This window comes from Lelliottia sp. AC1 (assembly GCF_023278595.1).
Taxonomy (GTDB): domain Bacteria; phylum Pseudomonadota; class Gammaproteobacteria; order Enterobacterales; family Enterobacteriaceae; genus Enterobacter; species Enterobacter nimipressuralis.
This window is the reverse complement of record NZ_CP025699.1, coordinates 1,272,135-1,329,805: the sequence shown is the minus strand read 5'-3', so window position 1 is coordinate 1,329,805 and position 57,671 is coordinate 1,272,135. Positions and strand designations below refer to the sequence as shown.

53 protein-coding genes (2 of these 53 cut by a window edge) are annotated in these 57,671 nt (G+C 56.1%); 39 read left to right on the top strand and 14 right to left on the bottom strand.

Annotation, left to right across the window (positions count from 1 at the left end; translation table 11 throughout):
* From miaB to rihA, 10 genes are all read left to right on the top strand, one after another.
* Positions 1–367: the final stretch of a tRNA (N6-isopentenyl adenosine(37)-C2)-methylthiotransferase MiaB gene (gene miaB / locus C0560_RS06165; RefSeq protein WP_248859835.1), read on the top strand. The gene continues 1,058 nt to the left of window position 1, outside the view; the window shows 367 of its 1,425 coding nt (coding positions 1,059–1,425); its start codon lies beyond the left edge, outside the window; its stop codon occupies positions 365–367.
* 172 nt (positions 368–539) lie between these two features.
* Positions 540–1,586, top strand: a complete 1,047-nt coding sequence (locus C0560_RS06160) for a PhoH family protein (protein ID WP_181827485.1) — start codon at positions 540–542, stop codon at positions 1,584–1,586.
* On the top strand, positions 1,583–2,050 hold the full coding sequence (gene ybeY / locus C0560_RS06155; RefSeq protein WP_100777213.1) for an rRNA maturation RNase YbeY: 468 nt from the start codon (positions 1,583–1,585) through the stop codon (positions 2,048–2,050). Before C0560_RS06160 ends, ybeY begins: the two co-directional genes overlap by 4 nt.
* A gap of 101 nt (positions 2,051–2,151) precedes the next feature.
* Positions 2,152–3,030 (top strand): CNNM family magnesium/cobalt transport protein CorC, encoded by an 879-nt coding sequence (gene corC, locus C0560_RS06150; RefSeq protein ID WP_181827484.1) that lies wholly within the window; start codon positions 2,152–2,154, stop codon positions 3,028–3,030.
* Between the two features lie 5 nt (positions 3,031–3,035).
* Complete coding sequence (gene lnt, locus C0560_RS06145; protein ID WP_248859834.1) at positions 3,036–4,574, top strand: apolipoprotein N-acyltransferase; 1,539 nt, start codon at positions 3,036–3,038, stop codon at positions 4,572–4,574.
* A gap of 401 nt (positions 4,575–4,975) precedes the next feature.
* Complete coding sequence (locus C0560_RS06140) at positions 4,976–5,881, top strand: amino acid ABC transporter substrate-binding protein (protein ID WP_142503628.1); 906 nt, start codon at positions 4,976–4,978, stop codon at positions 5,879–5,881.
* A 157-nt stretch (positions 5,882–6,038) separates the two neighbouring features.
* The gene (locus tag C0560_RS06135; protein WP_102104168.1) at positions 6,039–6,779 is read left to right on the top strand and encodes an amino acid ABC transporter permease; all 741 of its coding nucleotides are present in this window, start codon (positions 6,039–6,041) and stop codon (positions 6,777–6,779) included.
* Positions 6,779–7,456: a glutamate/aspartate ABC transporter permease GltK gene (gltK, locus tag C0560_RS06130; protein WP_100777217.1), complete on the top strand. Its 678-nt coding sequence runs from the start codon at positions 6,779–6,781 to the stop codon at positions 7,454–7,456. Before C0560_RS06135 ends, gltK begins: the two co-directional genes overlap by 1 nt.
* Positions 7,453–8,178, top strand: coding sequence for an amino acid ABC transporter ATP-binding protein (locus C0560_RS06125; protein ID WP_107704044.1), 726 nt, complete (start codon positions 7,453–7,455; stop codon positions 8,176–8,178). The genes gltK and C0560_RS06125 overlap by 4 nt, the downstream gene beginning before the upstream one ends.
* Before the next feature lie 120 nt (positions 8,179–8,298).
* The gene (gene rihA, locus C0560_RS06120; RefSeq protein ID WP_107704045.1) at positions 8,299–9,234 is read left to right on the top strand and encodes a pyrimidine-specific ribonucleoside hydrolase RihA; all 936 of its coding nucleotides are present in this window, start codon (positions 8,299–8,301) and stop codon (positions 9,232–9,234) included.
* 79 nt (positions 9,235–9,313) lie between these two features.
* Here rihA and C0560_RS06115 read toward each other — a convergent pair whose 3' ends face one another.
* On the bottom strand, positions 9,314–9,796 hold the full coding sequence (locus tag C0560_RS06115; RefSeq protein ID WP_100777220.1) for a zinc ribbon-containing protein: 483 nt from the start codon (positions 9,794–9,796) through the stop codon (positions 9,314–9,316).
* Positions 9,797–9,969: 173 nt separating this feature from the next.
* On the opposite strand from C0560_RS06115, the gene C0560_RS06110 reads away from it, so the two are divergent.
* Together C0560_RS06110 and C0560_RS06105 are read left to right on the top strand one after the other, a co-directional pair.
* Positions 9,970–10,134 (top strand): YnfU family zinc-binding protein, encoded by a 165-nt coding sequence (locus tag C0560_RS06110; RefSeq protein WP_164971751.1) that lies wholly within the window; start codon positions 9,970–9,972, stop codon positions 10,132–10,134.
* 157 nt (positions 10,135–10,291) lie between these two features.
* The gene (locus C0560_RS06105; protein ID WP_248859833.1) at positions 10,292–18,868 is read left to right on the top strand and encodes a GH36-type glycosyl hydrolase domain-containing protein; all 8,577 of its coding nucleotides are present in this window, start codon (positions 10,292–10,294) and stop codon (positions 18,866–18,868) included.
* Positions 18,869–18,886: 18 nt separating this feature from the next.
* On the opposite strand, the gene C0560_RS06100 is transcribed toward C0560_RS06105, so the two are convergent.
* Entirely contained in the window at positions 18,887–19,120 is a 234-nt protein-coding gene (locus C0560_RS06100; RefSeq protein ID WP_100777222.1) for a hypothetical protein, read from the bottom strand.
* Between the two features lie 145 nt (positions 19,121–19,265).
* Between C0560_RS06100 and C0560_RS21000 the strand changes: the two genes are divergently transcribed.
* The 16 genes from C0560_RS21000 to lipA all read left to right on the top strand — a co-directional run bounded on the left by C0560_RS21000 (position 19,266) and on the right by lipA (position 34,975).
* Positions 19,266–19,442 carry a YnfU family zinc-binding protein gene (locus C0560_RS21000; protein ID WP_215628780.1) on the top strand — a complete coding sequence of 59 codons (177 nt, stop codon included), beginning with the start codon at positions 19,266–19,268 and terminating at the stop codon, positions 19,440–19,442.
* 20 nt (positions 19,443–19,462) lie between these two features.
* Positions 19,463–19,738, top strand: a complete 276-nt coding sequence (locus C0560_RS06095) for a hypothetical protein (RefSeq protein WP_184957396.1) — start codon at positions 19,463–19,465, stop codon at positions 19,736–19,738.
* 275 nt (positions 19,739–20,013) lie between these two features.
* The gene (gene leuS / locus C0560_RS06090) at positions 20,014–22,596 is read left to right on the top strand and encodes a leucine--tRNA ligase (protein WP_142503629.1); all 2,583 of its coding nucleotides are present in this window, start codon (positions 20,014–20,016) and stop codon (positions 22,594–22,596) included.
* Between the two features lie 14 nt (positions 22,597–22,610).
* Entirely contained in the window at positions 22,611–23,180 is a 570-nt protein-coding gene (gene lptE, locus C0560_RS06085) for an LPS assembly lipoprotein LptE (protein WP_102104171.1), read from the top strand.
* Complete coding sequence (gene holA, locus C0560_RS06080) at positions 23,180–24,211, top strand: DNA polymerase III subunit delta (protein WP_129034476.1); 1,032 nt, start codon at positions 23,180–23,182, stop codon at positions 24,209–24,211. The genes lptE and holA overlap by 1 nt, the downstream gene beginning before the upstream one ends.
* Positions 24,204–24,869 (top strand): nicotinate-nucleotide adenylyltransferase, encoded by a 666-nt coding sequence (nadD, locus tag C0560_RS06075; RefSeq protein WP_142503630.1) that lies wholly within the window; start codon positions 24,204–24,206, stop codon positions 24,867–24,869. Before holA ends, nadD begins: the two co-directional genes overlap by 8 nt.
* Before the next feature lie 268 nt (positions 24,870–25,137).
* A complete protein-coding gene (gene rsfS, locus C0560_RS06070; protein WP_100777226.1) occupies positions 25,138–25,455 on the top strand; it encodes a ribosome silencing factor in 318 nt (105 codons plus the stop codon).
* Between the two features lie 3 nt (positions 25,456–25,458).
* Positions 25,459–25,926 carry a 23S rRNA (pseudouridine(1915)-N(3))-methyltransferase RlmH gene (gene rlmH / locus C0560_RS06065; RefSeq protein ID WP_248859831.1) on the top strand — a complete coding sequence of 156 codons (468 nt, stop codon included), beginning with the start codon at positions 25,459–25,461 and terminating at the stop codon, positions 25,924–25,926.
* 28 nt (positions 25,927–25,954) lie between these two features.
* Positions 25,955–27,856: a peptidoglycan DD-transpeptidase MrdA gene (gene mrdA, locus C0560_RS06060; RefSeq protein WP_100777227.1), complete on the top strand. Its 1,902-nt coding sequence runs from the start codon at positions 25,955–25,957 to the stop codon at positions 27,854–27,856.
* 2 nt (positions 27,857–27,858) lie between these two features.
* A complete protein-coding gene (mrdB, locus tag C0560_RS06055; RefSeq protein WP_100777228.1) occupies positions 27,859–28,971 on the top strand; it encodes a peptidoglycan glycosyltransferase MrdB in 1,113 nt (370 codons plus the stop codon).
* Positions 28,972–28,987: 16 nt separating this feature from the next.
* On the top strand, positions 28,988–30,088 hold the full coding sequence (gene rlpA / locus C0560_RS06050) for an endolytic peptidoglycan transglycosylase RlpA (RefSeq protein ID WP_248859830.1): 1,101 nt from the start codon (positions 28,988–28,990) through the stop codon (positions 30,086–30,088).
* A 139-nt stretch (positions 30,089–30,227) separates the two neighbouring features.
* On the top strand, positions 30,228–31,439 hold the full coding sequence (dacA, locus tag C0560_RS06045) for a D-alanyl-D-alanine carboxypeptidase DacA (protein ID WP_095281215.1): 1,212 nt from the start codon (positions 30,228–30,230) through the stop codon (positions 31,437–31,439).
* 108 nt (positions 31,440–31,547) lie between these two features.
* Positions 31,548–31,811, top strand: coding sequence for a DUF493 family protein YbeD (gene ybeD, locus C0560_RS06040; RefSeq protein WP_095281214.1), 264 nt, complete (start codon positions 31,548–31,550; stop codon positions 31,809–31,811).
* Between the two features lie 97 nt (positions 31,812–31,908).
* Positions 31,909–32,550 (top strand): lipoyl(octanoyl) transferase LipB, encoded by a 642-nt coding sequence (gene lipB, locus C0560_RS06035; protein ID WP_123429272.1) that lies wholly within the window; start codon positions 31,909–31,911, stop codon positions 32,548–32,550.
* Between the two features lie 299 nt (positions 32,551–32,849).
* On the top strand, positions 32,850–33,803 hold the full coding sequence (locus C0560_RS06030) for a YbeF family transcriptional regulator (RefSeq protein ID WP_102104175.1): 954 nt from the start codon (positions 32,850–32,852) through the stop codon (positions 33,801–33,803).
* A 206-nt stretch (positions 33,804–34,009) separates the two neighbouring features.
* Complete coding sequence (lipA, locus tag C0560_RS06025) at positions 34,010–34,975, top strand: lipoyl synthase (protein ID WP_102104176.1); 966 nt, start codon at positions 34,010–34,012, stop codon at positions 34,973–34,975.
* 81 nt (positions 34,976–35,056) lie between these two features.
* Here lipA and tatE read toward each other — a convergent pair whose 3' ends face one another.
* Positions 35,057–35,260, bottom strand: a complete 204-nt coding sequence (gene tatE, locus C0560_RS06020) for a twin-arginine translocase subunit TatE (RefSeq protein ID WP_100777233.1) — start codon at positions 35,258–35,260, stop codon at positions 35,057–35,059.
* Positions 35,261–35,387: 127 nt separating this feature from the next.
* Positions 35,388–36,176: a deaminated glutathione amidase gene (locus C0560_RS06015; RefSeq protein WP_248859828.1), complete on the bottom strand. Its 789-nt coding sequence runs from the start codon at positions 36,174–36,176 to the stop codon at positions 35,388–35,390.
* 66 nt (positions 36,177–36,242) lie between these two features.
* Here C0560_RS06015 and crcB point away from each other — a divergent pair, with 66 nt between their 5' ends.
* The gene (gene crcB / locus C0560_RS06010; protein WP_100777235.1) at positions 36,243–36,626 is read left to right on the top strand and encodes a fluoride efflux transporter CrcB; all 384 of its coding nucleotides are present in this window, start codon (positions 36,243–36,245) and stop codon (positions 36,624–36,626) included.
* 223 nt (positions 36,627–36,849) lie between these two features.
* Here the strand turns inward: crcB and cspE are convergent, their stop codons facing one another.
* The 7 genes from cspE to C0560_RS05975 all read right to left on the bottom strand — a co-directional run bounded on the left by cspE (position 36,850) and on the right by C0560_RS05975 (position 44,328).
* Positions 36,850–37,059, bottom strand: coding sequence for a transcription antiterminator/RNA stability regulator CspE (gene cspE, locus C0560_RS06005; protein WP_000034826.1), 210 nt, complete (start codon positions 37,057–37,059; stop codon positions 36,850–36,852).
* Positions 37,060–37,249: 190 nt separating this feature from the next.
* A complete protein-coding gene (gene pagP / locus C0560_RS06000) occupies positions 37,250–37,795 on the bottom strand; it encodes a lipid IV(A) palmitoyltransferase PagP (RefSeq protein ID WP_100777236.1) in 546 nt (181 codons plus the stop codon).
* A gap of 193 nt (positions 37,796–37,988) precedes the next feature.
* Positions 37,989–41,093, bottom strand: coding sequence for an efflux RND transporter permease subunit (locus C0560_RS05995; protein ID WP_248859827.1), 3,105 nt, complete (start codon positions 41,091–41,093; stop codon positions 37,989–37,991).
* Complete coding sequence (locus tag C0560_RS05990; protein ID WP_248859826.1) at positions 41,090–42,295, bottom strand: efflux RND transporter periplasmic adaptor subunit; 1,206 nt, start codon at positions 42,293–42,295, stop codon at positions 41,090–41,092. The genes C0560_RS05995 and C0560_RS05990 overlap by 4 nt, the downstream gene beginning before the upstream one ends.
* A complete protein-coding gene (locus C0560_RS05985; RefSeq protein WP_248859825.1) occupies positions 42,292–43,548 on the bottom strand; it encodes a TolC family protein in 1,257 nt (418 codons plus the stop codon). The genes C0560_RS05990 and C0560_RS05985 overlap by 4 nt, the downstream gene beginning before the upstream one ends.
* Before the next feature lie 11 nt (positions 43,549–43,559).
* Positions 43,560–43,871 carry a copper-binding protein gene (locus C0560_RS05980; protein ID WP_248859824.1) on the bottom strand — a complete coding sequence of 104 codons (312 nt, stop codon included), beginning with the start codon at positions 43,869–43,871 and terminating at the stop codon, positions 43,560–43,562.
* A gap of 55 nt (positions 43,872–43,926) precedes the next feature.
* Positions 43,927–44,328 (bottom strand): hypothetical protein, encoded by a 402-nt coding sequence (locus C0560_RS05975; protein ID WP_248859823.1) that lies wholly within the window; start codon positions 44,326–44,328, stop codon positions 43,927–43,929.
* A gap of 341 nt (positions 44,329–44,669) precedes the next feature.
* Between C0560_RS05975 and dcuC the strand changes: the two genes are divergently transcribed.
* The 7 genes from dcuC (at position 44,670) to ptsP (ending at position 53,427) form a co-directional block, all read left to right on the top strand.
* Positions 44,670–46,043, top strand: coding sequence for an anaerobic C4-dicarboxylate transporter DcuC (dcuC, locus tag C0560_RS05970; protein ID WP_102104185.1), 1,374 nt, complete (start codon positions 44,670–44,672; stop codon positions 46,041–46,043).
* Between the two features lie 142 nt (positions 46,044–46,185).
* Positions 46,186–46,995: a ribonuclease I gene (gene rna, locus C0560_RS05965; RefSeq protein WP_123429281.1), complete on the top strand. Its 810-nt coding sequence runs from the start codon at positions 46,186–46,188 to the stop codon at positions 46,993–46,995.
* Between the two features lie 173 nt (positions 46,996–47,168).
* Positions 47,169–47,495 carry a PTS fructose transporter subunit IIB gene (locus tag C0560_RS05960; RefSeq protein WP_102104187.1) on the top strand — a complete coding sequence of 109 codons (327 nt, stop codon included), beginning with the start codon at positions 47,169–47,171 and terminating at the stop codon, positions 47,493–47,495.
* A 24-nt stretch (positions 47,496–47,519) separates the two neighbouring features.
* Positions 47,520–48,770, top strand: a complete 1,251-nt coding sequence (locus C0560_RS05955; protein WP_248859822.1) for a PTS fructose transporter subunit IIC — start codon at positions 47,520–47,522, stop codon at positions 48,768–48,770.
* 12 nt (positions 48,771–48,782) lie between these two features.
* Positions 48,783–49,868, top strand: coding sequence for an aminopeptidase (gene ypdF, locus C0560_RS05950; protein ID WP_248859821.1), 1,086 nt, complete (start codon positions 48,783–48,785; stop codon positions 49,866–49,868).
* Complete coding sequence (gene ypdE, locus C0560_RS05945) at positions 49,868–50,908, top strand: aminopeptidase (RefSeq protein WP_248859819.1); 1,041 nt, start codon at positions 49,868–49,870, stop codon at positions 50,906–50,908. Before ypdF ends, ypdE begins: the two co-directional genes overlap by 1 nt.
* A 23-nt stretch (positions 50,909–50,931) precedes the next feature.
* Positions 50,932–53,427 (top strand): phosphoenolpyruvate--protein phosphotransferase, encoded by a 2,496-nt coding sequence (gene ptsP / locus C0560_RS05940; RefSeq protein WP_248859818.1) that lies wholly within the window; start codon positions 50,932–50,934, stop codon positions 53,425–53,427.
* Between the two features lie 3 nt (positions 53,428–53,430).
* Here the strand turns inward: ptsP and C0560_RS05935 are convergent, their stop codons facing one another.
* Complete coding sequence (locus C0560_RS05935; RefSeq protein WP_248859817.1) at positions 53,431–54,285, bottom strand: helix-turn-helix transcriptional regulator; 855 nt, start codon at positions 54,283–54,285, stop codon at positions 53,431–53,433.
* A gap of 1 nt (position 54,286) precedes the next feature.
* Positions 54,287–54,907 (bottom strand): flavin reductase family protein, encoded by a 621-nt coding sequence (locus C0560_RS05930; protein ID WP_107704061.1) that lies wholly within the window; start codon positions 54,905–54,907, stop codon positions 54,287–54,289.
* A gap of 243 nt (positions 54,908–55,150) precedes the next feature.
* On the opposite strand from C0560_RS05930, the gene rnk reads away from it, so the two are divergent.
* The 3 genes from rnk (at position 55,151) to uspG (ending at position 56,352) form a co-directional block, all read left to right on the top strand.
* Positions 55,151–55,561, top strand: coding sequence for a nucleoside diphosphate kinase regulator (gene rnk, locus C0560_RS05925; RefSeq protein ID WP_100777244.1), 411 nt, complete (start codon positions 55,151–55,153; stop codon positions 55,559–55,561).
* A gap of 139 nt (positions 55,562–55,700) precedes the next feature.
* On the top strand, positions 55,701–55,790 hold the full coding sequence (gene yldA, locus C0560_RS20960) for a small membrane protein YldA (RefSeq protein WP_276528585.1): 90 nt from the start codon (positions 55,701–55,703) through the stop codon (positions 55,788–55,790).
* Between the two features lie 133 nt (positions 55,791–55,923).
* A complete protein-coding gene (gene uspG / locus C0560_RS05920) occupies positions 55,924–56,352 on the top strand; it encodes a universal stress protein UspG (protein ID WP_100777245.1) in 429 nt (142 codons plus the stop codon).
* A 67-nt stretch (positions 56,353–56,419) separates the two neighbouring features.
* Here the strand turns inward: uspG and ahpF are convergent, their stop codons facing one another.
* Positions 56,420–57,671: the 3' portion of an alkyl hydroperoxide reductase subunit F gene (ahpF, locus tag C0560_RS05915; RefSeq protein WP_100777246.1), read on the bottom strand. The gene runs 314 nt beyond the window's last position; 1,252 of the gene's 1,566 nt are visible here — the last part of the coding sequence; its start codon lies beyond the right edge, outside the window; it ends in the stop codon at positions 56,420–56,422.

Sequence of the window (57,671 nt, the reverse complement as noted above, 5' to 3'; positions counted from 1 at the left end):
ACCGGAAGAGGAGAAAAAACAGCGTCTCTATATTCTGCAGGAGCGTATCAACCAGCAGGTCAACGCCTGGAGCCGCCGTATGCTCGGCACCACGCAGCGTATTCTGGTGGAAGGCACGTCGCGTAAGAGCCTGATGCAGCTCTCTGGGCGTACCGAGAACAACCGCGTGGTGAACTTCGAAGGCACTCCGGACATGATCGGTAAGTTTGTCGATATCGAAATCCAGGAAGTGCTCACCAACTCCATGCGCGGCAAACTGGTGCGCACGGAAGCGGAAATGGGCCTGCGCGTCGCCGAAACGCCAGCGTCTGTTATTGCCCGCACGCGTAAAGAAAACGATTTGGGTGTCGGTGTTTACCAGCCTTAATCCATTCAGGCCTGTCGCTCTGGCAGGCCTTGTATTTCCTCTCTGCGTCCCCAATATGCAACCATAAGCTTGCGCCTTTAAACTGTGGCGTGAATAATTTCGTAAAGACGACTCGTCTGTAAGTCAGTTCGGCACGTTGCTCTCTGACCCTACACACATTAAGAGGAACAGTTTGAATACAGAAACGCGTGAACTTACCCTGGAGCCAGCAGACAACGCTCGCCTGCTGAGCCTGTGCGGGCCGTTTGATGACAACATCAAACAACTGGAGCGACGTCTGGGTATCGAAATCAATCGTCGCGATAATCACTTCAAACTCACCGGACGCGCCATCTGCGTCAACGCCGCTGCGGACATTCTGCGCAGCCTGTATGTCGATACCGCCCCGATGCGCGGCGAAACTCAGGATATCGAGCCTGAGCACATCCACCTCGCCATTAAAGAAGCGCGAGTGCTTGAGCAGAGCGCGGAAAGCGTGCCGGACTACGGCAAGGCCATCAATATCAAAACCAAGCGTGGCGTCATCAAGCCGCGTACGCCGAACCAGGCGCAGTACATCGCCAATATTCTCGACCATGACATCACCTTCGGCGTCGGCCCGGCGGGGACGGGTAAAACCTATCTGGCCGTTGCCGCCGCCGTCGATGCACTGGAGCGTCAGGATATTCGTCGTATCCTGCTGACGCGCCCGGCGGTTGAAGCCGGTGAGAAACTGGGCTTCCTGCCCGGCGATCTGAGCCAGAAAGTAGACCCGTATCTGCGCCCGCTGTATGACGCCCTGTTTGAAATGCTCGGCTTCGAGAAAGTGGAAAAGCTGATCGAGCGTAACGTCATCGAAGTCGCCCCGCTCGCCTATATGCGCGGCCGTACGCTGAACGATGCGTTTATCATTCTCGATGAGAGCCAGAACACCACCATCGAACAGATGAAGATGTTCCTGACGCGTATCGGCTTCAACTCGAAAGCGGTCATTACCGGCGATATCACCCAGATCGACCTGCCGCGCAGCACCAAATCCGGTCTGCGTCACGCCATCGAAGTATTGGCGGAAGTAGACGAAATTAGCTTCAACTTCTTCAACAGCGAAGACGTGGTGCGCCATCCGGTGGTCGCCCGCATCGTCAACGCCTATGAAGCGTGGGAAGAAGCAGAACAAAAACGTAAAGCAGAACAGGCCGCGGAACGAAAACGCGAAGCCCAGGAGCATGAGAATAAATGAGTCAGGTGATCCTCGATTTACAGCTAGCCTGTGAAGACAATTCCGGTTTGCCGGAAGAGCGTCAGTTTCAAACATGGCTGGATGCGGTGATCCCGCAGTTTCAGGAAGAGTCAGAAGTCACGATTCGCCTGGTCGACGAAGCGGAGAGCCACGAGCTGAACCTGACCTATCGCGGGAAAGATAAGCCGACCAACGTGCTCTCTTTCCCGTTTGAAGCACCGCCGGGCATCGAAATGCCGCTGCTCGGCGACCTGATCATCTGCCGCCAGGTGGTAGAACAGGAAGCCAAAGAGCAGCAAAAGCCGCTCGACGCTCACTGGGCGCATATGGTTATCCACGGCAGTCTGCATCTGCTGGGTTATGATCATATTGAAGACGAAGAAGCGGAAGAGATGGAATCCCTCGAGACAGAGATAATGCTTGCTCTGGGCTATGAGGATCCGTACATTGCCGAGAAAGAATAGTCAGTTAAGCATCAGGCTTTATTGACCGATCAGGCCGCCGCATATGGACCTTTCCTGCGGCGGCGCGCATTAAACTCACAAGAGAACCCTTAACAAACGCCATGAGCGACGACAATTCACACAGTAGCGACACGACAACCAGCAAGAAGGGATTTTTCTCCCTCATTCTGAGCCAGCTGTTCCACGGCGAACCGAAAAACCGTGATGAACTCCTGGAGCTGATTCGTGATTCCGGGCAGAACGATCTTATCGACGAAGATACGCGCGAAATGCTCGAAGGGGTCATGGACATCGCCGACCAGCGCGTTCGCGATATTATGATCCCCCGCTCGCAGATGATTACCCTGAAACGCAACCAGACTCTGGACGAGTGCCTCGATGTGATCATCGAATCAGCCCACTCGCGTTTCCCGGTGATTAGCGAAGACAAAGATCACATTGAAGGGATTCTGATGGCCAAGGATCTGCTGCCGTTTATGCGCAGCGATGCCGACGCTTTCAGCATGGAAAAAGTGTTACGCCAGGCGGTGGTGGTCCCGGAAAGCAAGCGCGTTGACCGCATGCTGAAAGAGTTCCGCTCCCAGCGCTACCACATGGCGATTGTTATCGATGAATTTGGCGGTGTTTCCGGCCTTGTGACTATCGAAGATATTCTCGAACTGATCGTCGGTGAAATCGAAGATGAGTACGATGAAGAAGACGATATCGAATTCCGTCAGCTGAGCCGCCATACCTGGACCGTGCGCGCGCTGGCCTCCATTGAAGAGTTCAACGACACCTTTGGCACCCACTTCAGCGATGAAGAGGTGGATACCATTGGCGGGCTGGTGATGCAGGCCTTTGGCCATCTCCCGGCGCGCGGCGAGTCCGTTGACATCGATGGTTACCAGTTCAAGGTCGCTATGGCCGACAGCCGACGTATTATTCAGGTTCACGTCAGAATGCCGGACGACTCCCCGGTGCCAAAACTGGAAGATTAATGTAAATGGCATTTGCCCCACTGCTTGAACGCCAGCGCGTCCGTTTGCTGCTGGCGCTGTTGCTCGGAGCCAGCGGAACGCTGGCTTTTTCTCCTTATGACATCTGGCCTGCCGCCCTCCTCTCTCTGATGGGACTGCAAGGGCTGACGCTGAATCGCCGCCCGATTCAGGCTGCGGCCATCGGCTACTTCTGGGGTCTGGGCCTGTTTGGCTCCGGCATTAACTGGGTTTACGTCAGTATCGCGCAGTTCGGCGGTATGCCTGGCCCGGTTAACGTCTTCCTGGTGGTGCTGCTGGCGGCGTATCTCTCGCTGTATACCGGTCTCTTCGCGGGGATTTTGTCGCGCCTGTGGCCGAAAACCAGCTGGCTGCGCGTGGCGATTGCGGCACCCGTGGTCTGGCAAATCACCGAGTTTTTACGCGGCTGGGTGCTGACCGGCTTCCCGTGGCTGCAGTTTGGCTACAGCCAGATCGATGGTCCGCTAAAAGGCCTGGCGCCGGTGATGGGCGTGGAGGCGATCAACTTCCTGCTGATGGTGGTGAGTGGTCTGCTGGTACTGGCCCTGGTGCAGCGCAACTGGAAACCGCTGGTCGCGGCAGTGGTGCTGTTTGCCCTTCCCTTCCCGCTGCGCTTTATCCAGTGGTTCACTCTGGAGCCCGCGCGCGCGACCCAGGTGTCGATGGTACAGGGCAATATTCCACAGTCGCTGAAGTGGGATGAGAACCAGCTGATCAATACGCTAAAAATCTATCTCGATGCGACGCAGAAAGAGATGGGCAAATCTGGCCTGATTATCTGGCCGGAGTCTGCGATTCCCGATCTGGAGATCAACCAGCAGCGTTTCCTGAGCATGATGGACGATCTGCTGCGCGCGAAGAACAGCACGCTGATCACCGGGATCGTCGACGCGCGTCTGAACAAACAGAACCGTTACGACACCTACAACACGATTATCACGCTCGGCAAAGACAACCCGTACAGCTACGAATCGGCGAATCGTTACAACAAAAACCACCTGGTGCCGTTTGGTGAGTTTGTACCGCTGGAAACGATTCTGCGTCCGCTGGCGCCGTTCTTCGATCTGCCAATGTCGTCCTTCAGCCGTGGGCCTTATGTCCAGCCGCAGCTTCATGCGCATGGCCTGGCGCTGACCCCGGCGATCTGTTACGAAATCATCCTTGGCGAACAGGTGCGCGATAACTTCCGTCCCGATACGGATTATCTGTTGACCATCTCCAACGATGCCTGGTTTGGCAAGTCGATTGGCCCGTGGCAGCACTTCCAGATGGCGCGCATGCGTTCCCTGGAGCTGGCCCGTCCGCTGCTGCGCAGCACCAATAACGGCATTACCGCCGTGATTGGTCCGCAGGGTGAAATCCAGGCGATGATCCCGCAATTCACACGTGCCGTGCTGACAACCACCGTCACGCCAACCTCCGGCCTCACGCCGTATGCTCGCACCGGCAACTGGCCGCTGTGGATCCTGACGGTACTGTTTGGTTTTGGCGCTGTGTTAATGAGTTTGCGTCAGCGTCGTAAGTAATCCCCCCAGCGCCCGGCGGCATTTCGCTTGCCGGGCCTTCATTCCTCATTCCCAGGCCAGGTCTGGCACAACACATCTGATACCCGGCAAATCCCCCCGACTCCCATTTCTGGCACGCCTATTGCTTTGTTAAATCACAAATTCAGTGGTTTGGCTTAACGTGCAACGTTGGCGCACCACCGCAGTTCATCTGTAGCACCGAAACGGTGCAGGCAGATATTTTTGCCTCTGAATGGTGCGGCGCGCTTCGCAAAAATAAACAATAACGCAGCAAAATCTTTACATTAAGCCAGACTAAATGTTAACAAGCTTGCATAACACTGCACTCGCATCGCGCGAGATATAACAACATCACAATGGGTATCAATGCGTCATTGGCGCAGATAATAAAGGAGTTGGGTATGCAATTACGTAAACTGGCCACAGCAATGCTGGTAATGGGGATGTCCGCAGGCGTCGTTCACGCTGAAGACGCTCCGGCTGCCGGGAGCACTCTCGACAAGATTGCCAAAAATGGCGTGATCGTGGTCGGCCACCGTGAATCTTCCGTCCCGTTCTCATACTACGACAACACGCAAAAAGTCGTAGGCTACTCTCAGGACTACTCCAACGCGATCGTAGAAGCGGTCAAGAAAAAGCTCAACAAACCTGACCTGCAGGTGAAGCTGATTCCAATTACGTCGCAAAACCGTATTCCTCTGCTGCAAAACGGCACCTTCGATTTTGAGTGTGGTTCCACCACCAACAACCTCGAACGTCAGAAACAAGCGGCCTTCTCCGACACCATCTTCGTGGTCGGTACGCGTCTGCTGACCAAAAAAGGCGGCGAGATTAAAGACTTCGCAGACCTGAAAGGCAAAGCGGTTGTTGTGACCTCCGGTACCACCTCTGAAGTGCTGCTGCATAAGCTCAACGACGAGAAGAAACTGGATATGCGCATCATCAGCGCGAAAGACCACGGTGACTCTTTCCGTACGCTGGAGAGCGGCCGCGCGGTGGCATTCATGATGGATGACGCGCTGCTGGCGGGCGAACGTGCAAAAGCGAAGAAACCAGACAACTGGGACATCGTCGGCACGGCGCAGTCGAAAGAGGCATACGGCTGTATGCTGCGTAAAGACGACGCAAGCTTCAAAAAGCTGATCGATGACACCATCGCTCAGGTTCAGACCTCCGGCGAAGCGGAAAAATGGTTCGATAAGTGGTTCAAGAACCCGATTCCACCAAAAAATCTCAACATGAACTTTGAACTGTCTGACGACATGAAAGCCCTGTTCAAAGAACCAAACGACAAAGCACTTAACTAATTAGAACCATTAAGGGGCGGGATCTCCTGCCCTCTCGATTGTCGGGAAGCGCGGACAGACTATACGTTGAGTGGTCGTTCCCCACTCAGCGCGAACATTGAGCTTCTCACCAATCTTCGAGGGTAGCGCTGCTACCCTTTTTTTTCTGGAGTTTATTATGTCAATAGACTGGAACTGGGGCATTTTTCTGCAACAAGCCCCGTTCGGCAACACCACCTATCTTGGCTGGCTGTGGAGCGGCTTTCAGGTTACCGTTGCGTTATCGATAACGGCCTGGATAATCGCTTTCCTGGTCGGTTCCCTGTTCGGTATTTTACGTACCGTTCCGAACCGTTTTCTCTCTTCCCTGGGTACCCTGTACGTCGAACTGTTCCGTAACGTTCCGCTCATCGTGCAGTTCTTTACCTGGTATCTGGTTGTACCTGAACTGCTGCCGGAAAATCTCGGCATGTGGTTTAAATCTGAGCTGGACCCGAATATTCAGTTCTTTGTCTCCTCGATGCTTTGCCTTGGCCTGTTCACCGCTGCGCGCGTGTGCGAGCAGGTGCGTGCTGCGATTCAGTCGCTGCCGCGCGGGCAAAAGAACGCCGCACTGGCGATGGGCCTGACGCTGCCGCAAAGCTACCGCTACGTGCTGCTGCCAAACGCTTACCGCGTAATCGTTCCGCCGATGACCTCCGAGATGATGAACCTGGTGAAAAACTCGGCCATCGCCTCCACCATTGGTCTGGTCGATATGGCGGCGCAGGCGGGCAAGCTGCTGGATTACTCCGCCCACGCGTGGGAATCTTTCACCGCCATTACCGTGGCCTATGTGCTGATTAACGCTTTCATCATGCTGGTGATGAACCTGGTTGAACGTAAAACTCGCCTGCCGGGCAATCTGGGGGGCAAATAATGTACGAGTTTGACTGGAGTTCCATTGTTCCCGCCATGCCCTATCTGCTCGACGGGCTGGTTATTACCTTAAAAATCACCGCCATTGCGATCGTGGTTGGTATTGTCTGGGGCACGATTTTGGCGGTCATGCGCTTGTCGAGCTTCAAGCCTTTCGCCTGGTTCGCCACCGCCTACGTCAACGTCTTCCGCTCCATTCCGCTGGTGATGGTGCTGCTGTGGTTTTATCTGATCGTTCCCGGCCTGCTGCAAAACGTGCTGGGGCTGTCGCCGAAAACCGATATCCGCCTGATCTCTGCCATGGTCGCGTTCTCAATGTTTGAGGCGGCGTACTATTCGGAAATTATTCGCGCGGGTATTCAGAGCATCTCTCGCGGACAATCGAGCGCGGCGCTGGCGCTGGGGATGACCCACTGGCAGTCCATGAAGCTCATTATTCTGCCACAGGCGTTTCGCGCCATGGTCCCGCTGCTGCTGACGCAGGGCATCGTTCTTTTCCAGGATACCTCGCTTGTGTATGTGCTGAGCCTCGCGGACTTCTTCCGTACGGCCTCCACTATCGGCGAACGCGACGGTACGCAGGTTGAGATGATCCTGTTCGCAGGTGCGGTTTATTTTGCAATTAGTTTAAGCGCGTCGCTGTTGGTTACCTGGCTGAAGAAAAGGACAGTCTCATGATTTCCCTGAAAAATGTTTCTAAATGGTATGGGCACTTTCAGGTGCTGACCGACTGCTCCACCGAAGTGAAAAAAGGCGAAGTGGTTGTGGTATGCGGGCCGTCTGGCTCCGGTAAATCGACGTTGATTAAAACCGTCAACGGCCTGGAACCGGTGCAGAAAGGCGAGATTGTCGTCGATGGCACGAAGGTCAACGACAAAAATACCAACCTGGCGAAACTGCGTTCCCACGTCGGGATGGTGTTCCAGCACTTTGAGCTGTTCCCACACCTGTCGATTATCGAGAACCTGACGCTGGCGCAGGTAAAAGTGCTGAAACGCGACAAAAAAGCGGCGCGTGATAAAGGCTTAAAACTGCTGGAACGCGTGGGGCTGTCTGCTCACGCCGATAAGTTCCCGGCCCAGCTCTCCGGTGGTCAGCAACAGCGTGTGGCGATTGCGCGCGCGCTGTGCATGGATCCTATCGCCATGCTGTTTGATGAACCGACCTCCGCGCTTGATCCGGAAATGATCAACGAAGTGCTGGATGTGATGGTGGAGCTGGCGCACGAAGGGATGACCATGATGGTGGTGACCCACGAGATGGGCTTTGCCCGCAAAGTGGCCAACCGCGTGATCTTTATGGACGAAGGGAAAATTGTCGAAGATTCGCCGAAAGAGGACTTCTTCGCTAACCCGCAATCCGATCGCGCCAAAGATTTCCTCGCCAAAATCCTGCACTGATCAACCGGGTGCGCACTCTTCGGATTGCGCACCACTTCACGCTTTGAGTCTCTTCTTCTCGTCTGCTTCATCTTGCGGCGTTAACCTTGTCACAAAATAACGCCAAAAATGGAGCACCCTATGCCACTGCCGATCATACTCGATTGCGATCCTGGTCATGATGACGCTATCGCGCTTGTCCTTGCCCTCGCCTCACCGGAATTAGCCCTCAAAGCCGTCACCTCCTCCGCCGGAAATCAGACCCCGGACAAAACCCTGCGTAATGTGTTACGCATGCTGACCCTGCTCAATCGCATGGATATCCCGGTGGCGGGCGGCGCGGTGAAACCGCTGATGCGCGATCTGATCATCGCCGATAACGTTCACGGCGAGAGCGGGCTGGACGGCCCGGCGCTGCCGGAACCTGGCTTTGAACCGCAACACTGCACGGCGGTTGAGCTGATGGCGAACGTGCTGCGCGACAGCGACGAGCCGGTGACGCTTGTGGCGACAGGCCCGCAAACCAACGTGGCACTGCTGCTCAACAGCCATCCGGAACTGCACGCAAAAATCGCGCGGATTGTGATCATGGGTGGAGCGATGGGGCTGGGGAACTGGACGCCCGCGGCAGAGTTCAACATCTTCGTCGATCCGGAAGCCGCAGAAATTGTCTTCCAGTCGGGCATCCCGATTGTGATGGCCGGTCTGGATGTCACCCACCGGGCGCAGATCATGGCAGAGGATATCGCGCGTTTTCGCGCAATTGGCAATCCTGTTGCCACCACGGTCGCTGAGCTACTCGACTTCTTTATGGAATACCACAAAACCGAGAAATGGGGCTTCCAGGGCGCGCCGCTGCACGATCCGTGCACCATCGCCTGGCTGCTGAAACCGGAGATTTTCACGACCGTTGATCGTTGGGTAGGAGTTGAAACCCAGGGGAAATACACTCAGGGCATGACGGTGGTGGATTATTATTTCCTGACGGGCAATACGCCGAATACCACGCTGATGGTGGATATCAACCGGGAAGCGTTTGTCGATTTGCTGGCCGAGAGACTGAAGTTTTACGCCTAATCAGTGCGCCGGGCGGCGCTGCGCTTTTCCGGCCTACGATTGTGCAGGCCCGGTAAACGTCGCGCCACCGGCGTTGAGGTTACGGCTCGAAAGGCCGTCTCTGGAACTGGTCATGGCCGCATTTCGGGCAGCGCGGCAGAACGTCCGGGGTATACACCGCCAGATGGAAATGACAGTTTTCACAGACCAGATTGCCCAGCCCAACTACCTCGCCGCTGTGATACACACCGTGATGGTTCAGATCCTGAAACACTTCGCGCCACTCCAGCTGGGTTTTATCGGTGATATCTGCCAGCTCCTGCCACAGACTCTCTTTAATCACCCGCATAAATACGCTGTCGGTAACGTCGTTTTGACTCTCTTCGTAGCTTCGCGCGAACTCCTCAAGGTCGCGGCGCACGGCCCGCGTCACCTCTTCCACTTCGGTGCGCGTCAACTCACCCGTCTGTACAACCCGAACACGCGCCTGCTCGACAAGAGCATCAATATCACGTTCGCCGTTACGCAGGCGCTCCGTCAGTGTGGCAACCAGTTCGCGGTAAAATTGAGCAACCTTGTTCATCCTTTCGCCTCCCGGGTAAGTAACTGTCTCTAATAATAGACCTTATTTTGCCGCTGCTTTGTCAGGTCGACCACAGACCAGGTAAATTCCTGCAAAGGCGGGATGCGATACCGTGCACAGTATTTGAACAGTTCGTGCTAGGATGAAGCTCATTCATTGAAAGGTTAATCATCATGTCTCTTCTCGATTACGCAATGAAGCTTATCGGTGGCGCATCAACCACCACCGTGACTTGCCCGCACTGCGGCCTCAAGTCCTCCCACCCGACCTCCAAAATTCGTCTCAAACAGGCCATGCTGTGCCCCGGCTGTAAAGCCCTGTTTGTTGCTCCACGCTGATTGCACGCGCGCCCTTTGGCGCAACATCGGTGTTCTATACTGAAGTAAGAGTCCAGCAGCTGTTAAATCCAAGATGCCCCACACCCATCCTGAGAGAACGTTTCTGATCTGATTTCACAACTGCTCCTGCGCGTTCATGTCGCACCAGAGCAACCCTATGAAAATGAGCCTTAAATCGTGGCGGAGTCGTTCCCGTTCACTTCCGCCTGTCAACGTCTCTGCCCTGAAGGGGCACGAGCCTGTGCCGGAAAATAGTCTGCAGGCCGAGCTTTTTTCGACGGTGCAGATGGCGCGCTACGGTCAAAAACTGGCGCGTTCCCACAAGCTGTCGCCCGACAAACTACCCTATTACCTGCTCAAACGCCTCGATGATAACGAGGCAGTCATTACGCAAAACTGCTACGACCTCAATGCCGGTAAAAAAGCGACGATAATGCCCGCCGGTGAGTGGCTGCTCGACAACTACTACCTGATTGAGGAGCAGATCCGCATCGTGCGCCAGCATCTGCCGAAGAATTTCGGCAAAGGGCTTCCAGCGCTGGCCTCCCCTCATGACTGCCCGCGAATTTACGCCATTGCCGCCGAGGCGATTGCCCATGGCGACGGGCGCTGGGACGCCACCAGCCTTACCAGCTATATCAGCGCCTATCAGCAGGAAACGCCGCTGACGCTGGGCGAAGTCTGGGCACTGCCCGGCATGCTCCGCCTGGCGCTGATCGAGAATCTGCGGCGGGTCAGTATCGACGTGGTTAAAGCCCAGCAGGAGCGCAATCTGGCGGATAGCTGGGTCACCCGCATTTTCGAATGTGCGGAGAACACGCCCGCCGATCTGATCATGGTGATCGCCGATCTGGCGCGCTCCAGCCCACCGCTGACCAGCGCGTTTGTCGCCGAGCTGGTGCGCCGCCTGCAGGGACGCGGCAATATGCTGGCGTTACCGCTGACCTGGGTCGAACAGCGTCTGGCGGAACAGGGTGTCACCACCGATACACTGATCCACCGCTTCAACCAGCAGTTAGCCGCCAGCCAGCTGTCCGTGAGCAATAGCATCGCGGGCTTGCGTTTGCTGAGTGAAACCAACTGGGCGGATTTTGCCGAGGCCATGAGCGTCGTCGAGCAGACGTTGCGCCAGGACCCGGCAGGCATTTACCCGCTGATGCACTTCGATACGCGCGATCACTATCGTCACGTCATTGAGGTTCTGGCGCGAGACAGCCGCTTTAGCGAGCCGGAAGTTGCCCGCCGCGTGCTGGCGCTTGCCAGCGAAAATGCGCCCGAGACCCCCGGCGCCCATATTGGCTATTACCTGAAGGGTGAAGGCCGCCAGCAGCTGGAGATCCTGCTTACGGCAGATGCGTCACGGCTGATTCGCCTGCGGCACAGCTTCAACCAGATCCCGCTGATGTCATGGCTCGGCAGCCTGAGCCTGTTGACCACTGCCGCGACGGCTGAAATCCTGCATCGCACGGCGCAGCAGGGGATGGGCTGGCTGCTGATCCTCCTCGCACTGCCGCTGATAATTGTGCTCAGCCAGCTTGCCAGCGACCTGCTGAGTGAAGCGACGACCCGTTTTCGTACGCCGCGCCCGCTGCCGCGAATGGACTTTTCCAGCGGTATTCCGGCAGAGTCTGCCACGATGGTGGTCATTCCCTGCCTGCTCACCAGCGCCGACGGAATCAGCAAGCTCATCACCCGTCTGGAAGTGTGTTGGCTCGGCAATCAGAGCGATCATCTCTGTTTCGCGCTCCTGACCGATTTTGCCGATTCGGCAGAAGAATACTCACCGCAAAACAGTGCCCTGCTCGACCAGGCGATGTCACATGTTCAGGATCTCAACCGCCGCTATCCGGCCAGCCGCCCGCTGTTTTATCTGCTCCACCGGAACCCAGAATGGAACCCGCAGCAGGGCGTGTGGATGGGTTATGAACGCAAACGGGGAAAACTGGCGCTGCTGAACAGCTGGTTACGCCATCCTGACAAACAATTTTCCAGCGTCGCCGATCTGCCAGCCCACCAGCGACCGGAGCCGATCAAATACGTGATCACGCTCGACAGCGACACTCTTCTGCCGCGCGATACCGCCCATAAGCTGGCCGCAACCATGGCCCATCCACTCAATCGGCCAGAGTATGACGCCGCGCGCCAGCGGGTAGTCAAAGGCTACGGCATTCTGCAACCGGGCATGGCAGAAGAGATGCCCCGCAACGGGCAAGGGCGCTATGCCGCCATGTGCAGCAGCATTGCGGGGAATAACCCCTATTCAATGATGTCTTCCGATATCTATCAGGATCTTTTCAACGAAGGATCTTTCGTCGGGAAAGGGATTTACGACGTCGATATTTTTGTGCAGGCCACGCAAAACACCTGCCCGGAAAACCTGGTGCTCAGCCACGATTTGCTGGAAGGGTGTTATGCCCGCTCGGGGCTGTTAAGCGAAGTGCTGCTCTATGAGCAGTACCCGAATAACTATCTTTCAGATGTCGCGCGTCGCACCCGTTGGATCCGCGGCGACTGGCAACTGCTGAACTGGCTCAAACCGCGCGTCAGAAAAGCTGATGGCACGCGCGATAAAAACCCGCTGTCCGCCCTGTCGTACTGGAAATTATTCGACAACCTGCGCCGTAGCCTGGTCGCCCCATCCCTGTTGGCGCTGCTGTTTTGCACCCTGCTGTGGGTGCCGAATCCCCTTTACTGGCTGGGTGTGCTGGCGCTGGTGTGGCTCTTACCCACCGGGCTGGCGGTCGCCTGGGATCTGATCAATAAACCTGCCCGGCGCCATACTGTGCAGCATCTGCTGCTGGTCGCCTCCAGTGCCCTGAAGCGGCTTTCCCGCATCGGGCTGACTGTGGCGACGCTGCCTCATGAGGCCGGGTATTCACTGTATGCCATTGCCGTCACGTTCTGGCGTCTGGGATTCAGCCACCGCAACCTGAGCCAGTGGGCCAGCTTCAGCCCAGACGACGATGTGGCAAAAACCTCACCGCTCCGCTTTTATCGCGCGATGTGGATGAATGTCGCCTGCGGCGTGGCTCTCAACGTCCTGACCGCCCATATTGCACCGATGTTTTCCTTTATCGCGCTGCCCTTAAGCCTGCTGTGGTGCCTGACACCGCTGCTGCTGAGCTGGATGAGCCGCCAGCCTGCGCGCCGGACCTTTTCCCCCAACAAGGAACAGAAGCTGCTGCTGCGCCAGACGAGCCGCGAAATCTGGGCCTTTTTTGAAACCTTTGCCACCGCGAAAGAAAACGGGCTGCCGCCGGATAACTATCAGGAGATCCCCCACCCTGTTATTGCCCATCGAACGTCGCCGACCAATATTGGCCTTTCGTTGATGGCAAACCTGACGGCGTGGGATTTTGGCTATCTGCCGATTGGCGAGGTGTTGCAGCGTGTGACGCTGACCCTGGACACGCTGGATAAGATGGAGCATTTCCGCGGGCATTTGTATAACTGGTACGACACCCAGACCCTCGCGCCCCTTAGCCCGCGCTATGTATCCAGCGTCGACAGCGGCAATATGGCTGGCCACCTGCTGACCCTGCGCGAAGGGCTGACCGCCATGCGAAATCAGCCCGTGTTAAATTGCACGCAGGTGCTGGCCGGGCTGAACGATACCCTGGGGATCCTCGAAAAACACTGGGGACAGCACGCCCCAACCGGGCTGCGGCTGTTGCGTAAACACTGTCTGAACGCTAACGCCCTGTCTCCGGCGCAGGTTTATCTCGAACTGAAGCAGATGCGTACCCAAAGTAACCATTTGACGGCGCTGTGCCATCAGGATGACAAACTCGTTCTGCGCTGGATCGAGCATTTGCAGCGCCAGCTGGTGCAGCTGTGCCATGAATGGTCGCATCTGCTGGGCTGGTTAACGCCCGCCTATGACTCCCCGACGCTGCCGTCTTTGAGCGAGCTTGCTCAGGCGACGCACCGCGGTGAAGGCACGCCCTCCACTTCGGCGATTACCCTGGCACGCATGCGCCTGAATATCATCACCGAGCTGGAACAGCGGCTGAACGAGCATGCACGGATGGACTTCACATTCCTCTACAGCGAAGTGACCAGCCTGCTCAGCATCGGCTACAACTGCGACAGCAATATGCTGGATAAAAGTCACTACGATCTCCTGCCCTCCGAAATTCGCCTGACCAGTTTCCTCGCCATCGCCACTAACCAGCTGCCGCAGAAGAGCTGGTATGCGCTCGGCAGGCTGTTTACCACCATTGAGAACGAAACCGCCCTAATGTCATGGAGCGGTTCGATGTTTGAATATCTGATGCCGAATCTGGTGATGCCCACCTGGCCCGGCAGCCTGCTGGACGAAATGAGCCAGTCGGCGGTAATGCGCCAGATCCATTGGGGAAAAGAGCGCGGCGTCCCCTGGGGTGTGTCGGAGTCGGGCTATCACGCCTTTGATGTGCAGCAGAACTATCAGTATCAGGCCTTTGGCGTGCCGGGTCTCGGCCTGCGTCGTGGGCTGGCGGACGATATGGTCGTCGCCCCTTACGCCACGCTGCTGGCGCTGATGATTGCGCCGCAAAAAGCCTGCGACAACCTGCTCCGTCTGGAAAAAAACGGCGCGCGCGGGGAGTTCGGTTTTTATGAAGCGCTGGATTACACCCCCTCGCGTCTCGCCTCTGGACAGTTGTACGCGGTGGTGCAGTCATGGATGGCGCACCATCAGGGGATGGCGTTTCAGGCGCTGGCGCACGTCCTGCTGGATGCGCCAATGGCCGACCGGTTTATGGCCAGCACCGCCTTCCAGTCTGCCAGCCTGCTGTTGCAGGAGCGAGTGCCGGATGCGGTCGATCTCTATAGCCCGCGTCGTCATTTTGAATCTCACGAAGGACGCGTTAAACCGGTGCACTACGAGCCGAGGATTTTCACTACGCCGGACAACTTGATCCCTGAAGTTCAGCTGCTCTCAAACAGTCATTACCATCTGATGATGACCCACACTGGCGGCAGTTACAGCCGCTGGAACGATCTGGCCCTCACCCGCTGGCGCAGCGATACCACCCGCGATAACTGGGGTGCGTTCTGCTATATCCGCGATTTGCAGTCGGGCGAAACCTGGAGCAATACCTGGCAGCCGATGGGTGATGCGGACAGCAGCGACGAAGTGATCTTTACCGATGCGGGCGCGGAGTTCCGGCGCACGCTTGGCTCCCTGAGTGTGAAAACCCAGGTGGTTGTGTCGCCGGAAGATGATATCGAACTGCGCCGCGTAACGCTGCTGCACCGTGGCCGCCAGCCGCGCACCATCGAGCTGACGACCTACGCCGAAGTGGTGCTGGCACCGGCCACCAGCGATCTGGCGCATCCGTCGTTCAGCAAACTGTTTATCCAGACTGAACTGGTGCCCGCTCAGAACGCCATTCTGTGCCACCGACGTCCACGTGCGCCGGATGAAAAAAGTCCCTGGCTGTTCCACATGATGGTGGTACAGGGTAGCAGTCAACCTCGCGCCTCGTTTGAAACCGACCGCGCGGCGTTTCTTGGCCGCGGCAGGCATCCGGCAGATGCGCAGGCAATCGGACAAAGCGGGCCGCTCAGTAACTCCTCTGGCTCGGTGCTGGACCCGGTGCTGGCCATTCGCCAGTCGATCACCCTGCAACCCGGCCAGCCGGTCACCGTCGATATCCTGTATGGCGTGAGCGAAAATCGCCAGCAGAGCCTGACGCTGCTGGAAAAATATCGCGATCATCCGATCGCCGACCGCGTCTTTGAGCTTGCCTGGTCGCACAGCCTGGTGGTGTTGCGCCAGATTAACGCCAACGAAGATGACGCCGCCCTGTTTAACCGGCTCGCCGGTGCGATTCTGTATCCGTGCCAGGAGTTGCGCGCCGACAGCCAGACCCTCAGCCGCAACCGACGCGGTCAGTCGGGCCTGTGGGGCTGGGCGATTTCCGGCGATCTGCCGATTGTGCTGCTCAGCATCAGCAGCGAAGAGAGCATTCTGTCGATTACCACCCTGATTCAGGCGCACCGTTACTGGCGGCTGAAAGGGCTGGCGGTGGATCTGGTGATCCTGAATGAAAGCCCCGGCGGTTATCAGCAAGCGCTGCAAAATCAGATCATGGACCTGATTTATGCCGGCTCAGAAGCAAGCCTGCTGGATAAATCGGGCGGGATTTTTGTCCGTAACGGCGAACACCTCTCCACCGAGGACAAACTGCTGCTGATGAGCGTCGCGCACCTGTATCTCGACGATCGCGCAGGCGGGTTGAACGAACAGCTGGATCAACGCATTCATAGCCTTAAAACCGTGCCTGCGCCCTTTATTGCGCACGGCGGGTCGGGTGTTATTCAGCATATTCCCTGGACGCCGGATACGGGGCAACTGCTGCATTTCAACGGCCACGGCGGTTTTTCTCAGGATGGCCGCGAGTACCAGATTGTCCTTCGGGATAATTGCCCGACGCCCGCCCCCTGGTCAAATGTGCTGGCCAATGCCCGTTTCGGCAGCGTGCTGTCGGAGGCCGGGCAAGCCTACAGCTGGTATGAAAATGCCCATGAATATCGCATCACGCCGTGGGAAAACGATCCCGTCAGCGACCCTGGTGGAGAGGTGTTTTACCTGCGCGACGAAGAGAGCGGCGCGTGCTGGTCGCCGACCACCTTGCCGCTTCGCGGTGAAGGGGATTACCTCTCACGCCACGGTTTCGGCTATAGCGTCTTTGGCCATCGGGAGAGCGGCATCGACAGCGAGCTGACGGTGCTGGTCGCCGAGCATGAGCCGGTCAAACTGGCGATCCTCACGCTCAGCAACAACTCCGGGCGGACACGAAAACTCTCCGTCACCGGATACGTGGCCTGGACGCTGGGTGAATCACGCTCGCAGTCGGCCCACCATATAGTGACCCATGCTGCCAGCGTCAACGGCGGCTGCGGCGTGATGGCGAACAACTTTTACGGCGGCAACGGCAGCGGCCGTACGGCATTTTTCGCGGTCAGCGGTGCCCACTGCTCCCTGACAGGCGATCGACGCGAGTTTCTGGGTCGCAACGGTTCCCTGCACGATCCGCTGGCGATGCGCTTGCACAGGCTGTCGGATAAAACCGGAGCCGGGCTGGACCCTTGCGGTGCGGTGCAATCGGCTGCCACGGTGATCGACGGCGATCACAAGACCTTTATTTTTGTGCTGGGAGTGGGCGACGATCCGGCGCAAGCGCAGACGCTTCTTAATCGCTATCTCAACGAAGAGGCCGCCCGCGAGGAGCTGAACAACGTTCACCGTTACTGGCACAGCGTGCTCGATAACATCGTGGTTAACACCCCGGACAGTGCCGTCAATCTGCTGACCAACGGCTGGCTGCTGTATCAAACGGTGGCCTGTCGTCTGATGGCGCGCAGCGGGTACTATCAGTCCGGCGGCGCATTTGGTTTCCGCGATCAGCTCCAGGATACGCTGGCCCTGAGCCACGCCGCGCCTGAGCGCCTGCGGGACCAGATTGTGCTGTGCGCTTCCCGGCAGTTTATCGAAGGCGACGTGCAACACTGGTGGCATCCACCACACGGCAACGGCGTGCGCACGCGCTGCTCGGACGATTATCTCTGGCTGCCGCTGGCGGTTTGTCACTATGTCGAGACTACCGGGGATAACGGCGTGCTTGAGCAACAGATTCCTTATCTGGAAGGCCGTCTGCTTCAGCCCGGCGAAGAGTCGGTTTACGACACGCCGATAGTGAGCGCCATCGAAGAGACGCTGTGGCAGCACTGCGTGAAAGCCCTGCGTCATGGTTTGCAGTTCGGACAGCACGGTCTGCCGCTGATGGGCGCGGGCGACTGGAATGACGGAATGAACCGGGTCGGAATAGAGGGGAAAGGGGAAAGCGTCTGGCTCGGGTTCTTCCTGTACGACATTTTGCAGCGCTTCGCGGATCTGGCTGAACAGCGTCAGGACGGGACGATAGCGGAACTGTGCCGCACCCAGGCGTCACGTTTGCAGAAAAACCTGGAAGCTTCCGGCTGGGACGGAGAGTGGTATCGTCGCGGCTATTTTGACGGCGGCGAACCGCTGGGGTCGAAGGCCTCTCAGGACTGCCGAATTGATGCCATTGCCCAAAGCTGGTCGGTACTCTCCGGAGCCGCCGATCCGGTGCGCAGCGCGCGGGCGATGCAATCGCTGGATAAGCTGCTGGTTGATAATGACGCCGGGCTTATCAAACTGCTGACGCCACCGTTCGATGGCCACGGCCCGAACCCGGGCTACATTCAGGGCTATCTGCCCGGCGTGCGGGAAAACGGCGGGCAATATACCCACAGTGCGATCTGGGCGGTGATGGCCTTTGCCCGAATGGGCAATACAGAGCGGGCGTGGCAGCTGTGGTCGATGATCAATCCTATCAACCACGCCTTAACGGCCGATGAAGTTGAACGGTATAAAACCGAGCCTTACGTCATGAGTGCCGACGTCTATAGCGTCGCGCCGCATAGCGGACGTGGGGGCTGGAGCTGGTATACCGGTTCAGCGGGATGGGCCTATCGCCTGCTCACAGAGGAGTTGCTGGGGATAAAACGCTACGGTGAAACGTTTGTCGTACATGCGCAGTTACCGCATGACTGGCCGTCACTCAATATGACCTATCAGCAAGGGAATAGTCAGTATCACATTACGGTTTCGCGGGGTGGTGAAGCCTACCAGGTACGACTTGATGGGGTTACGCTGCCTGATGACCGCATTCCGCTGATGAAGGATGGGCAATCTCATACGGTTGAGATTGTTCAGAATTAATTTCTGAAAACAGGCGCATTAACACCTGCCGTTAATGCGCTGATTATCGCGGAGGACATCAATTGCCGTTTGCATCGCAATTTTATTATCCCGCTTTTTTTGCTGCGCTTGCATCACTTGCAAATATTCAAGCAACGTTCGGGTATTGATCGGCCTTCCCTGCTTACCAACAGCCAGGACGGCTTCGCCTAAAATAATTTTGACGGGTGGTAATTGTGCGGGGTACCAGTCGAGGGTGTCTTCTGATTTCATTATAAAATTCTCACGGAAGGGTATTATATCATAAATCCTGTCTGAATTCCCGGTCCCCTTTTACGCCATGAATGCGCGAAAACATTACCCGTAAACGTCAGCATAAAAGCGTATAATTAATAACCACCCTCAAGAGTATTCATTTATGTCCTATACCAGTGGCCTTCGGGAATTTAAGGAGCGGCCCGTACACGTGGCCTGCCCGGTCTGTTCCCACAGGGCCGATCAAAAAGCGGGGAAGATGCGAAAGGATGCAGTGCTTGAATGCCCCTCATGCGGATTACTTTTCCGCCCCTCCGAATGCTGGTGCATTGGAGGATAACCTTAACCGAGGCCATCATCATGAAAACCAGGAAAGCTGTTTTTATTGAAGGTCATATTGTTGCTAATCGACGGCTTGGCGAAACCTGCCAGCCTTTTTGTATTCACAGCGTCATGTTCAGTAATGGAAAATATGCCATTGTGCGCGCTGAGTCCGGGATCTGCTTTAACCCCGGAGAAATTATTCAACGCTACGATTGCGAATGGTTTTTCCACGAGCAGAAAATTCATCTACTGCCTTTTCAGTACATTAAAGAAAACGAATCCCTGCGGCAATTATCTGAATATGAAACCTGATACCCCCTCACACCGGGTTACTGTCAGTTATATTGTCAACGCCAGTGACGCTCGCTATATGAATAATAAAACGCGCGCCGAACCTGCTACCTAAAAATGGATGCCCCTCGCTTTAGGGTGGACGAACCGGTCGCCAGGGCCACATCGCGTGACGTTAACGCATTTGCGTGAAAGGCTGTTTTGACGCAGGCGTTTGGGCTATGCTATGCGGATCTGAAATACCACATCCATTGGCTACGTTTGTAGCTGTATTGAGAACAGGACCACTGGCTGCCATGCAAGAGCAATACCGCCCGGAAGAGATAGAATCAAAAGTCCAGCAACACTGGGACGAGAAGCGTACCTTTGAAGTCACTGAAGACGAGAGCAAAGAGAAGTATTACTGCCTGTCGATGCTTCCCTATCCTTCTGGTCGACTACACATGGGCCACGTGCGTAACTACACCATCGGTGATGTGATTGCACGCTACCAGCGTATGCTGGGCAAAAACGTGCTGCAGCCCATCGGTTGGGATGCGTTTGGTCTGCCAGCCGAAGGCGCGGCCGTCAAAAACAACACGGCTCCTGCGCCGTGGACTTACGACAACATCGCCTACATGAAAAACCAGCTCAAAATGCTGGGCTTTGGTTACGACTGGAGCCGCGAGCTGGCGACCTGCACCCCGGAGTACTACCGCTGGGAGCAAAAATTCTTCACCGAGCTGTATAAAAAAGGCCTGGTATACAAGAAAACTTCTGCCGTTAACTGGTGCCCGAACGACCAGACCGTTCTCGCGAACGAACAGGTTATCGACGGCTGCTGCTGGCGCTGCGACACCAAAGTTGAGCGTAAAGAGATCCCTCAGTGGTTTATCAAAATCACCGCTTACGCCGACGAACTGCTGCGCGACCTGGATACTCTGGATCACTGGCCAGATACCGTTAAAACCATGCAGCGCAACTGGATTGGCCGTTCTGAAGGCGTCGAAATCACCTTTGACGTGCAGAACAGCGATCAAAAACTGACGGTTTACACCACGCGCCCTGACACCTTCATGGGGTCCACCTACCTGGCCGTGGCTGCCGGTCACCCGCTGGCACAGCAGGCGGCGGCGACCAATCCTGAACTGGCTGATTTCATCGACGAATGCCGCAACACCAAAGTGGCCGAAGCCGAAATGGCGACCATGGAGAAACGTGGCGTCGCGACGGGCTTTAACGCCATTCACCCGCTGACCGGTGAAGCAATCCCGGTCTGGGCGGCTAACTTCGTGCTGATGGAATACGGCACCGGTGCCGTGATGGCGGTGCCAGGCCACGATCAGCGCGATTACGAATTTGCGACCAAATACGGCCTGACTATTAAGCCGGTAATCCTGGCCGCCGACGGTTCTGAACCGGATCTGTCCGAGCAGGCGCTGACTGAAAAAGGCACTCTGTTTAACTCCGGTGAATTTAGCGGCCTGAGCTTCGAAGAGGGCTTCAACGCTATCGCTGACAAACTGGCTGCGCTGGGCGTGGGCGAGCGTAAAGTGAACTATCGTCTGCGCGACTGGGGTGTTTCCCGTCAGCGTTACTGGGGCGCACCGATCCCTATGGTGACGCTGGAAGACGGTACTGTTATCCCAACGCCTGAAGATCAACTGCCGGTGATCCTGCCGGAAGATGTGGTGATGGATGGGATCAGCAGCCCAATCAAAGCCGATCCTGAGTGGGCAAAAACCACCGTCAACGGCCAGCCTGCCCTGCGTGAAACCGACACCTTCGATACCTTTATGGAATCGTCCTGGTACTACGCGCGCTACACTTGCCCGCAGTATCAGGAAGGGATGCTGGACGCCAAAGCGGCCAACTACTGGCTGCCGGTAGACATCTACATCGGCGGTATCGAACACGCCATCATGCACCTGCTCTACTTCCGCTTCTTCCACAAACTGATGCGCGATGCGGGCCTGGTGAACTCTGATGAGCCAGCCAAACAGCTGCTGTGTCAGGGTATGGTTCTGGCAGATGCGTTCTACTATCTCGGCGAAAACGGCGAGCGTAACTGGGTTTCCCCGGTTGACGCCATCGTTGAGCGCGACGAGAAAGGCCGTATCGTGAAAGCCAAAGACGCGGCAGGCCATGAGCTGGTGTATACCGGCATGAGCAAAATGTCGAAGTCCAAAAACAACGGCATCGACCCGCAGGTCATGGTAGAGCGCTACGGCGCGGATACCGTGCGTCTGTTCATGATGTTTGCGTCTCCGGCGGATATGACTCTGGAGTGGCAGGAATCCGGCGTTGAAGGCGCGAACCGCTTCCTGAAACGCGTCTGGAAACTGGTTTACGAGCACACCTCTCAGGGTGAGGCTCCGGCACTGAATGTGGCAGCACTGAGCGAAGATCAGCAGGCGCTGCGTCGTGATGTTCACAAAACTATCGCAAAAGTGACCGATGATATTGGTCGTCGTCAGACCTTCAATACCGCAATTGCGGCTATTATGGAACTGATGAACAAGCTGGCGAGAGCCCCGCAGGAAGGCGAGCAGGATCGTGCCTTGATGCGTGAAGCGCTTCTGGCTATCGTTCGCATGCTGAACCCGTTCACGCCTCACGCCAGCTTTACCCTGTGGCAGGAGCTGAAAGGTGAAGGCGATATCGATAACGCACCGTGGCCGGTTGCTGATGAAGCCGCTATGGTTGAGAACACCACGCTGGTGGTGGTTCAGGTTAACGGTAAAGTGCGCGGTAAAATTACTGTTGCCGTCGATGCAACGGAAGAACAGGTTCGTGAACGCGCAGGCCAGGAACATCTGGTTGCGAAGTACCTTGATGGCGTTACCGTACGTAAAGTGATCTATGTACCGGGTAAACTGCTGAATCTGGTCGTTGGCTAAGCGCGGGAGGAAACGTGCGACAACTGGCAACAATACTCTTATCTCTGGCGGTGCTTGTCACCGCAGGTTGTGGCTGGCATCTGCGCAATACCACGGCAGTGCCGCCTCAGATGAAAACGATGATCTTCGATTCCGGGGATCCAAATGGCCCATTGAGCCGCGCCATTCGTAACCAGCTGCGTCTTAACGGCGTTGAGCTGATCGAAAAAGGCACATTGCGTCAGGATGTTCCATCGTTCCGTGTATTGAGCTCCGTGCTGAGCAAAGACACGGCGTCCATCTTCCAGGATGGCCGTACGGCGGAATACCAGATGGTGATGTCGGTGAGTGCTGCCGTGCTGGTGCCGGGTAAAGACATTTATCCGATCAGTACCAAAGTCTACCGTTCGTTCTTTGATAACCCACAAACTGCGCTGGCAAAAGATGCCGAGCAGCAAATTATCATCAACGAAATGTACGACAAGGCGGCGGAACAGCTGATCCGTAAACTGCCAAGCATTCAGATGGCGTCAAAAGACACCAGCACGGAACACTCTGTGCCACTGGATACCACGCCGCAAGTTACCGGAACGCTGGGTAACTAATGGTTCGGTTGTATCCTGAACAACTCCGCGCGCAGCTCAATGAAGGGCTACGCGCGGCGTATCTGCTCCTCGGAAACGATCCCCTTTTACTTCAGGAAAGCCAGGATGCCGTGCGCCAGGTCGCCGCGTCTCAGGGCTTCGATGAACATCACGCTTTCCAGATAGACAACAGCACCGACTGGCAGACACTCTTTTCCCTGTGCCAGGCGATGAGCCTGTTTGCCTCGCGCCAGACGATTTTGGTCCAGCTGCCGGAAAATGGCCCGAATGCGGCGATTAACGAACAGCTCACCACGCTGGTCAGCCTGCTGCACAACGATTTACTGCTGATTGTTCGCGGGAATAAACTCACCAAAGCGCAGGAAAATGCGGCCTGGTTTACCCAGCTCGCGGCCCATTCTGTGCAGGTGACCTGCCAAACCCCTGAACAGGCGCAGCTGCCGAAGTGGGTGGCAGTCCGGGCGAAGCAGCTCAATTTGCAGCTGGATGACGCGGCCAATCAGCTGCTGTGCTATTGCTATGAAGGCAATCTGCTGGCGCTGGCGCAGGCGCTGGATCGCCTGTCACTGCTGTGGCCGGACGGCAAACTGACGTTACCGCGTGTTGAACAGGCGGTGAACGATGCGGCGCACTTCACCCCTTTCCACTGGGTCGATGCGTTGCTGGCGGCCAAGAGCAAACGCGCACTGCACATTTTGCAGCAGCTGCGGCTCGAAGGCAGTGAGCCGGTGATTTTGCTGCGTACGCTGCAGCGTGAACTGTTATTGCTCAACACCCTGAAACGCCAGTCGGCCAACATGCCGCTGCGCGCCCTGTTCGATAAACATCGCGTCTGGCAAAACCGCCGCGCCATGACCACAGAGGCAGTTAATCGCCTCAGCGCCGAGCAGCTTCGTCAGGCGGTGCATCTGCTGACACGCGCCGAACTGACGCTGAAGCAGGATTACGGTCAGTCGGTCTGGGCGGAGCTGGAAAGTCTTTCCCTTCTGCTGTGCCATAAGGCGCTGGCAGACGTCTTTATTGATGGTTGATATGAGTTCTTTACAGGCGTTGTATGGCGGCACCTTCGACCCGGTCCATTATGGGCATCTGAAGCCGGTCGAAATTCTGGCGAATCTGATTGGCCTGCAGCGCGTGATCATCATGCCGAATAATGTTCCCCCGCACCGCCCGCAGCCTGAAGCGACCAGTGAACAGCGTAAAGAGATGCTGGCGCTGGCCATCGCCGATAAGCCGCTGTTTCAACTTGATGAGCGCGAACTGCGCCGGGATACGCCGTCATATACTTCGCAAACGTTGCAGGAGTGGCGCGCTGAGCGCGGCCCGACGCAACCGCTGGGATTTATCATCGGTCAGGACTCTTTGCTCAATTTCCCCTCCTGGCATCAATATGAAACCATTCTGCAAAACAGCCATCTTATCGTCTGCCGCCGTCCAGGTTATCCGCTGACCATGAAGGAAGAGCAGCATCAGGCCTGGCTGGACACCCATCTGACGAACGATGTGGAAGATCTGCATACCCTGCCTGCCGGTAAAATTTATCTGGCCGAGACGCCGTGGTTTGATATCTCCGCCACCCTGATTCGCGAACGGCTTCAGCAGGATTTATCCTGCGACGATATGCTGCCCGCGCCAGTGCTCAACTATATCCATCAACACGGGTTGTATCAGAAAAGCGCAGATGAATGAGGGGAAGCGCGAAAATTCGCGTTATTCACCGCCGCGCCATTGACAGCCCTCTTCAGGCTGATATCCTCCGCAGCCTGACTTCCTGCCAGTCGTTGCCAAATAGAAATTGTTTTACAAAAATGGCGATGCATTGTCAGGCCGGGGATGGGATGATACCCGCCTTTAAAAGTCCGTCAGGTGACATTTGTCCCGACACAGCCGCCAGTTAAGGTATACTGCCAGGCTATCCATTTAATCGTTGCTCAACTTCACTCACCAGGGGGAAAACTTGCAGGGTAAAGAACTCCAGGATTTTGTTATCGACAAAATTGATGACCTGAAAGGTCAGGACATCATCACTATCGACGTTCAAGGTAAATCCAGTATCACCGACTGCATGATCATTTGCACCGGCACATCCACACGTCATGTTGCTTCTATTGCCGATCATGTGGTTCAGGAATCGCGTGCAGCTGGCCTGATGCCGCTGGGCGTAGAAGGCGAAGCCATTGCTGACTGGGTTGTTGTGGACCTTGGCGATGTGATCGTCCACGTCATGCAGGAAGAGAGCCGTCGTCTGTATGAGCTGGAAAAACTCTGGGGTTAATGCGTGAAGTTGCAACTGGTAGCCGTCGGCACGAAAATGCCGGACTGGGTACAGACGGGTTTTACTGAATATCTGCGCCGTTTTCCCAAAGACATGCCGTTCGAACTGGTGGAGATCCCAGCAGGAAAGCGCGGCAAGAACGCGGAGATCAAACGTATTCTCGAAAAAGAGGGTGAGTTAATGCTGGCAGCGGCTGGCAAGAACCGCATTGTAACCCTCGATATCCCAGGCAAACCCTGGGATACGCCGCAGCTGGCGCTCGAACTGGAGCGCTGGAAGCAGGATGGCCGCGACGTCAGTCTATTGATTGGCGGTCCGGAAGGGTTGTCCCCCGCCTGCAAAGCGGCCGCAGAACAAAGTTGGTCCCTCTCCGCGCTGACGCTGCCCCACCCGCTTGTTCGGGTGCTGGTCGCAGAAAGCCTCTATCGCGCGTGGAGCATTACTACCAACCACCCTTATCACCGTGAGTAATGATTGACCAGGGCAAATTAAGCAGCGGATGAAACTACAGAATTCTTTTCGCGACTATTCGGCTGAGTCCGCGCTGTTTGTGCGCCGGGCGCTGGTCGCTTTTACCGGGATTTTGCTGCTGTCTGGCGTACTCGTCGCCAACCTCTACAATCTGCAAATCGTCCGCTTCACCGATTATCAAACGCGCTCCAACGAAAACCGCATCAAACTGGTGCCCATCGCACCGAGTCGCGGCATTATCTACGACCGTAACGGCACGCCGCTGGCGTTAAACCGCACCATCTACCAAATCGAGATGATGCCGGAAAAAGTCGATAACGTGCAGGACACGCTGGATGCGCTGAAAGGCGTGGTCGATCTCACGGATGACGATATCGCCGCCTTCAAAAAAGAGCGTTCGCGTTCGCACCGCTTTACCTCCATCGCCGTGAAAACCAATCTGACGGAAGTCCAGGTCGCCCGCTTTGCGGTGAACCAGTACCGCTTCCCCGGCGTTGAGGTCAAAGGCTATAAGCGTCGATTCTACCCCTACGGCTCCGCGCTGACTCACGTCATTGGCTACGTTTCCAAAATTAACGATAAAGACGTCGATCGTCTCGACAAAGACGGCAAACTGGCAAACTACGCCGCTACCCATGATATCGGTAAGCTTGGCATTGAGCGCTTCTATGAAGACGTGCTGCATGGACAAACGGGCTACGAAGAGGTTGAAGTAAACAACCGTGGCCGCGTGATCCGCCAGCTGAAAGAGGTGCCGCCGCAAGCCGGTCACGACGTCTATCTGACGCTGGATCTTAAGCTCCAGCAGTATATCGAAACCCTGCTGGCAGGCAGCCGTGCGGCGGTGGTGGTCACCGATCCGCGTACCGGCGGCATTCTGGCGCTGGTATCTATGCCAAGCTACGATCCGAACCTGTTCGTCGATGGCATCTCCAGCAAAGACTATTCCGGCCTGTTGAACGATCCGAACACCCCGCTGGTGAACCGCGCCACCCAGGGCGTCTATCCGCCCGCATCTACGGTTAAACCGTATGTTGCCGTCTCCGCCCTGAGCGCCGGCGTAATCAACCGCAATACCAGCCTGTTTGACCCCGGCTGGTGGCAGCTGCCTGGCTCAGAAAAACGCTATCGTGACTGGAAAAAATGGGGCCACGGCCACCTGAATGTCACCAAATCACTGGAAGAGTCGGCGGATACCTTCTTCTATCAGGTCGCCTACGACATGGGGATTGACCGCCTCTCGGAGTGGATGAGCAAATTTGGCTACGGCCACTACACGGGCGTGGATCTCTCGGAAGAGCGTTCAGGCAACATGCCAACCCGCGAGTGGAAGCTGAAACGCTTTAAAAAGCCGTGGTATCAAGGCGACACCATTCCGGTCGGTATCGGCCAGGGTTACTGGACCGCCACGCCAATCCAGATGAACAAAGCCATGATGATCCTCATCAACGACGGCGTGGTGAAAGTACCGCACCTGCTGATGAGCACCGTCGAAGATGGCAAACAGGTTCCATGGTCGCAGCCCCATGAAGCACCGGTGGGTGATATCCACTCCGGCTTCTGGGAAATCGCCAAAGATGGGATGTACGGCGTCGCCAACCGTCCAAACGGTACCGCGCATAAGTATTTTGCGGGCGCACCGTATAAAGTGGCGGCGAAATCCGGTACCGCACAGGTCTTCGGCCTGAAAGCCAACGAAACCTATAATGCGCATAAAATCGCTGAACGTCTGCGTGACCATAAACTCATGACCGCATTTGCGCCATATGATAAGCCGCAGGTGGCGGTAGCGATTATTCTCGAAAACGGCGGCGCTGGTCCGGCGGTAGGTACGATTATGCGCCAGATCCTCGACCACATTATGCTGGGCGACAACAACACCGACCTGCCGGCTGAAACCCCAGCCGCCTCTGCGGCGGAGGACCAATAATCATGACGGATAATCCAAATAAGAAATCGCTGTGGGACAAAATCCACATCGACCCGGCCATGCTGCTGATCCTGCTGGCATTGCTGACCTACAGCGCCCTCGTTATCTGGAGCGCCAGCGGCCAGGATATTGGCATGATGGAGCGCAAGATTGGCCAGATCGCGATGGGTCTGGTGATCATGGTGGTGATGGCGCAAATCCCGCCGCGCGTCTATGAAGGCTGGGCGCCCTACCTCTATTTTATCTGTATTATTTTGCTAATCGCCGTGGATGCATTTGGGGCGATTTCGAAAGGTGCGCAGCGCTGGCTCGATCTCGGGATTGTGCGTTTCCAGCCCTCCGAGATTGCGAAAATCGCCGTTCCGCTGATGGTCGCACGCTTTATCAACCGTGACGTCTGTCCGCCGTCGCTGAAAAATACCGCCATCGCGCTGGTGCTGATCTTCCTGCCGACCCTGCTGGTTGCGGCGCAGCCCGATCTGGGAACGTCGATTCTGGTGGCGCTGTCCGGCCTGTTCGTGCTGTTCCTGTCCGGCTTGAGCTGGCGATTAATCGGTATCGCGGTGGTGCTGGTGGCCGCCTTTATCCCGATACTCTGGTTCTTCCTGATGCATGACTATCAACGTCAGCGCGTCATGATGTTGCTCGATCCGGAAACCGATCCGCTGGGCGCGGGCTATCATATTATTCAGTCTAAGATTGCAATTGGCTCGGGTGGTTTGCGCGGTAAAGGCTGGCTGCACGGAACACAGTCACAGCTGGAGTTCTTGCCGGAACGCCATACGGACTTTATTTTCGCCGTTCTGGCGGAAGAGCTTGGCCTGGTCGGTATTTTGATTTTGCTGGCCCTGTACCTCCTGCTGATCATGCGTGGACTGTGGATCGCCGCGCGCGCGCAGACCACCTTTGGTCGCGTCATGGCAGGCGGTTTGATGCTGATTTTATTCGTTTATGTCTTCGTAAATATTGGTATGGTGAGTGGGATTCTGCCGGTTGTAGGCGTGCCATTACCGCTGGTGAGTTACGGAGGCTCGGCACTGATCGTGTTGATGGCCGGGTTTGGGATAGTGATGTCTATCCATACCCACAGAAAAATGTTGTCCAAAAGCGTATAAAAATAAGGGGATCGCCATGCGTAAGCAGTGGCTGGGTATCTGCATCGCAGCAAGTTTACTTGCAGCTTGTTCAAGTGATGATGGTCAGCAACAGGCAACCATCGCGCCGCCGCAGCCTGCGGTCTGTAACGGTCCGGTTGTTGAAATCAGTGGCGCGGATCCGATTTATGAGCCGCTGAACGCGGGCGCCAATCAGAATTACGAACGCGACGGCAAGAGCTATAAGATCGTTCAGGACCCGTCCCGTTTCAGTCAGGCCGGTTTTGCCGCCATCTATGACGCGGAGCCAGGCAGCAACCTGACTGCCTCTGGCGAGACCTTCGACCCGGCGCAGATCACTGCCGCGCACCCGACGCTGCCCATCCCAAGCTATGTGCGCGTCACCAACCTGGCGAATGGCCGCATGATTGTGGTGCGCATTAATGACCGTGGCCCTTACGGTAACGATCGCGTGATTTCGCTCTCCCGCGCGGCAGCGGATCGTCTGAATACCTCCAACAATACTAAAGTCCGCATCGATCCGATTATCTTGGCCCAGGACGGAACGCTGTCTGGCCCAGGAACCGTGTGTACGACCGTCGCCAAACAGACCTATGCCCTGCCCGCTCGTCCGGATTTGAACGGTGGAATGGGGAGCGCCTCTTCCCTGCCGCAAGACACCACGCCACCGGATAATGTGCGCGCCATCAGCAACGATACGCTGAAAAGTGACGACTCCACCGGTGCACCGGTGAGCAGCAGCGGTTTCCTGGGCGCAGCGACACCGCTGGCCTCCGGCGTGCTGGAAGGCAGTGAACCAACGCCAGCCCCCGTTGCGGCCACACCTGTCACTCAGCCAGCGCCCGTGACCGCGCCTGCTGCGGTGACGCCGCCAGCGGCGACCTCTGCCAGCGGCAATTTTGTGGTTCAGGTCGGTGCGGTAAGCGATCAAGCGCGTGCGCAGCAGTATCAGCAGCAGCTGAGCCAGAAATTTGGCGTACCTGGCCGCGTTGAGCAAAACGGTGCCGTCTGGCGTATCCAGATGGGGCCGTTTGCCAGCAAATCGCAGGCCGCGTCGTTGCAGCAGCGTCTGCAAAACGAAGCGCAGTTACAGTCGTTTATCGCTGTTGCGAAGTAATGAATCGGCGGTATCCGAATTGTCAGTTTGTGTAACCAACGTTCACAATCTCATGCTGAAAGTCGGATGCCTGCCTGTATAGCATTTGCTATAGTAAGGCACTTTTTTTAATTCCATCACGGATGTCGTAGTTCTGACCATGAAGACCACTCTCTCCGCTCGATTCTTGCAGCGCATGGCGCTGACCACGGCCCTTTGCGCAGCCGCTCTTTCAGCCGCTCACGCCGATGACCTGAATATCAAGACCATGATCCCTGGCGTTCCGCAAATTGACGCGGAATCCTACATCCTGATCGACTACAACTCCGGCAAAGTGCTGGCAGAACAGAACGCTGATTCGCGCCGTGACCCTGCGAGCCTGACCAAAATGATGACCAGCTACGTCATCGGCCAGGCGATGAAAGCGGGTAAATTCAAAGAGACTGACCTGGTCACCGTGGGTAACGATGCCTGGGCGACCGGTAACCCGGTGTTTAAAGGCTCTTCCCTGATGTTCCTGAAACCGGGGATGCAGGTGCCCGTTTCTCAGCTGATCCGTGGCATTAACCTGCAGTCCGGTAACGACGCCTGTGTGGCCATGGCCGATTTCGCCGCCGGTAGCCAGGACGCCTTTGTTGGCCTGATGAACAGCTACGTTTCCGCGCTGGGCCTGAAAAACAGCCACTTCCAGACCGTACATGGCCTGGACGCAGATGGTCAGTACAGCTCCGCACGTGATATGGCGCTGATTGGCCAGGCGCTGATTCGTGACGTGCCGAACGAATACACCATCTATAAAGAAAAAGAGTTCACCTTTAACGGTATCCGCCAGACCAACCGTAACGGTCTGCTGTGGGATAACAGCCTGAACGTCGACGGCATCAAAACCGGTCATACGGATAAAGCGGGCTACAACCTGGTGGCCTCCGCGACTGAAGGCCAGATGCGTCTGATCTCTGCGGTAATGGGCGGTCGTACCTTTAAAGGCCGTGAGACGGAAAGTAAAAAACTGCTGACCTGGGGCTTCCGTTTCTTCGAAACCGTGAATCCACTGAAAGCCGGTAAAGAGTTTGCGTCAGAGCCAGTGTGGTTTGGCGACAACGACCGCGCATCCCTGGGCGTAGATAAAGATCTGTACCTGACCATTCCTCGTGGTCGCATGAAAGACCTGAAAGCCAGCTACGTGCTGAACACCAGCGAACTTCACGCGCCGCTGCAGAAGAACCAGGTGGTGGGAACCATTAACTTCCAGCTCGACGGTAAAACCATCGATCAGCGTCCGCTGGTGGTGCTGGATGAAATTCCTGAAGGCAATTTCTTCGGCAAAATCATTGATTACATTAAATTGATGTTCCATCACTGGTTTGGTTAAAAATTGAACACTTGAAAGTGTGATTTTGATCCCCATATACTAGGTATCCTGATAACTCCCACCCGCACGTGGGAGTTATTATTTTTTTGATGTAATGCCGGAGCTGACATGAAAACCAAACTTAACGAACTGCTTGAATTCCCTACCCCGTTTACTTACAAAGTAATGGGTCAGGCGTTGCCGGAGCTGGTTGACCAGGTGGTTGAAGTGGTACAGCGCCATGCGCCGGGTGACTACTCTCCGACGGTAAAACCAAGCAGCAAGGGCAACTACCACTCGGTTTCCATCACCATTACTGCCACGCATATTGAGCAGGTCGAAACCCTGTACGAAGAGCTCGGCAATATCGAAATCGTCCGTATGGTGCTGTAGTCCCCTCGTGGTTACCCGCTTTGCCGGGTAACCCGCTCCCCTCTCTGTGATATACTCCCCACACCCTTTTCTCGCTACCTCCCCCGGAGTTGCTGTTTTGTATCAGGATAAAATTCTTGTCCGCCATCTCGGGCTGCAACCTTATGAGCCTGTCTCTCAGGCTATGCATGATTTCACTGACTCACGCGATGACAACACGCCCGATGAGATCTGGCTGGTCGAGCACCTGCCGGTTTTCACCCAGGGGCAGGCAGGTAAAGCAGAGCATGTGCTGGTTCCCGGTGATATCCCGGTTATTCAAAGCGATCGCGGCGGGCAAGTGACCTACCACGGACCAGGTCAGCAAGTGATGTATGTCCTGCTGAATCTGAAACGCCGCAAACTCGGGGTACGCGAACTGGTCACGCTGCTGGAGCAAACCGTAGTGGATACGCTGGCAGAATACGGCATCGATGCCCATCCGCGTGCCGATGCGCCGGGGGTGTATGTCGGGGAGATGAAGATCTGTTCGCTCGGGTTGCGCATCCGCAAGGGCTGCTCATTCCACGGCCTAGCGCTCAATATCAATATGGATCTTTCGCCTTTCCTGCGCATCAATCCGTGTGGTTATGCGGGAATGGAAATGACCCAAATGCACCAATGGGTAGAAAATGTCACCCCAGATATTATTCGCCCGACGCTGGTAAGTAATCTTTTAGCGCTGCTAAACAATCCACCACACGAATATATTCCCGCTTAATATATTATACATGATGGTCCATTTATTTTATGGACCTTCGCGTATTTACCGCATTTACGCTTTACAATAATCCATAGTTTCTATATTTTCGAAGCGCTTGAGCAGGTTCACATATTTTGCTGCGTTTAATTTCAGTACGTGAATACCACCTTGCGAACTGGCCTTCATTTGATTGAAAATTACACAGTTAGTTGATTTCCCTAAACAATTGACATCCACAAAATACTTTACCAATCACTACAAGCACAATATATAAATTCAACTATCATTCATATTGTGAATGAATACGGAGTGACAGCGTGGATTATAATAATTTACCGGCTAAACGACTGAATGAGCCAGGCGGTCAGGACAAGCCGCAAGTTTTTAGGACTTTACGTAATATTGACCTCAATTTATTGACGATCTTTGAGGCCGTATATGTCCATAAGGGTATCGTTAATGCTGCGAAAATTCTTAATCTCACCCCCTCAGCAATTAGCCAGTCAATTCAGAAATTGCGCGCTATATTTCCTGACCCGCTGTTTATTCGTAAAGGCCAGGGTGTCACCCCTACCGCTTACGCCACGCACCTTCACGAGTACATCAGCCAGGGGCTGGAGTCGATTCTCGGTGCACTGGATCTCACTGGCAGCTATGACAAACAACGCACCATTACGATAGGCACGTCGCCTTCCGTCGGCGCGATGGTCTTGCCGATTATCTATCAGGCGGTTAAGCGTGAAGCCCCTCAGCTGATGCTGCGCAATATTCCGGTTAACGACACGGAAACCCAGCTCGCACAGTTCCAGACTGACCTGATTATCGACAGCAATGCTTTTGGCGCACGATCGCTGGCCCACAGCGTGCTTTACGCCGACGGGCTGCTGCTGGTGTGTCGCAAAAATCATCCGGCCCTCAGCCAGACGGCAACGGCTGAAAATCTGCGTGAGTATGAGTACGCCCTGTTCATGAATGACGGGCACAACTTAAATCAGCTGCACCAGCGCGTTAACGAACTTTTCCCAGATCGCCTGGTGAACTTCAGCAGTTACAATATGTTTACGATTGCGGCGCTGGTGGGCAACAGCGACATGATCACCATTATGCCTTCGCGCCTTTATACCCTGCTGCGCCAGTGCTGGCCGCTGGAACAGATCCCCTACGCGCCGCTAAATGCTGAATCTATTGAGATTGCGCTGCATTACAATAAACTGAGCCTGCGCGACCCGGTTCTGGAAAACGTGATTAACATTATCCGTCAGGCGTTTTAAAGCCCCTTCCAGCGCTAGCCCCTGCCCCGCAGGGGACAAAGGGCACAAAACAACAACTATTTTACAATTTGGCGACCTCACAGGCTGCTTTATCGCCCTTATCAATGATATACTGCCTGTCGTTCGTTCAAAAATAGTTGATAAATACAACATTCCCTTGAATTGAAACGCTTTCCCTCGAATTTCGCAACTGGAACACGCACGCTATGAGTAAACCCATTGTGATGGAACGCGGTGTTAAGTACCGCGACGCCGATAAAATGGCCCTTATCCCGGTTAAAAACGTGGTTACGGAGCGCGAAGCGCTGTTAAGAAAACCGGAATGGATGAAAATCAAACTTCCGGCTGACTCGTCACGCATTCAGGGTATCAAAGCGGCGATGCGTAAGAACGGCCTTCACTCTGTCTGTGAAGAAGCGTCTTGCCCGAACCTTGCGGAATGTTTCAACCACGGTACGGCCACCTTCATGATTCTGGGCGCGATTTGCACCCGTCGCTGCCCGTTCTGCGACGTGGCACACGGTCGCCCGGTCGCCCCTGACGCCAATGAGCCGCTGAAGCTGGCTCAGACCATTGCCGACATGGCATTGCGCTACGTGGTGATTACCTCCGTTGACCGTGACGATCTCCGCGACGGCGGTGCGCAGCACTTTGCAGATTGCATCACCGCCATCCGTGAGAAAAGCCCGAACATTAAGATTGAAACGCTGGTGCCCGATTTCCGTGGTCGTATGGATCGCGCGCTGGATATTCTCACCGCCACGCCACCGGATGTGTTCAACCACAACCTGGAAAACGTGCCGCGCGTTTACCGTCAGGTCCGTCCGGGCGCAGACTACAACTGGTCACTGAAGCTGCTGGAACGCTTTAAAGAAGCGCATCCGCACATTCCAACCAAATCTGGTTTGATGGTCGGTCTGGGCGAAACCAATGCCGAAATTATCGAAGTAATGCGCGATCTGCGCCGCCATGGCGTGACGATGCTGACCCTGGGCCAGTATCTGCAGCCTAGCCGTCATCACCTGCCGGTACAGCGCTACGTCAGCCCGGATGAGTTCGATGAAATGAAAGCCGAAGCGATGGCGATGGGCTTTACCCACGCGGCTTGTGGTCCATTCGTTCGCTCTTCCTACCATGCGGATATGCAGGCGAAAGGCGAAGAAGTGAAGTAATAATTTATTACACTTCACCCATAAAAAAACCGGCTATTACGCCGGTTTTTTTCTTTCCAGAGAACTGGAAGGACAGTGCCATTACTCTTTGTGCGACAGCTTCTCAGCCGGGACGTCGCCCTCTGCCGTTTTCTTAGCAGTGGTGTCGTCATCGTTCATCGCTTTTTTGAAGCCTTTAATGGCTGTACCCAGGTCTCCGCCCAGAGTACGTAACTTCTTGGTACCAAACAGCAGGACGACCAGCGCCGCAACCACCAGCAGTTTAGTAATACTAATCTCACCCATAGATACCTTCTTCACTTAAAACAGGCTGCAAACAGCGCCAGAAAACCTGATGTTATTAACGGACATTCGACGCGCGCACACAATAGCAATCTGTAACAAGGTGAATCAAGCTTTGATGAAAAAAACATCACATTAATTGCGGTGGCGCAAACCGTCGGTTGGTCAGAACCGGTAATTGCCGCCGTGCCTGCGCGATTCGCTCAGGATCGATCTCGGCCATGAAGAGGCCAGGCGCTTCACCCGCTGCCGCAATCGTCACGCCCAGGGGATCAACAATCCGGCTCTGGCCGATATTCTTATTACCGCACTCACCGGCGGCAACGATGTAGCAGGTGGTGTCCAGCGCACGTGCGGTTAATAACGTCGCCCAGTGATGCTCTTTGAGTGGCCCTCTGACCCACGCGGCCGGCAACACCAAGACTTCCGCCCCGGCCAGCGCCAAGTTCAGCGCCATCTCCGGGAAGCGTATATCGTAGCAGGTCATCAGCCCCAACTTGATGCCCTCGACGTTTATCAGCGGTGGGATCTGGCTGCCGGGATCAACCAGGCGGGATTCCTGAACAGTAAAGGCATCATAGAGATGGAGCTTGGCGTAATTCGCGATGATTTTCCCCTCGCGCAGTACGACCAGAGTATTGGCTGCCCTGCCCTCGGTCGTCGGGACATGCACCGTCAGCACCGTGGTGAGCTGGTTGCGCTGGCTCTCATCCAGCAGCAGCTGTAAAAAGCCGCCGTCCAGGGGCTGGGCCGACTTTACCGAAAGGTCCGGGTCCTGATCATGACGTGCCAGAAGCGCCTCCGGGAGAACCAGCAGCGCGGCTCCCTGGCGCGCCGCTTGTGCCATCAGTGCGACACATTGACGGGCGTTTTCCTCCCAGAATGGGCTAACCGCGAACTGCCCAACCGCAACATACATATTTTCCCCCTGCTTCACTTAGCGATACACTCAATACTTTGACTCATTCAATAGCAGGAATTGACAGTGTTACAACTCCTTTTAGCCGTATTTATTGGCGGCGGCACGGGCAGCGTTGCGCGATGGTTTCTCAGCATGCGCTTTAACCCCATGCATCAGGCCATTCCGATGGGTACACTCACCGCGAACCTGATCGGCGCGTTTATCATTGGTATGGGATTAGCGTGGTTTAACCGCATGACGCACATCGATCCGATGTGGAAATTATTGATCACTACCGGTTTTTGCGGCGGGTTAACGACCTTTTCCACCTTCTCGGCTGAAGTGGTATTTCTGCTCCAGGACGGGCGTTTTGGCTGGGCACTGACAAACATTGCCGTCAACATGCTCGGCTCGTTTGCGATGACCGCACTCGCATTTTGGTTATTTTCTGCCGCCAGCGCGCATTAATCACCGGCATATTAATGTTAGCTTAATTTTTCTCTGTCACGCTTGTCGATAAATCGACCAGGGGTGATGAGATGAAAGAAAAAGTGATGAGCGCAGGCATGATGTTACTGAGCGTACTTATCGTCGCCAGCTTTCTGAAAATGTATCTGTTTTAGCTCTAAAAAAAGCACAAAAAAAACCCGCTCAATGAGCGGGTTTTGGAGTTCTTGCTGAACGGCTCGAATTACAGAGCAGTTACGTTAGCAGCAGAAGGACCTTTGGCACCGTTAGTGATTTCGAACTCAACGCGCTGGCCTTCAGCCAGGGTTTTGAAACCATTAGTCTGGATTGCAGAGAAGTGTACGAACACGTCTTTGCTGCCATCTTCCGGAGTAATGAAACCGAATCCTTTGGACTCATTAAACCACTTAACGTTACCTTTAATCTTAGACATCAAAATTACCTTTACATGAAAAATGGACACAAATGCTGTGTCGGGTATCAGTACAACAATTGTGGGCCGTTTTGTCCAGCGGTTCTTTGTTAAAAAGTGACAAAAGTCGCGTTAATTTTATCGACTGGCTGTTTGTTCTTTACGATTCAAAAAGCGTGCATTTTTCAGCCAATCGACAGGTTTTTTTCAGTTAAAACTGGAAGCGCATCCAGGCGAAGTAAACGTTCCCGTTGTTGTAGGTACCCGGAATATAGGTCATCTGGAATGTGGCCGGACCGTAGCCGATAGACGCCAGCGGCAGCAGTACGGGTATCGGGATGTATTTCCAGTTATCACGCGCCGTAAAGCCCGCCGTGTACCCCAGGCCCATGTGGAAATTGTCATCCGCCAGCGGACGCCAGGTCTTCTCCCAACCGTAACCACCAATCGGCTCCCATTTGTTATAGGAGTCTTTAAACGCCATCAGGTACAGGCCGTGCCAGTTGCCTTTATCATCCCAGCGGGATTGACCAAAACCAGCACCCCACGGGCGTTCGTTGTAACGATCCGTTTTCTCTTTGTCGTAGGCAAAACGGGCGTGCCAGGTGATTGCCGGAACATACAGGTCATAATGCTCAGGTTCGTTCCAGGTCTGCGCTACGTTGTCGGTGAAGGTTGAGAACCATCCTTTATCCGCCGCTTTCTCATCTGCCATCGCCGACGCCGATAAGGTGAGCTGAGCAAAAACAAACAACATAACCAGGAAAATATTATTTCTTATCGTCACAATGAAATTACCATTTTTCGTATTCGGGGCGATTTTAACAAATATTAATTAAATGAAGACTGAATAACATCGCCCTTAATCCGAATTATTTACTTTCAAAAGTGGGAATGTTCCTGGTGAATAACAACAAAACGCCCCGAAATAATCGGGGCGCAAAGATTAATTAACGCTTATGTAACAATTTATACAAAGCAGGAATAACCAGCATGGATAATAAGGGTGCTGTGACCATACCGCCGATCATCGGTGCCGCAATGCGCTGCATCACCTCAGAGCCGCTTCCGCCGCCCCACATGATGGGCAGCAAGCCCGCCATGATCGTGGCAACCGTCATCACTTTTGGCCGCACGCGTAGCACTGCACCTTCATGAATCGCACGCATCAGTTGCGTGTTCCCCCCCTCAGGATATTTATCCAGAGCCTGATTGAGATACAGCACCATAATAACGCCGAATTCCGCAGCCACCCCGGCGAGGGCTATAAATCCGACAGCACCCGCGACGGAAAGATTATATCCCAGCAGCCACAACAGCCATACGCCGCCTATAAGTGCAAACGGCAAAGTCCCCATTATTAATAAGACATCCGCGATTCGCTTAAACGTCAGCCACAACAAAATAAAGATAATCATCAACGTAACCGGAAGCACCAGTTTCAGTTTTTCCGTGGCGCGTTCCAGATATTCAAATTGCCCGGACCACGACAGAGAAACACCCTGCGGCAATGTGACCTGTTCGGCGACGCGCTGCTGCATCTCTTCAACAGCGGACTTCAAATCCCGCCCGCGCAGGTCGACATAAATCCAGTTTGAGAGCCGTGCATTTTCGCTTTTCAGCATCGGCGGCCCTTCTGTGACCTGGATATCCGCCAGCTCCCCCAGCGCGATCTGGCTGCCATTCGCCGTCACCACTGGCAGAACCCGCAGCTTATCGACGTTATCCCGCAGATCGCGAGGATAGCGCACGTTGATGGGATAGCGCTCGCGCCCATGAATCACCTCTCCGATGTTGTCGCCGCCCACCAGCGTCGAGACCATACTCTGCAGCTCATCAACGGAGACACCGTAGCGCGCCGCTTTTTGCCGGTCGATACGAATATCGACATAGCGCCCGCCCGCCAGCCGCTCCGCCAGCGCAGACGTCACGCCCGGTACCTGTTTCACAATCGACTCAATTTGCCCGGCGACGCGTTCGATATCGGCAATATTGTTGCCGTTCACCTTAATCCCCACCGGACTCTTGATCCCCGTCGCCAGCATGTCCAGACGGTTACGAATCGGCGGCACCCAGACGTTGGCAATACCAGGGACCGAAACGGTTTTATCCAGCTCCTCCACCAGTTTTTCAGGCGTCATGCCAGGCCGCCACTGGTCGCGCGGCTTAAAGTGGATCGTGGTCTCAATCATCGTCAGCGGCGCCGGGTCCGTTGCCGTGTCCGCCCGTCCGGCTTTACCAAACACGCTCGCAACTTCCGGAACGCTCTTGATCAACCGATCCGTTTGCTGCAACAGACGACTGGCCTCGCGCGCCGAAATGCCCGGCAGCGTCGACGGCATATACAGCAGATCCCCCTCATTGAGCGGCGGCATAAACTCGCTGCCCAGCCGACTGAGTGGCCACAGCGTCACCAGTAAAAGCACCAGCGCCAGCGCCAGGGTTGTTTTGGGAAAGCGCAGAACGTGATCGAGCAGCGGCTCATACAGCCGAATCAAAAAGCGGTTTATTGGGTTGGCCTTTTCATCCGGGATTTTGCCGCGAATGAAATAGCCCATCAGCACCGGAACCAGCGTGATCCCAAGCCCAGCCGCCACCGCCATCGACCAGGTTTTGGTGAAAGCCAGCGGCGAGAACATCCGTCCCTCTTGCGCTTCGAGGGAAAAGACCGGAATGAACGACAGCGTAATAATCAGCAGGCTGCAAAACAGCGCCGGTCCCACTTCGACCGCCGCCCGCTCGGCCAGATGCCAGTAATCGCCGGAGGTAGGCTCCTGATCCGGATGATCGTGTCGCCAATGCTCCAGCACTTTGTGCATGTTTTCAATCATCACAATCGCCGCATCGACCATCGCGCCAATCGCAATCGCAATCCCCCCCAGCGACATAATATTGGCGTTGATGCCCTGGTAGTGCATCACCACGAACGCCCCCAGAATCCCTAAGGGTAACGAGACGATTGCCACCAGCGCCGAGCGGAAATGGAAGAGGAATAACGCGCACACCAGCACCACGACCGCAAACTCTTCCAGCAGTTTATGGGTCAGGGTTTTGACCGACTCTTCAATCAGCGTTGAGCGATCGTAAACCGGCACAATCTCCACCCCTTCCGGCAGCGTTTTTTGCAGCGCCTGGAGTTTATCTTTCACCGCATGAATAGTTTCCAGCGCATTTTGCCCGTAGCGCATCACCACCACGCCGCCCGCCACTTCGCCTTCACCGTTCAACTCCGCCACTCCGCGACGGATTTCAGGCCCGTAGCTCACCGTCGCGATATCGCTGAGCAGCACCGGTTTGCCGTCACGCGACGTGAGCACCACATTGCGGAAATCGTCCAGCGAGCGCAGATAACCGGTGGTACGCACCATGTATTCCGCCTCCCCCATCTCCAGCAGCGCGCCGCCGCTCTCCTTATTCGCCGCCTGAATAGCACTCACCAGCTGACCGTGAGTGATATTCAGCGCACGCATTTTTTCGGGCGAGGCCACTATTTGATACTGACGCACCATGCCGCCGATGCTGGCGACTTCCGAGACGTTCGGCACGGTTTTAAGCTCAAACTTTAAGGTCCAGTCCTGCAGCGCCCGCAAATCGGCGAGGCTGTGCTTGCCGGTGCGGTCAATCAGCGCATATTCATAAATCCAGCCGACCCCTGTCGCATCCGGCCCAAGAGAGACTTTCACCCCCGCCGGGAATTGCGACTGCACTTGGCTCAGATACTCCAGCACCCTTGAGCGCGCCCAGTACAGATCGGTGCCATCTTCGAACAGCACATAGACATAGGCATCGCCAAACATTGAAAAACCGCGCACGGTTTTGGCCCCCGGCACGGAGAGCATCGAAGTGGTGAGCGGCCAGGTCACCTGATCCTCAATGACCTGCGGCGCTTTGCCTGGATAGCTGGCTTTGACGATCACCTGCACGTCCGAGAGATCCGGCAGTGCGTCCAGCGGCGCGCGCTGGACCGCCCACCAGCCCCAGCCAGCCATGATCGCGGCTGCGAGGATCACCAGCAGCCGGTTGCGTAATGAAGCACGAATGACGGCGGCGATCATGGCGTCACCTCCGGCAGCGCGCTGCGCAGGCTCGCTTCCGAGTCGATCAGGAATTGCCCGGAGGTCACCACGGTATCGCCCTCCTGCACGCCGGAGGTGATTTCGGTCCAGCCTTCAGCCGTCATTCCCGTTGTCACCTTAACCGGGCGGAAATAGCCATCGCCCGTTGCCAGTAAAACACGCTGCGATTCACCGCTGTTAATCACCGCCTCTTCCGGGACAGCAAGCACCGCAGCGCCGCGCGTTTGCTCTGCGCGAGAAATATTCAGGAACATACCCGGCTTCAGTTTATTGCCTGGGTTTTCCAGTACGATTCGCGCCTGAAGCGTGCGCGTGGTCGCTTCCATTTGCGGCAGCAGTTCGCTGACGGTGCCGTGAAAACGCTCGCCCGGCCAGCTTTCGGACGTGGCACTCATTTCGCTGCCGACCGTCAGGGATTGCGCCTGGGTTTGCGGATAATCCACAACCAGCCAGACCGTATCCAGCGCGGCGATCTCAAATAACGGTGCGGTAGCCGCCACCTGCGCCCCTTCCCGCGCGTCCAGCTTGACGACATACCCGGCGCGGTCGGCGCGCAGGGTTAATCGGGTTTGCGGTTTCCCGCTGCGCTCGACGGCGCGAATAGTCTCTTCCGGCATAAACTGCAGCGCCAGCCGCTCCCGCGCCGCGCGGGTGAGCGTCGCGTCCCCGAGCTGACGTACGGCCAGATACTCCTGCTGCGCCGTTGTCCACTGGGGAACCCAGATCTCTGCCAGCGGTTCACCGGCTTTGACCTGCTGCTGCTGCGCACGCACGTAGAGTTTTGCGATCACGCCCGCTGCGGGTGCCGGATAAATTGTCAGGCTGCGTTCATTAGTCGAGACCGTCGCATAGGCCGAGAAAGGCTGCGCCAGCGCGCGCTTCTGCGCTTTGCCCGTTTTCATTCCGAGGTTTTGCTGTTGCTCGGCACTGATCCCCACGCCCGTTGCCGCTTTCTCTTCGTCGGCGTAACGCGGCACCAGATCCATATCCATGAAAGGCGATTTCCCGGGCTTATCGAAACGCTGGCCCGGCATCATCGGGTCGTACCAGTAGAGCACTTTGCGCTCAGCCGGTTTTGCCTCGTCGGGAGCGGCATGCATCGTGCGCTGCCCCGCGTAATAGCCGCCGCCCGCAGCCAGCAGAACGGCCAGTGCGGTTGCGCTTAACGTCAGTATTTTCATTGTGTGATGTCCTGCGGGATCAGCCATTGAATTGCCGCCCAGGTCCGCGCCATCTCGCGCTCAGCCTGGTTGGCAGCCAGTTCGGTGTCGAGCACGCTGCGACGTGCCTCAAGGAGCGCCGGGAGTTCCGACTGCCCGGAACGGTACTGTGCGGCCAGCACCGCCAGCCGTTGATGCTGGAGCGGCAGGAGGTCATCGCGCTGGCGCTGCCACAGGGTCTGCGCGGCCTGGTATTGCGCCACCAGCGACTGCACCTGCGCGACATGCTCTCGCTGAATCAACGTCAGCTGATCCACGGCCTGCATCGATCGCGACACCTCGGCGGCATAGTCCTTGTCCTGTCGGCGCGACTGGAAGAGCGGCAGATCGACGGTAAACATCACGCCCGCCATATCGTCATACCCTTCGGCGCGATGAGCGTAGAACACCTCCACATCGACGTCGGGGATCGCCGCTATCGCCGACTGGGCCGAGCGGGCTTTTGCCGTTTCCGATTCGCGCTGCGCGGCCTCCACTTCCGGATGCCGCACAATCGCCTCCTCCAGCGTCTTTTCGTCGGCAGGTAAACGTTGATAGCGCGGCAGCGGGCCTTGCACATCGGTAATAGCTTGCCCGGTGAGCTGGAACAGGCGGCTTTGCGCCAGCTGAACATCCCGGCTCGCGAGCGTCACTTTGTCGCGCATCGCGCTCAGGGTCATCTGCAGCGAGAGCACGCTGTCGGGCGATGCACTTCCTGCGCCGACGCTGGCCTTTTGCACCCCCTGCTGACGCTCGGTTTCATTCACCAGATTTTTGGCGGTTGTGAGTGCCTGCTTTGATAACGCAAGATCGAGCCACGCCTGCGCCGTATCACGCTGGAGCGCGGCGCGAATGGCCTCGGACTTCGCCTCCACACCCCGCGCCTGGGCCTGTAACGTTTGCGATTTACGCTCCCGCTTTTCCGCACTCACGTAGCTTTGCATGATGCCAATACGCTGCATCGTCATCCCTTCGCGGGTAAACCGCTGGTCATTACTCCCCTGCACCGGCACGTTTTCGATGCCGAATTTGAGTTTAGGGTCGGGCAGCTGAGTGGCGGAATCCGCCATCATATCCAGCGCCTGCGCTTCGTTGCGGCTGGCAGAAAGCTCCGCAGAATAGCGCTGGGCTTCGGTCAGGGTTTGCGCGAGCGTCCAGGACTGGGCCTGAACCGCTGGGCTTAAAAAGCCGAGCAGCACCCCACCGAGCCACAGGCTCAGTGTCTGATATTTCATGGTCACCTCCCTTAGCGCAGCGGCGTCAGGGAGATAATCTGGAAGCCATCACCCGCGCGTTCGAGCGTAAAGGTGACGCGATCGCCGGACTTCAGCGAAGCGGTATCCACATTTTTCGCCAGCACAAACGGCATGGTCATCGCGGGCCACTGCAGTTCAGGAATGGCCTGATGCTGGAGGATGATTTGGGGTGGCGCGATCTGCTGAACCACGCCCTGGCCTTGCCAGTGTTGGGCAGCAGGTGACGGATCGGTGGCCTGAACGTAAAGAGAGATAAGGGAGAACAGCACGCCCGTAAGCGCAGAGACAAAAATTGCACGCATGATAAAACTCCTGTTAATCGTAAAAGAAAAATAAATTCAACGAATTAACAGAGAGCTATTCCCGGAACCGGCAAAAACGGATCGTTGCCGGCGGCCCCGCTGCGGGAGGGGTGAGTGACCATGCGGACGGCGAAACGTCGCTGCATGAAGGGGTGTTTAAGCTGATAGTCATGGTCGCAGGAAGCGCGACCACTTGCGTCTGCCCGGGATCTTTTTGCGCCTGATCCGGAACGCAGTGTTTTTCACACAGAGGCGAAATGTTGCTGAGCTCGTGATGAAGCGGCGTGGTCATCATGTCCATATGCTGGATCATGGCGCTTTCGCCGCGCGGGCTCAGGGAGCAATCATGGGACGCAACCGCGACCTGGCTCTGAATCAGCAGCCAGCCGAACGCGAACAAAACCATCAGCAGATGTTTTTTCAGAAAGCGCAGGCGGTAACTCCAGCTGGCATGCATATTCGCGTCGTCGGGTGGCAAAAGGAAGCCGAGTATAAGAACAGCGCGTGTTGAAATTAAAGCTATTTTAAATAGTTTTACGTTCTTAATCCTTTCACGGATAAAACCCTCTAAATATCACAACAATTAATTATCATTTTAATGACATATAATAATCATAGCTACGGTCAATAGTGTGGTGACACAAATGACGTAGTGGTGGCAAAATATCGTTGATGGCCGTTTTAGTAGTCATTTTATTGATTTTAGTCAGCAAGAACTGCCCATTTATTCGGCACATTTCAACACTTCATTTTTTTGATTTTCCGTGCTCTCTGGGGAGCGCACGTACAGGGGAAACCATGCTTACCGTTATCGAACTCCTCATCGGAGTGGTCGTCATTGTCGGCGTCGCGCGCTACATCATTAAAGGCTATTCCGCCACCGGGGTATTATTCGTCGGCGGTTTAACGCTGCTTATTATTAGTGCGCTAATGGGCCACCAGGTGTTACCGGCCAGCGAAACCAGCACCGGTTATACCGCCACCGATATTGTGGAATATATTAAAATTCTGCTGATGAGCCGCGGTGGCGATCTCGGCATGATGATTATGATGCTGTGTGGTTTCGCCGCGTATATGACCCATATCGGCGCCAATGATATGGTTGTCAAACTGGCCTCAAAGCCGCTGCAATATATTAACTCCCCCTACATTCTGATGATTGCCGCCTATTTCGTGGCGTGCCTGATGTCGCTGGCGGTCTCCTCCGCTACCGGTCTCGGCGTTCTGCTGATGGCGACGCTGTTCCCGGTGATGGTGAACGTGGGTATCAGCCGCGGTGCCGCGGCGGCGATTTGCGCCTCCCCTGCCGCGATTATCCTCTCCCCAACGTCCGGTGACGTGGTATTAGCTGCAAAAGCCGCCGAAATGCCGCTGATTGATTTCGCCTTTAAAACCACCCTGCCGATCTCTATCGCCGCCATTATCGGTATGGCGGTTGCGCACTATTTCTGGCAGAAGTATCTCGATAAAAAAGAAAACATCAGCCACGAGATGCTGGACGTGAGTGAAATCACCACCACCGCGCCATCGTTCTATGCCATTCTGCCGTTCACGCCGATCATTGGCGTACTGATTTTCGACGGCAAATGGGGTCCACAGCTGCACATTATTACCATTCTGGTGATCTGCATGCTGCTGGCGGCGGTGCTGGAATTCGTACGCGGCTTTAATACTCAGAAAGTGTTCTCCGGCCTGGAAGTAGCGTATCGCGGGATGGCTGACGCCTTTGCGGGCGTGGTGATGCTGCTGGTCGCGGCGGGTGTTTTCGCTCAAGGCCTGAGCACCATCGGCTTTATCCAGAGCCTGATCTCCATCGCCACCTCCTTCGGCTCTGCCAGCATTATTCTGATGCTGGTGCTGGTTGTCCTGACGATGCTGGCCGCCATGACGACCGGCTCCGGTAACGCCCCGTTCTATGCGTTCGTCGAGATGATTCCAAAACTGGCACACTCGTCCGGAATCAACCCGGCCTACCTTTCGATTCCAATGCTGCAGGCTTCCAACCTGGGCCGTACTATCTCCCCGGTTTCCGGCGTGGTGGTTGCGGTCGCCGGTATGGCCAAAATCTCCCCGTTCGAAGTGGTGAAACGCACCTCTGTTCCGGTGCTGGTCGGCCTGGTCATTGTGATTATCGCAACAGAAATCCTCGTGCCGGGTACGGTCGCGGGATAAAAGAATGGGCCTGGTGGCGCTGCGCTAGCCAGCCCGGCCTTACCCTCAGCCCGCGTCGTCGGGCACAAAAAGCGCCTGCGGGCGCTTTTTGTGCTTTAATAAGTTCCTGGAATTAATTTCCCTTTAATCATCAGGAATTCAAATGTTCAGGAAGGATATCGTTCTCCGGTTCAGTGCAACCGCCCTTGCCCTGTGCGCCTTCTCAGCACATGCCGCGCCGCTTCAGGCCACACAATATGCCGATTTTGATCGCTACGTCCTTGCCCTCTCCTGGCAGACCGGTTTTTGCCAGAGCATGCACGACCGCAACCGCAATGAGCCTGACGAGTGCCGCCTGCAAAAAGAGAGCACAACCAAAACGGATTTTCTGACGGTTCACGGCCTGTGGCCGAGCCTGCCCAAATCTATCGCCTCGCGCGGGGTGGACGATCGCCGCTGGATGCGATTTGGCTGCGCCACTCGCCCCGTCCCCAACATGCCAGAAGCCAGAGCCAGCCGTAAATGCGCCGCTGCCGAAACCGGGCTATCCTTCGAAGCCGCCGCAAAACTCAACGGCGTAATGCCGGGCGCGGGCGGAGAGTCCTGTCTGGAACGCTATGAATACGCCAAGCACGGCGTCTGCTTTGGGTTCGATCCTGACGCCTATTTTGGCACCATGGTGCGCATGAATCAGGAGGTGAAAAGCAGCGCGCTGGGGAAATTCCTTGCTGATCACTACGGCAAAACGGTTTCTCGCCGCGATTTTGACGAGGCCGTCGCCAAAAGCTGGGGCAAAGAATCCGTTAAAGCCGTCAAGCTGACCTGCAACAATAACCCGGCGTATCTCACCGAACTGCAGCTTTCGCTCAAAGCCGCGACCATCAACGCGCCGCTCTCATCGGCGTCGTTTGCGCCCCAGCCGCACCCTGGCAACTGCGGCAAGCAGTTTGTCATTGATAAAGTCGGCTACTGATCTTCTGCCGGGGGCACCCGCCCCCGGCGTTTCATCCTTTTCCCTTATAGGACGATAAGCGTCACACTTCTGATCTCACGCCTCATCTCTCCAGCTAATGCATTATTTATCCGGTAAACAACCCTGAAACCTCCCCGCCATAATCGCGGTGTCATCTACAGGAGAATGTTCACATGGCTAAAAAACTGATTGCGTTGTGCGCCTGCCCGATGGGTCTGGCACATACCTTTATGGCGGCTCAGGCGCTGGAAGAGGCCGCGGTAGAAGCTGGCTACGAAGTCAAAATTGAAACCCAGGGGGCGGATGGCATCCAGAACCGCTTAACGCCACAGGATATCGCCGGGGCGGACATTATTATTCATGCCATCGCGATCACCCCGGAAGACAACGAACGCTTTGAAACGCGGGACGTGTACGAAATTACCCTTCAGGACGCCATTAAAAACGCGGCGGGAACCCTGAAAGAAATCGAAGAAATGATTGCTGCAGAACAACAATAATCCTCCACCTCAGGGGTCCTGGTTATGGCAATTAAAAAACGCAGTGCGGTTCGGTCGGACGGTCACGAAGGCGATACCCTCGCACTCACCCCCACGCCCGCCGCAACGGGCAATACCTTCTGGAAAGAACTTCCACAGCACATTATGTCGGGAATTTCCCGCATGGTACCTACGCTGATCATGGGCGGGGTGATCCTCGCCATTTCTCAGCTTATCGCCTATGTCTGGCTGGAGATCCCGCCGGACACCGGCATTCTCGATGCGCTGAACTCCGGCCACTTCACGGGTTTTAATCTGTCGGTGCTGAAGTTTGGTTACCTGACGGAATCCTTCGGCGGGCTGCTGTTCAGCTTCGCGATCCCGATGTTTTCTGCCTTTGTCGCCAACTCTATCGGCGGCAAGCTGGCCTTCCCGGCCGGTTTTATCGGCGGGCTGGTCTCCACCCAACCGACGCTGGTGCTAAATTTCGACCCGGAAAAACTAACCTGGCTTGCCACCAAACCTGTGCCTTCTACCTTTATTGGCGCGTTGATCATCGCTATTGCGGCGGGCTATCTGGTCAAATGGCTTAATAACAAAATTAACCTTCCTCAGTATCTGCTGGCGTTTAAAAGCACCTTTCTGATTCCGATCCTCTCCGCGCTGTTTGTGATGCTGGCGATGTATTACGTCATTACGCCTGTTGGCGGCTGGCTGAACGCAGGCATGCGCACGCTGTTGCTGGCCGCAGGCGAGTCTGGCTCGATGATGTACGCCATCGGCATGGCGGCGGCGACCGCCATTGATCTCGGTGGGCCGATCAACAAAGCGGCGGGATTTGTCGGGCTTGGGCTAACCACCGATCACGTATTACCGATCACCTCCCGCGCCGTCGCGATTGTTATCCCGCCGATTGGTCTGGGGCTGGCGACGTTAATCGACCATCGTCTGACCGGCAAACGTCTGTTTAGCCCGCAGCTTTACCCGCAGGGAAAAACGGCAATGTTTCTGGCGTTCATGGGTATTAGCGAAGGGGCAATCCCCTTCCTGCTGGAAAACCCGCTCGCCACGCTACCGGCCTATATGGTGGGCGCAATTGCCGGAGCGATGACGGCAACGGCGCTCGGTGCCGTGCAGTGGTTCCCGGAATCCGCTATCTGGGCATGGCCGCTGGTTACCAACCTGGGAGCCTACATGCTCAGCATTCTGGTTGGCGCGACGATCACCGCCCTGCTGGTGGTGCTGATACGTAACAACATGCATAAGCGCGGAAAACTGTCCGTCGATACGCTGTAACGAGGTCATGAGATGGAATTACTGACAAGGCTGCGCGCCTGGCTTGCAGCAGAAAATCTGGACGGCGTGCTGTTCTCCTCGCGCCAGAACAAGCAGCCGCATCTGGGTATTTCAACCGGTTCCAGTTTTGTTCTGATAACAGATAAAAGCGCGCATATCCTGACGGATTTTCGCTATTCCAGCGACATCGCCTCCCGTGTGAGCGGCTATCACCTGCACCTGCTGGATGCAGAAAACCCGCTCACCAGGGTAGTGAACCGGCTGATTGCCCGCGAAGGGATCGCCACACTGGGTTTCGAAGGCGAACAGGTCAGCTGGCAGACCGGAACCCACTGGCGCAATACGCTGGATGCGAAGCTTTGCAGTATCTCCCTCGACGTCTTACGGCAGATCAAAACCGCTGAAGAGATCGCCTCGATTCGCGCGGCCTGCCGGATTGCCGATAGCGCAGCGCAGCATATTCGTCGCGTGATTCAGCCCGGTATGCGCGAGCGCGAGGTGGCAGCGGAACTGGAATGGTTTATGAAGCAACAGGGGGCAGATAAACCCTCCTTCGATACCATCGTCGCCAGCGGAACGCGCGGCGCGCTGCCGCATGGTAAGGCCTCCGACAAAGTGATTAACGCAGGAGAGATGGTCACTCTCGATTTTGGCGCCCAACACCAGGGATATTGTTCGGACATGACGAGGACATTCCTTGTCGCCGGACACGGCCAGAAGCCTGAGGACCATCCTCTCTATTGCGTGTATCAGACGGTGCTTGAGGCACAGCTCGCCGCCATCGCCACCATTCGCCCCGGCGTCGCCTGTCACCAGGTTGATACTGCAGCCAGAACGATTATCGAACGCGCAGGGTACGGCCCGCAGTTTGGTCATAATACCGGGCACGCGGTTGGTATCGATGTGCATGAGAATCCAAGATTCTCTCCCACCGACACGACCCTGCTTCAGCCCGGTATGCTGCTGACCGTTGAGCCGGGGATCTACCTTGACGGCTTGGGCGGGGTGCGTATTGAGGATGTGGTACTGGTGACGCCCACTGGCGCTGAGGTTCTCTACACCATGGACAAAACGCTACTGACAACAGGGGAACGTTAATGGACACAGAACTTCTGCGCAAACTGAGTGAGGCCGATGCCATCGCCGCCTCTGAACAAGAGGTGCGCGATATCCTGCTGGCTGAAGCGCAACGTTACGCGAAAGAGGTCCGGTTTGACGGGCTAGGCTCGGTGCTCATTCGCGTCAACCGCAGCGACGGGCCGAAGGTGATGGTGTGCGCCCATATGGATGAAGTCGGTTTTATCGTGCGCTCCGTGACAAAAGAGGGGGCCATCGAGGTGTTGCCTGTCGGCAATGTCCGCATGATGGCCCGCACTCTGCAGCCTGTAAGAATCACTACGCGCGACGGGCGGAAAATCCCCGGATTACTGGACGGCGAGACGAAAGGCGAGACGGTAGAGAATTTGCGCGTTGATATCGGGGCGACCTGCGCCGACGAGGTGCTGACGGCAGGCATTGATGCGGGCGATCGGGTGACTTTCGACACCCTTTTTCAGCCCCTTCCTCACGGCCGGGTGATGGGCAAAGCGTTTGACGACCGTCTCGGCTGCTATCTGCTGATTACCCTTTTGCGTGAACTGCACGCTATACCGCTGGACTGTGAGCTGTGGCTGGTTGCCAGCTCAAGCGAGGAGGTCGGGCTGCGCGGCGGGCAGACGGCAAGCAGGGTCGTGAATCCTGACCTCGCCCTGGTGCTTGACACCGCCTGCTGGTCCAAAAACTTCGACTACAGCTCTGCAAATCACCGTCAGACGGGGGCCGGACCCATGCTGGTGCTGTATGACAAATCACACATTGCCCCGCCGAAGCTCACCGCTTTCGTTGAGGAGGTGGCTCTGGCTCAGGGCATTGCGCTGCAAAAAGATATGTTCAGCAACGGCGGCACCGACGCAGGCGCAATCCATCTTTGCGGAACCGGCGTCCCGGCGGTGGTACTCGGGCCGCCCACCCGGCACGGTCATTGTGCCGCATCCATTGCTGACATCCAGGATATTGACCATACCCACCAGCTGCTGGTTGCCCTGCTGGCTCGTCTGAATCGTGAGACCGTGGATCATCTGACGGACTTCAGATGCTGATCTCACGTTGAACGGAGGTAAACATGTTATCGATTGAATTTTGTTGTCCGTTGCCAAACGGCCTGCACGCTCGCCCGGCCTGGGCGCTGAAAGAGCAGTGCAGCGCATGGCGCAGCGACATCCGCTTTATCAACAAGCGCCTGAACACCCACGCGGATGCCAAAAGCTCGCTTGCGCTTATCAGTACCGGTACGCTCTTTAACGACAGCTGTGTGCTTGAAATCAACGGTAGCGACGAAGAGCAGGCCAGACGCGTGCTGGAGCATTACCTCAATGTCGCGTTTATCGATAGCGACAGCATCCCGTCGGGCGATGCGCCTCATATCGCGCATCCCCTACCCCGCTCGCTGGTGCGGCTCAATCCCCATTTACGCGAGGCCATTACGCTTGCCAGCGGCATTGGCTCGGGCACGCTTCGCCGCTTGCAAAGCGATAACCTCGAGCGCTACCGCCAGCGTCAGGCAAGCCCGGAAGATATCACGCGGCTGGAGCACAGTCTGGCGACCCTCGCTGAACAGCTCAACCAGCGCCTGCGCGGGCTTGACGGCGAGAGTAAAACCATCATCAGTGCCCATCTGTCACTTATTCAGGATGACGAGTTTGGTGCGAATATCCGTCGTCTGATTGTCGAAGAACGCCTGAGCCTGGCGAATGCCATCATTCGCAATATGGAGCAGATCTGCGACAAACTCTCGCTTTCCGCCAGTGACTATCTTCGCGAGCGGGTCAGCGATATCCGCGACATCAGCGAACAACTGCTGAGTATTACCTGGCCTGAGCTTCAGCAAACAACCTCCTTTACCCTCGAGACGCCGACCATTCTGGCGGCAGAAGACCTCACGCCCAGCCAGTTTTTAAGCCTCGACACCCGCCAGCTTAAAGGGATGATCCTGGAGAAAACCGGGCGCACCTCGCACACCCTGATTCTGGCGCGAGCGGCATCAGTGCCGGTGATGAGCGGGATCACGGTGGCATCGCTGGCTGCGGATATCGGCAAAGAGGTGATTCTGGACGGCGTGTGCAGCGTGCTGGTGGTAGCCCCTGACGAGGCCGTCAGCCAGTACTACAGCGTGGCGCAGCGCCTCGCCGACAAACGTCATCATCAGCAGATCAAAGACGCCGGGCTTCCCGCAGTGACGCGGGATAATGTCCCGGTGGCGATCGCCGCCAATATCGGCAGTGCGCTGGAGGCACCCGGCGCATTTGCCAATGGCGCGCAGGGCGTAGGACTGTTTCGCACAGAAATGCTGTATATGGATCGCGACGCCGCCCCGGACGAGCAGGAGCAGTTTGAAGCCTACCAGCAGGTGCTATTGTCTGCCGAAGGCAAGCCGGTCATCTTCCGCACCATGGATATCGGCGGGGATAAGCAGATCCCCTGGCTCAATATTCCGCCAGAGGAGAACCCATTTCTCGGCTACCGCGCGGTGCGTATTTACCCTGAGTTTGTCGACCTTTTTCGTACGCAGCTGCGCGCCATTTTGCGGGCCGGTGCGAGCGGTAACGCCCTGCTGATGATCCCCATGGTGCACAGCCTCGATCAGATTTTATGGGTGAAACAGGAGTTGCGAAACGTGCAGGAAGCCCTGAAAGCACAAGGGCTACGCCATACACACAACCTGCCGCTGGGCATTATGGTCGAGGTGCCTTCGGTCTGCTATATCATCGATCACTTCTGCGATGAGGTGGATTTTTTCAGCATCGGATCGAATGATATGACCCAGTATCTCTACGCGGTGGATCGCAACAACCCGCGCGTGTCGCCGCTCTATAATCCGATCACGCCTTCATTTTTACGCATGGTGCGCCAGATCGTTACCACCGCCCACCGCCACGGAAAATGGGTGGGAATTTGCGGAGAACTCGCCGGAGAACGCCGCTATCTTCCACTGCTTTTGGGGCTGGGGATTGATGAGTTCAGTATGAGCGGCCCACGCATTCCGCCGGTAAAAGCGCAGCTACGCCAGCTTGAGAGCGGTGCCTGCCAGGCGCTGGCCGACAGTGCCTGCGAATGCCGCAGCGCCGAGGAGATAGAGACGCTGCTCGCCGAATTTACACCGCAAGAGCCGGCCCGCCCGCTGCTGGCGCTGGAGAATATCGTGGTGAACGAACCGCTCGCGTCAAAGGAGCAGGTTCTGCAGTTTCTGTGCGGCAATTTGGCTATTCAAGGGCGCACGGAGAATCCGCTGGAGCTGGAAGAAGATCTCTGGCAGCGCGAAGAAATTGTGACCACCGCCGTGGGCTTCGGCGTGGCCATTCCGCATACCAAATCCCAGTGGATACGCCACTCCAGCATTAGCATCGCACGCCTGCAAAAGCCCATCGACTGGGAGTCAGATATGGGCGACGTTGAGCTGGTGATTATGCTGACGCTCGGCGCGCAGGAAGGGATAAACCATGTAAAAGTGTTCTCTCAACTCGCGCGAAAACTGGTGAACAAAGCATTCCGCGAGTCTTTGTTTGCGGCAAATACCCCTCAGCAGATCCTCGATTTGCTCAATGCTGAACTCAGCTTCTGACCGCTACTGAAAACGTGCGCGGTACTCACCCGGCGTCAGGCCAAACTGGCGCCGGAACAGTCGACAAAAATAGTCGCTATCGGGGTAGCCGCAGCGTTTCGCCACCTCGCCCACGGGCAGGTGGTACTTTTGTAAAATCGTACGCGCTTTTGCCATCCGCACCCAGCGCACATAATCGACAAAACTCATGGTTCCATGCTGCGAAAACAGGCGGGAGAGATGATTAGGGGTGATGGTAAACAGCGCGGCGACGCTCTCACGCGCTACCGGCCCGGCATAATTTTCCTGTACCCAGTTGCAGATGCTCTGAAAGAGAAAATCGCCGCGCGATAAACCCGCCTCTGGCCTCGTGGACACCACCTTCCGGCACCAGTGCAATACGCTCAGCGTCAGGGGCTGAATAATGGCCTGGTCCTGCGGCGAGGCGCTCAGATGAGTCAGCGCCATCAGCATCGCCGTGCGCTCGCCCCGCTCCGGATGCGACAACTCTATTTTTCGCTGCGGATACCCGGTCTGCCCGCTACGGGAGTCGTGAAACGCCAGACCGAGCCAGGAAGGGGCAAAGACAATACTCAGCAGCATGACCGGCTTTTCAAACGTCGACATCGTCACGGCACGGGCGGGAAGAAATAGCATCTCCCCCTGCCCAATCAGCTTTTGCTCCGCGATAAGCCGGTTCTCGTATTCACCACGCAGCACCACCTCCAGCCGTGGCCACTCAACACTCACACTGCCCGCAGGCAGCGTGGCAGGTCGATGCGCAAACCAGACGCGGCCCAGCTGCTGCGGATTGAGTACCAGACCGCTCAACAGGTCGGCAAAAAACTGCTGGTCGGCAGGCAAGGGGCGCTCAGACATACTATCCCCTGCGCGCATCCGGGCGCACCAGATCCAGGCGGTGGTCTTCGCTTATCGAATAGTAAGCCGTTGGGCCTCCCGCTCGCAGAATCGGGTTGGCCTTCGCGGTCTGGAAGATGCCCTCTTCCAGCAGCGACTCGGCGATATGGATCCCGACGACTTCCCCCAGTACCAGCCAGCTATCGATCGCCGTTCCATCTGCGCCGGTCAACTGAATACATTGCGACAGCCTGCACTCAAAGTTCACCGGACTTTCCGCCACGCGCGGCACCTTGACCAGCGCGCTATCGGCTTTTGTCAGCCCGGCAAAGGCAAATTCGTCTTCTCCGTGAGGAAGGCTGGCCGAGGTTTCGTTCATCGCCTCTGCGAGCTCACGTGTGGCAAGGTTCCAGACAAACTCTTTTGTCTCGACGATATTTCGCACGCTGTCCTTCCAGCCGCTGCTGGCAAAACCAATAATGGGCGGACGATAATTAAAACAGTTAAAGAAACTGTAGGGGGCGAGATTGGTTTGCCCCGAGGCATTCTGTGAGGCAATCCAGCCGATGGGCCGAGGGCCAATAATGGCGTTCAGAGGATCGTGCGGTAAACCATGTCCCTGCGAAGGCTGATAAAAGTACATTACGCTCTCCGGTGAGTAGTCAGAACCTCATTATGCCGCGGGATTTGGCCCGGTACAGCAGCCGCGATGAAATCATTCCGATCATAAAATTCATCTGCGCAACGAATGTGACATTGATCACTTCAAAGTTGCGTGCACAGCCAGTATCATCAGAACAGATAAAACCCTCGCTGCCAGACGGCGAGGGTTTTCTTTTGGATTGGTTTCTGCGGTACACGCAGCATTAACGACATGGAGTAATAAATGTCCAGACCCACAATTATCATTAATGAACTCGACGCAGAACGTATCGACCGCCTTCTGGAAAAACCAGAGTTTGCTTCACTGCCGGTTGCCGACGCCCTGAACGCGGAGCTGGACCGGGCACAGATGTGTACCCCGGAAACCATGCCGCATGACGTCGTGACGATGAACAGCCAGGTAAAATTCCGCGATCTGACCACCGGCGATGAGCGCACGCGCACCCTGGTCTATCCTGCGCAGATGACCGACAGCAGCACGCAGCTTTCCGTTCTCGCCCCCGTCGGCGCCGCGCTGCTGGGCCTGCGTACCGGCGACACCATTCACTGGGAGTTACCGGGCGGCGCCTCCGCGCATCTGGAAGTGCTGGAACTGCTCTACCAGCCAGAAGCGGCCGGCGATTACCTTCGTTAATCTCATCTGAATAAGCGCATAACCGCGTTTCCCAGAGGATGCACCCGCATCCTCTTTCCGTAAAATCACCTTTATTTCCTATAGAAGCCAAAATTATCTTCATCCAGGCTTAATCCGTTTCAACGGCCCAGGGTCTTCTATGGATGAGATAGAAGTCATTTCTCTTATCTATTTAATTTTACTGGCGATTATCGTCACGGCCGTGCTATATCTTGAGCGTCACTGGTAGCCTTTACCCCGCCTGAATTCCGCAAAGAAACGTCAAATAACGCCACGATATGAAAAGTGTCTGACAGATATCAGAAAACCATATTATTTTGTGATTGAATGAATCGAGCGTTTATAAACAAGGAGAAACGGGTATGTACCAGACAATTATTATGCCGGTTGATGTTTTCGAAATGGAACTGAGCGACAAAGCCGTCCGCCATGCTGAGTTTCTGGCGCAGCAGGATGGCGTGATTCACCTCTTGCACGTCCTGCCCGGTTCGGCCAGCCTGAGCCTGCACCGCTTTGCAGCCGATGTTCGCCGCTTTGAAGAGCATCTTCAGCACGAAGCCGAAGCGCGGCTGCAAACCATGGTCGGCCATTTCACCCTCGATCCGTCACGGATTAAAACCCACGTGCGTTTCGGCAGCGTTCGCGATGCGGTCAATGAAATGGCGAACGAACTGAAAGCCGATGTGGTGGTGATCGGCTCGCGTAATCCGTCCATCAGCACCCACCTGCTCGGCTCGAATGCCTCAAGCGTGATTCGCCACACCCATATTCCGGTGATGGTCGTTCGCTAACGCCCAAAAGAAAAACCCCGCTTGCGCGGGGTTTTGTCTGATGCAGGTGGTGCCTTACTTTCTTTTATTATGCTGTTTTGGTGCGAATCAGATAATCAAACGAGCTTAATGACGCTTTCGCCCCTTCGCCGGTGGCGATGATAATCTGTTTGTACGGCACCGTCGTGCAGTCGCCCGCCGCAAAGACCCCCTTCACGCTGGTTTCACACTTGGCGTCGATGATGATTTCGCCCATACGGTTACGCTCAACGGAGCCTTCCAGCCAGGTGGTGTTTGGCAACAGACCAATCTGGACGAAAATCCCTGACAGCGGCACGCTGTGCACATCGCCGCTGACGCGGTCGCGATACTCGAGGCCCGTCACTTTGCTGCCATCGCCTTTCACTTCCGTCGTCTGCGCGTTCAGCACGATATCGACGTTCTTCAGGCTGCGCACTTTATCCTGCAGCACCTGATCGGCTTTCATTTCCGGGGCAAATTCCAGCAGGGTAACGTGTTCCACAATACCCGCCAGATCGATAGCCGCTTCAACGCCGGAGTTACCGCCGCCAATCACCGCCACGCGTTTACCTTTAAACAGCGGGCCGTCGCAGTGCGGGCAGTAGGTCACGCCTTTGGTGCGATACTGATCTTCGCCAGGGACGTTCATGTTGCGCCATTTTGCGCCGGTGGCGATGATCACGCTGCGCGCTTTCAGCACCGCGCCGGAAGCCGTTTCAATCTGGTGTAAGCCACCTTCCTGCGCTGCCGGAACCAGTTTGCTGGCACTTTGGCTATCAATCACATCCACTTCATAATCGCTAACGTGCGCTTTCAGGGCACCCGCCAGCTTTTGACCTTCGGTTTTCGGGACCGAGATGTAGTTTTCGATGTCGACGGTGTCGAGCACCTGGCCACCGAAACGCTCACCCATCAGGCCGGTACGAATGCCTTTACGGGCAGAATACACCGCCGCCGCCGCACCCGCCGGGCCGGAGCCGACGATCAGCACGTCGTAAACATCACGTTTATTCAGCTCTTCCGCCGCACGTTTTTCGGCACCGGTATCAATTTTGGCGACGATTTCCGTCAGCGTCATACGCCCCTGGCCGAACTCCTGACCATTGACGAATACCGCCGGAACCCCCATCACGTTGCGATCGGTGATTTCGTTCTGGAATACGCCGCCGTCGATGGCCGTATGTTTGATGCGTGGGTTAAGCACTGCCATCAGGTTCAGCGCCTGTACTACGTCCGGGCAGTTATGGCACGAGAGCGAGTAATAGGTTTCAAATTCAAAATCGCCGTCGATGTTGCTGATTTGCTCCAGCAGAGACTGT

Excerpts from the sequence above, each read along its gene's own strand:
- C0560_RS05955 (WP_248859822.1), top strand. The coding sequence starts at position 47,520 with ATGGCAATTAAAAAACGCAGTGCGGTTCGGTCGGACGGTCACGAAGGC.
- C0560_RS06140 (WP_142503628.1), top strand. The coding sequence starts at position 4,976 with ATGCAATTACGTAAACTGGCCACAGCAATGCTGGTAATGGGGATGTCC.
- mrdA (WP_100777227.1), top strand. The coding sequence starts at position 25,955 with ATGAAACTACAGAATTCTTTTCGCGACTATTCGGCTGAGTCCGCGCTG.
- C0560_RS06015 (WP_248859828.1), bottom strand. The coding sequence starts at position 36,176 with ATGTATGTTGCGGTTGGGCAGTTCGCGGTTAGCCCATTCTGGGAGGAA.
- C0560_RS05975 (WP_248859823.1), bottom strand. The coding sequence starts at position 44,328 with ATGCATGCCAGCTGGAGTTACCGCCTGCGCTTTCTGAAAAAACATCTG.
- pagP (WP_100777236.1), bottom strand. The coding sequence starts at position 37,795 with ATGTTGTTTGTTTTTGCTCAGCTCACCTTATCGGCGTCGGCGATGGCA.
- C0560_RS05990 (WP_248859826.1), bottom strand. The coding sequence starts at position 42,295 with ATGAAAATACTGACGTTAAGCGCAACCGCACTGGCCGTTCTGCTGGCT.
- tatE (WP_100777233.1), bottom strand. The coding sequence starts at position 35,260 with ATGGGTGAGATTAGTATTACTAAACTGCTGGTGGTTGCGGCGCTGGTC.
- C0560_RS06110 (WP_164971751.1), top strand. The coding sequence starts at position 9,970 with ATGTCTCTTCTCGATTACGCAATGAAGCTTATCGGTGGCGCATCAACC.
- C0560_RS05985 (WP_248859825.1), bottom strand. The coding sequence starts at position 43,548 with ATGAAATATCAGACACTGAGCCTGTGGCTCGGTGGGGTGCTGCTCGGC.
- ypdE (WP_248859819.1), top strand. The coding sequence starts at position 49,868 with ATGGACACAGAACTTCTGCGCAAACTGAGTGAGGCCGATGCCATCGCC.
- ypdF (WP_248859821.1), top strand. The coding sequence starts at position 48,783 with ATGGAATTACTGACAAGGCTGCGCGCCTGGCTTGCAGCAGAAAATCTG.
- C0560_RS06135 (WP_102104168.1), top strand. The coding sequence starts at position 6,039 with ATGTCAATAGACTGGAACTGGGGCATTTTTCTGCAACAAGCCCCGTTC.
- rnk (WP_100777244.1), top strand. The coding sequence starts at position 55,151 with ATGTCCAGACCCACAATTATCATTAATGAACTCGACGCAGAACGTATC.
- mrdB (WP_100777228.1), top strand. The coding sequence starts at position 27,859 with ATGACGGATAATCCAAATAAGAAATCGCTGTGGGACAAAATCCACATC.
- ybeD (WP_095281214.1), top strand. The coding sequence starts at position 31,548 with ATGAAAACCAAACTTAACGAACTGCTTGAATTCCCTACCCCGTTTACT.
- C0560_RS06100 (WP_100777222.1), bottom strand. The coding sequence starts at position 19,120 with ATGAAATCAGAAGACACCCTCGACTGGTACCCCGCACAATTACCACCC.
- gltK (WP_100777217.1), top strand. The coding sequence starts at position 6,779 with ATGTACGAGTTTGACTGGAGTTCCATTGTTCCCGCCATGCCCTATCTG.
- rlpA (WP_248859830.1), top strand. The coding sequence starts at position 28,988 with ATGCGTAAGCAGTGGCTGGGTATCTGCATCGCAGCAAGTTTACTTGCA.
- dacA (WP_095281215.1), top strand. The coding sequence starts at position 30,228 with ATGAAGACCACTCTCTCCGCTCGATTCTTGCAGCGCATGGCGCTGACC.
- uspG (WP_100777245.1), top strand. The coding sequence starts at position 55,924 with ATGTACCAGACAATTATTATGCCGGTTGATGTTTTCGAAATGGAACTG.
- cspE (WP_000034826.1), bottom strand. The coding sequence starts at position 37,059 with ATGTCTAAGATTAAAGGTAACGTTAAGTGGTTTAATGAGTCCAAAGGA.
- C0560_RS05980 (WP_248859824.1), bottom strand. The coding sequence starts at position 43,871 with ATGCGTGCAATTTTTGTCTCTGCGCTTACGGGCGTGCTGTTCTCCCTT.
- lipA (WP_102104176.1), top strand. The coding sequence starts at position 34,010 with ATGAGTAAACCCATTGTGATGGAACGCGGTGTTAAGTACCGCGACGCC.
- ybeY (WP_100777213.1), top strand. The coding sequence starts at position 1,583 with ATGAGTCAGGTGATCCTCGATTTACAGCTAGCCTGTGAAGACAATTCC.
- C0560_RS21000 (WP_215628780.1), top strand. The coding sequence starts at position 19,266 with ATGTCCTATACCAGTGGCCTTCGGGAATTTAAGGAGCGGCCCGTACAC.
- C0560_RS05960 (WP_102104187.1), top strand. The coding sequence starts at position 47,169 with ATGGCTAAAAAACTGATTGCGTTGTGCGCCTGCCCGATGGGTCTGGCA.
- C0560_RS06095 (WP_184957396.1), top strand. The coding sequence starts at position 19,463 with ATGAAAACCAGGAAAGCTGTTTTTATTGAAGGTCATATTGTTGCTAAT.
- C0560_RS06115 (WP_100777220.1), bottom strand. The coding sequence starts at position 9,796 with ATGAACAAGGTTGCTCAATTTTACCGCGAACTGGTTGCCACACTGACG.
- ptsP (WP_248859818.1), top strand. The coding sequence starts at position 50,932 with ATGTTATCGATTGAATTTTGTTGTCCGTTGCCAAACGGCCTGCACGCT.
- holA (WP_129034476.1), top strand. The coding sequence starts at position 23,180 with ATGGTTCGGTTGTATCCTGAACAACTCCGCGCGCAGCTCAATGAAGGG.
- rna (WP_123429281.1), top strand. The coding sequence starts at position 46,186 with ATGTTCAGGAAGGATATCGTTCTCCGGTTCAGTGCAACCGCCCTTGCC.
- leuS (WP_142503629.1), top strand. The coding sequence starts at position 20,014 with ATGCAAGAGCAATACCGCCCGGAAGAGATAGAATCAAAAGTCCAGCAA.
- corC (WP_181827484.1), top strand. The coding sequence starts at position 2,152 with ATGAGCGACGACAATTCACACAGTAGCGACACGACAACCAGCAAGAAG.
- nadD (WP_142503630.1), top strand. The coding sequence starts at position 24,204 with ATGGTTGATATGAGTTCTTTACAGGCGTTGTATGGCGGCACCTTCGAC.
- C0560_RS06105 (WP_248859833.1), top strand. The coding sequence starts at position 10,292 with ATGAAAATGAGCCTTAAATCGTGGCGGAGTCGTTCCCGTTCACTTCCG.
- yldA (WP_276528585.1), top strand. The coding sequence starts at position 55,701 with ATGGATGAGATAGAAGTCATTTCTCTTATCTATTTAATTTTACTGGCG.
- lnt (WP_248859834.1), top strand. The coding sequence starts at position 3,036 with ATGGCATTTGCCCCACTGCTTGAACGCCAGCGCGTCCGTTTGCTGCTG.
- C0560_RS05935 (WP_248859817.1), bottom strand. The coding sequence starts at position 54,285 with ATGTCTGAGCGCCCCTTGCCTGCCGACCAGCAGTTTTTTGCCGACCTG.
- dcuC (WP_102104185.1), top strand. The coding sequence starts at position 44,670 with ATGCTTACCGTTATCGAACTCCTCATCGGAGTGGTCGTCATTGTCGGC.
- C0560_RS05995 (WP_248859827.1), bottom strand. The coding sequence starts at position 41,093 with ATGATCGCCGCCGTCATTCGTGCTTCATTACGCAACCGGCTGCTGGTG.
- rihA (WP_107704045.1), top strand. The coding sequence starts at position 8,299 with ATGCCACTGCCGATCATACTCGATTGCGATCCTGGTCATGATGACGCT.
- C0560_RS06125 (WP_107704044.1), top strand. The coding sequence starts at position 7,453 with ATGATTTCCCTGAAAAATGTTTCTAAATGGTATGGGCACTTTCAGGTG.
- C0560_RS05930 (WP_107704061.1), bottom strand. The coding sequence starts at position 54,907 with ATGTACTTTTATCAGCCTTCGCAGGGACATGGTTTACCGCACGATCCT.